This is a genomic window from Parazoarcus communis SWub3 = DSM 12120, assembly GCF_003226565.1.
Classification (GTDB): Bacteria; Pseudomonadota; Gammaproteobacteria; order Burkholderiales; family Rhodocyclaceae; genus Parazoarcus; species Parazoarcus communis.
This window is the reverse complement of sequence record NZ_QKOE01000006.1, coordinates 226,241-278,126: the sequence shown is the minus strand read 5'-3', so window position 1 is coordinate 278,126 and position 51,886 is coordinate 226,241. Positions and strand designations below refer to the sequence as shown.

Here is a 51,886-nt window from a genome sequence, read left to right as displayed (position 1 = left end):
ATAAGTCTGACGACCATAGCTGCCTGGTCCCACCCCTTCCCATCCCGAACAGGACCGTGAAACAGGTACGCGCCGATGATAGTGAGATCCGCTCTCGTGAAAGTAGGTCATCGTCAGACTTAACCCAATAAGAAGCCCCAGTACATCTCGATGTACTGGGGCTTCTTCCGTCTACCGCTCTGCCCATCAATAAAGAACACAAAACCTCGTGCTCAACTCGTGACTTTTCTCCGGGACCTGCTTCATCAAGTCCTAGGGACTCGATGAAGATTCAGCTGAGCCCCGAGGGCTTTGCTGCTGCACTACACGGCTGATTTGCAATGCTGGGTGGGCTCTAACGGGTAGTTACTACGAACGAGGCGGAATGAAAATTTCGGCCTCTCCAGTCAGGACGTCCTTTCCCTTTACGGTACACGTCGTCGTAAACAGCGCCCGACGCTTCTCCGGGTTGAGTCCTTTCACCGTTACGCTTGCTACGACAGTGTCGCCTGGCTTGACGGGCGCCTTGAACTTCAATGTTTGTGACAGGTAAATACAGCCGGGGCCAGGGAGCTTGGTGCCGAAAACGGTGGAGATGAACGCAGCAGACAACATGCCGTGTGCGATGCGCCCGGCGAACATCGTGCTGCTGGCAAACTCTTCATCGAGGTGAACGGGATTGGTGTCCCCTGAGACTCCTGCAAACATCAGTATGTCCGCTTCCGTTACGGTACGGGAGAACGAGGCACTCATCCCTTCCGACAAGTCTTCAAAATTGTATCCGTACATCTCTGTAAAGTTTCGGACTGATTCACTCATGGGAAGGCTCCTGTGGTGTTGATGCAAGTGTTTCCTTGGGCAAAAGCATAGCTTAGTTGCTCAATGTCGGGCAGGTATAGCGTTCCATCCGTGCGTAAGGATGTGATGACTGTCATACTTTTGTGCTATCATTCACGCCGCTTTCAATTCTTGAATATGTCTTTTTAAAACAGTTGTTTATGGCTGTGCTTGATGTTCTTCGGATAGGCTGGCGTCGTTCGTGATCAGTTTAACGCTGGTGCTTCGTGAGTTCAGTTATCGTGTCACCAATACGACACGACCGCAGCCTTATGTCGCTGGCAGACCTCCAGTCCGTTATGGCTGATCACAAGGGATCATCATGCTGAAAGTTTTCAGTCACTACTTTCCCTCGCACACATTGCAACAGATACTGTTTGACGCCTTGCTGCTTTTCTTTGCAGTGGTCGTCGCTGTCGTCTTGCAGCTCCATGCGGAGTTCATCGATTGGCCAGTGTTTCTTCCGTCTGCCCTTGCTTTTTCAGTGTTGATGGTAGGTTTGAACTCGGCGATGGGGCTCTATCGCCCGGCATCCCAGGATTCTCACAAGGCGGCGATTGCTCGCGTTCTGTTGTCGGTCGTGGTGAGTCTGCCTGTGGCCTATGCGGTGTTTCAAGTGCTGCCGTGGGCGGACTTTACCTCCAGCGCGACCAAAGCGTCGGTGCTATTGCTTCTGGGGGGCATACTGTCCATGCGCGCGTTGGTGAATCGGCGCCAGACTTCTGCCTTGTTTGCACCGAGGATCCTCATCATCGGAACGGGTGCGGACGCCCTCTCGGTACAGCGCGCACTGAGTCATCCTAGCCAGGGAGGGCAAGAGGTTGTTGGCTTCTTTGCTCCTGGTGTCGATGATCCCGTTCAAGTAGATCCTTCGAAAGTGTTAAGTGGCAAGAATCTTCTTGAGGTTGCAAAGCGTCTCCGGATCAATGAAGTCATCGTCGCAGTCAGGGAGCGTCGGGGGGGGACGGTGCCCCTGCGAGAGTTGCTTGATTGCAAGCTGTCAGGGATGCGGGTGCTGGATCTCTCTTCGTTCTTTGAGCGTGTGCAGGGGCAAGTACGGGTAGATTCATTGCGAGCCAGTTGGCTGATCTACGGTGACGGCTTTCGCCAGAATCTGGGGCGCGCGGTGGTCAAGAGGGTTTTCGACCTTGCGTGTGCCCTTCTCCTGTTGATTGTGGCTGCGCCGGTCATGCTTGTTACGGCCCTGCTGATCTTGTTGGAGGATGGCGGTCCGGTTTTTTATCGGCAGGAGCGGGTCGGCTTGGGTGGGCGGATATTTCGCGTTACCAAGTTTCGTAGCATGCGGACCGACGCAGAGAAGGACGGAAAACCACGTTGGGCGTCATCGAATGATGACCGTGTGACTGCAGTTGGTCGAGTGATTCGTAAGCTGCGTATTGATGAGTTGCCGCAGTTGATCAATGTGCTTGTTGGCGACATGAGTTTGGTCGGGCCTAGGCCGGAGCGCCCCTATTTTGTGGACCAGCTTGCTGCGGAGATCCCGTTTTACGGTGTGCGACACTGCGTCAAGCCGGGTGTGACGGGCTGGGCACAGGTCCGGTATCAGTACGGCTCTTCGGTTGATGATGCTATCCAGAAGCTTCAGTATGATCTCTATTATGTGAAGAACCACACTCTCGTGCTCGATACGCTGGTACTGTTCGAAACGGTTCGGGTGGTGTTGACCGGAGAGGGTGCGCATTAAGCCCCCTTGCGCATGACGGCCTGATTCGGAGTTCCGGCGGGCTTCTCCTGAGAGGTTCGTATTGGCTGAGTTTGCGATTTGGGGCTATGGGCTGGCGGCGATTGCCTACCTGTGTTTTGGGGGGTATTTCTATGCGGCATGGAAAGGGGCGTCGACAGGCGGGGCGCTACTCGTTGCCGTACTGGTGTCCTGTGCATGGGCAGCAGTCTCCTGTTGGGCAGCTTTAGCTCCTGGGGAGCATATCGTCATTGCGGCGCAGGTGCTCGATGCGATTCGCAATGGAGCTTGGTACCTCTTCATCCTGATGCTGCTGCGCCCGCTTACCCGGGGTATGGGAGGATGGGTAACCGGTGCGGCAGTGCTTGTCTGCTCTGCACAACTGGTTTCCATTGGCGTTTTGGCGATTGAAGGGTTTGCAGATGAGCCGACCCAGAAAATCAGTATTGCGGCAACCTTGGTTGCTGCTGTACTTGGATTGGTGTTGGTCGAGCAACTGTACAGGGGGATGCCTGCGGAGTCGCGCTGGGGCTTGAAGCCACTTTGTCTCGGGCTTGCTGCGGTCTACATGTTCGAACTCTATGTCAGTTCGGATGCGTTCCTGTTTGGTCGTACTGATGGTGACATGTGGTCGGTTCGGGGTGTGGCGCATGCTTTGGTGTTGCCGCTGATCGCATTGTCTGGAGCGCGTAATCCCTCGTGGTCGCTCCGCATGTCGCTGTCGCGCGAAGCGGTTTTTCATTCCACGGCACTGGCGGTTGCCGGTTTGTACCTGCTGACTGTGGCAAGTGCAGGTTATTACGTCCGTTACTTTGGCGGTGAGTGGGGGCGTGCGCTTCAGGCAACCTTGTTGTTTGGCGCGCTCGTGCTGTTGGCAGTTTTCTTCTTCTCCGGCTCCCAGCGTGCCCGCTTGAGGGTTTTCCTGAACAAGCATTTGTTTCCGTATCGATATGATTACCGGAACGAATGGTTGAGGTTTACACAAGCCCTGTCGTCCGCAGACGGCAAGCTGGACTTGGGCCAGTCGGTCATTCAGGCCCTTTGTCATCTCGTAGAAAGCCCTGGCGGTTGTTTATGGCTGCGGGCTCAGGATGGTCGGTATGTGCTGCATGCCGTATTGAATCAACGTCTTGAAGGCATCGTCGAGCCTGATGGTTCCAGTCTTGTTCGCTTTCTCGAGAGCAAGGAGTGGGTCATCAATCTCGAGGAGTACCGTATCAGTCCTGGGGTGTATCAGGGGCTGGTCCTGCCCGACTGGCTTGTGCAGTTTCCACAGGCTTGGTTGCTTATTCCCTTGAGGAGCGGGAGTGGCCTGATTGGCTTTGTTGTATTGAGCGCCCCGCGTGCCCGATTCGACATAGATTGGGAAGTGCTGGACCTGTTGAAAACGGCACAGCGTCAGGCGGCGAGTTATCTGGCTCGCATGCAGTCGGCTGAAGCGCTTATCGAGGCGCGCAAGTTCGAATCGTTCAACCGGATGTCGGCCTTTGTCGTTCATGACTTGAAGAATCTCGTTGCGCAATTGTCATTGATGATGAAAAACGCTGAACGTCATCGGCACAATCCAGCGTTCCAGGACGACATGCTCGAGACCGTCGCTCATGTTGAAGCAAGGATGAGAAGTCTGATGGCGCAGCTACAGGAAAAGCGGTCGGTTGATCCGCCGCGTTTCACTGATCTTGTCGCACTTGTTGAGCGTGTATGTCGAATCCGCAGGAGCCACAGGCCTGCGCCGCTGGTTGAGGCGATGCCCGAGCATGAAGTGCTGGTTTCCGGACATCCTGAGCGATTGGAACGAGTGATTGGTCATATCGTGCAAAATGCACTTGAGGCGACTCCTGAGGATGGTAAGGTATCAGTCTGCATGCAGCTTGAATCCCAGCGCTGTGTCCGGTTGCTGATTCGGGATACCGGCAAGGGCATGTCGGATGCGTTTATTCGGGAGCGTCTGGCAAGACCGTTCGAGACAACCAAGGCGAGTGGTATGGGAATCGGGGTGTACGAAACACGCCAATACATCAGGGAGTTAGGAGGGGACGTGGTTTTCGAGAGCGAGGTAGGCGTAGGAACCCTGGTCACGATTGAGCTCCCTCGAGTCCTGCGTACGGATGGTGCAGTCGAGGAACCTGGAGTCGTTGCACAGCATGGCTGACAAGCTGCGTACCTTGTTGATCGTCGAAGATGACCCCGCACTGCAGAAGCAGATGCGATGGGCTTTCGATGGGTTCGAAACGGTCGTGGCAAGCGACCGCGAGAGTGCGATTGCACAGTTGCGTCGCCACGAGCCACCCGTGGTCACCATGGATCTCGGTTTGCCGCCTGCTCCGGATGACGTTACCGAGGGCTTTCAGTTACTGTCAGAGATTCTCGTGCTCGCGCCGAGTACCAAGGTCATCGTGTTGACCGGACAGCATGATCGAGAGAACGCAGTCCGTGCGGTGGGGATGGGGGCGTACGATTTTTTTGGTAAGCCCTTCGAGCCCGAATTGTTGGCCTTGACGATTGATCGTGCCTTCCGGCTCTATGATCTGCAGGCAGAGAACGCTCGTCTGCAAGAAGTGCAGGCGGGAGCGCTCGCCGGCCTGTTGACGCGGGCTCCTGCCATGCAGAAAGTCTGCCGGACGATCGAACGGGTATCGTCGGCATCGGTGACAGTTACCTTGCTCGGTGAGAGTGGTACTGGCAAGGAGGTATTGGCGCGCGGACTGCATTCGATGTCGCCACGTGCGAAGGAGCGGTTTGTTGCGATCAATTGCGCGGCGATTCCGGATAATCTGCTTGAAAGCGAGCTTTTCGGTTACGAGAAAGGCGCGTTTACGGGTGCGGCCAAGCAGACTCCCGGCAAGATCGAAACGGCGCACAAGGGAACCCTGTTTCTGGACGAAATCGGCGACCTCCCAATGCCTCTGCAGGCAAAACTGTTGCGGTTCCTGCAAGAAAGGGTCATTGAGAGAATCGGAGGGCGGCAGGAGATACCCGTTGATGTTCGGGTCGTATGTGCGACTCACAGGGATCTCAAGGCGCAGATTCAAGCGGGATTGTTCCGTGAGGATCTCTATTACCGCCTGGCCGAGATTGTTGTGGAGATTCCGCCGTTACGGGAGCGTCTTGGCGATTCCGTATTGTTGGGGCAGGCCTTTGCACAGCGTTTTTCCAAGGAGCATGGCCGTTCAGCATTGTCCTTGTCTGAGGATGCGCGTGCGGCCATTGAGGCGCATTCATGGCCGGGAAACGTGCGCGAATTGGAGAACTGCCTGAAACGTGCGGTGATCATGGCCGATGGCAATCGAATTACTGCAGAGGATCTTGGTTTGAGCGCGGTCGAGGAGGACGTCGAGCATCTCAATCTCAGGCATGTACGGGATGAGGCGGAGCGTCGGGCCGTCGTTCGGGTGCTGGCCCGCACCGGCGGCAACATTGCCAAGGCCGCTGATATTCTGGGCGTCAGTCGCCCTTCGCTGTATGACTTGATGAGCCGGTTTGGCTTGAAGAAGGAGCTGTGATCTTGGCCGTGAGTAAGAGTTCGACGACCCCGCTGTTGCGTGGCGCCCGTCCCAAGTTGCGTCTGATGAGTGTCCTTGCGACGGCTTTGATCCTTTCTGCATGTGGCGACAGTCCTGATGCCATGGTGGAGTCAGCCAAGCGTTACCTCAGCTCAAACGATGTCAACGCCGCGTCCATTCAGCTCAAGAATGCGCTTCAGGAGAAGAGCGACCTCGCTGAGGCGCGTTATCTTCTGGGACGCGTGAATTTGCTGCAGGGGGACATTCCGGGTGCATTGAAGGAACTGCGGCGTGCCGCCGAGCTGGGCTATCCTGCAGCAACGTTGGCTCCCGTTATGGCGCAGGCACTGGTCCGTTCGGGCGAGTTCGATCAGGTGTTGAAGGATTACGCCGACTTCAAGGTGCCGGAGGTTGATGCTCAGGTTCAGGTCATGGGCGCCGTCGGCGATGCCTACCTGGGTAAGGCGGACCCGGCGGGGGCAGCACGGACGTTCGAAAGTGCTCTCACCTTGATGCCGGAACACGCGCCGTCGCGAGTTGGCCTGGGCCGGGCGAAGATGCTCGCTGGCAATCTTCAGGGGGCATTGGACGAGGCGGAGGCTGTGGTTCAGCAGTCGCCCGCCTTGGGTGAGGGGTACATGCTCCTTGCCGATATCCGCTTGGCACAGGATAAGCCTGATCTCGCGCGGAAGGCACTGGAGGCAGCCGCAACTGCGCAGCCCAGTTCCATCGTCTATCAGTTTGCGCTGGCTTCCTTGTTGCTGCGATTGAACGATTTTGATGCTGCAGCAAAGCAACTTGAGGTCATGAAACGGGTTGCCGGGGGTCATCCTTCAACCAAGTATGTGGACGCGTACCTCCACTTCCGTCATGACCGTATCGCGGAGGCTCGTAGCGGCGCCCTCGATGTCGTCAAGAGTGCGCCCGACTTCATGCCGGGGCAACTCCTGGCTGGGGCGGTATTGATTCGCCAGAATGATCACGCTCTGGCGCGAACTCACTTGAACCGGGTGATTGAAAAAGTACCGGGTCTGGTGCTTGCCCGAAGACTGTTGGCTGCATCCTATCTGTCAACAGGGGAAGCGGCGCGTGCACTGGAGACCATCACGCCAATTCTGGCTGCCGTCGTGCATGACCCTGCCTTGATGTCGCTGGCTGGGCAGGTCTACCTTGCCAATGGAGACTTCGAGAAGGCGGAGTTGATTCTCCGAAAATCTGCGGATATGGCGCCCGACAATGCTCGTGCTCGCACGCGGCTAGGCGTTGCCCGACTGGCGGCTGGAGATACCGCACGTGCGTTTGCAGATCTCGAAGCCGCAGCGGGCATGGATGACACCACTGGACAGGCCGACCTCGCACTGATTCTTGCGTACACGCGGCAAGGGCAGTTCGATAAGGCACTTGATGCCCATGCTGTGCTCGATCGGAAGTTACCGAACAACCCCCAGACCTACAATCTGAAAGGTGGGATTCTGTTGGGGAAACGTGATATTCCCGGTGCGCGACAGGCATTTGAGCGTGCGCTCGCCCTGAAGCCGGATTTCGTTGCGGCGGCGATCAACTTGGCACGTCTTGATCTGACGGATAAGAAGCCTGAGTTGGCGCGCGAGCGTTTTAACAAGATCCTGCAACTGGATGCACGCAATGTCGAAGCACTGCTGGCTTTTGCGGAGCTGCAGCAGACATTGGCTGAGCCACCGGCTTCGGTGTTGAGTACGCTCGAGCGCGCTCAAGAGGCGACCCCAACTGGACTGTTACCCAAGCTGGCGCTTGTACAATTTCACTTACGCAATCGTGAGCCGGCCAAGGCTTTAAATGTCGCTCAGCAGGCTGTTGCGTTGCAACCCAATGATCCCAGGGCTGTGGAGTCACTTGCCCGTGCTCAGCAGGCCTCTAGCGCCAATCAGCAGGCCATTGCCACACTCAACCGACTGGTAGGTCTGCAGCCACAGTCACCGCAACCTCTGATATTGCTTGCGGATGCTCATCTTGCCGCAAAAGAGGAGAGCGTCGCTGAACAGGTGCTCAACCGTGCTCTGGATTTGCAGCCCGATCTTGCCGAGGCGCACCAGCGCCTGATTGCAATTCAGCTGAGTCGTGGCGATCGGGACGCGGCCTTGCGAATCATCAAGACGGTCCAGAAACAGCGGCCCGATTTTGCACAGGGATATATCTTGGAAGGCGATGTGCTTGGTCAGGCAGAACGTTGGGCGGATGCAGCAGGGGCATTTCGTAAGGCGCTGGATCTCGGGAAAACCGCGGAAGTCGTCAGCAAACTGCACGCATCCCTGGTGCGTATCGACCGAGGGGCGGAGGCTGAGCGGGTCATGAACGACTGGCTCAAGGCTGAACCCAAGGATCTGGTTGCTCGTGGCTACATGGCAGAACGTGCGCTGGCGGACAAGCGCTATCCGGATGCGGCGCGCTTGTTCAAGCTCATGCACGAACTGGCTCCCGACAATGCGCTCGTTCTCAATAATCTTGCCTGGAGTGCGGCGCAGGCCAAGGATCCAAAGGCGCTCGAGTACGCTGAGCGAGCATTGGCCCTGGCACCTGACAACCCGGTTGTGCTGGACACGGCTGGCGTTATCCAGGTTGACCAGGGGCAGGCGGCCAAGGGCTTGGCCAATCTGGAGCGTGCGGTGTCGATGTCGCCAGACCTTGTCCCCCTGCAATTGAACCTTGCGAAAGCCTATATCAAGCTTGACCGCAAATCGGATGCCCGCAAGATCCTGGACGTCTTGATGCCGAAACTGAAGGCTGATACGCCGGTGCATGCAGAAGCTGCTCAGCTGCTGAATACATTGTGATCCCGGCTCAAGCTCGGGTTTTGACGAAGGATGGAATGCGATGACGACGATTGCGGTAATTGGTTTGGGCTATGTGGGGCTCCCGTTGGCGGTCGAGTTCGGCAAACGGTTTCGGACGATCGGGTTTGACCTGTCTGCGGCCAAGGTGGCTGCCTATCGTGAGTTTGTGGACCCCACTGGTGAGGTCTCCTCTGAGGACTTGCGGGCAGCAACGCAGCTGACTTGTCATAGCGAGCCGTCGGTCCTTCGCGATGCTGATTTCATCATTGTGGCTGTCCCGACGCCGGTCGACGACGCACATCAGCCGGATTTCACACCCTTGGTCAAGTCTTCGGAAACCGTGGGGCGCAATCTCAAACGCGGTGCAGTCATCGTGTTTGAGTCCACAGTCTATCCTGGTGCAACCGAAGAAGTCTGCATTCCAATCATCGAGCGTGAGTCCGGGCTGAAATGGAAGCAGGATTTTTTTGTGGGCTATTCGCCAGAGCGTATCAATCCCGGCGATAAGGAGCGGACCGTCACCAAGATCGTCAAGGTGGTTTCCGGTGATACCCCTGAAACACTGGAGACGATCAAGCGCATCTATGGTGCAGTGATCACCGCTGGCGTCTATCCAGCCAGCTCGATCAAGGTCGCCGAAGCGGCGAAAGTCATCGAGAATACACAGCGAGATCTCAACATCGCATTGATGAATGAGTTGGCACTCATCTTTCACCGGATCGGGATCGATACGCTGGAAGTGCTGAAGGCTGCAGGCACGAAGTGGAACTTCCTACCCTTCCGCCCGGGCCTGGTGGGTGGGCACTGCATCGGCGTCGACCCCTATTACCTCACGCACAAGGCGGAGATGCTTGGCTATCATCCTCAGGTCATCCTGGCAGGACGTCGCATCAACGATGGTATGGGCAAGTATGTCGCCGAACAGACCGTCAAGCAAATGATCGGCGCAGGGTCAAGCATCAAGGGGGCTGATGTGATTGTGCTTGGCCTCACCTTCAAGGAAAACTGTCCCGATCTTCGCAACAGCAAGGTGATCGACGTTATCCGCGAACTGCAAAGTTACGGCTGCTCGGTTCATGTTCATGACCCGGTGGCTTCATCCGACGAAGCTGTTCATGAATATGGAGTTGCGCTGACCGAATGGGATGCGCTGCCCACTGCCCAAGCCATCGTCGCTGCGGTATCGCATGATCACTATATCAAGATGCCCCTGCCTGCGTTGTTGAGCAAGTTGGCGCCCAAGGGGGTATTTGCCGACGTCAAGTCGTGTTACGACGCCGAAGCGCTGGCAGCTGCGGGTGCAACCGTCTGGCGTCTGTAAAAAGGTGTATTGTGGTGGCGGGGTGAGGTGATGAAACGCTTGCTGGCATGCGCTGTAGTGATGTCAGGGCTACTGCCTGCCCCCTCCGTCGCAGTGGCGTCTGACCTGGTTGCGGCTGCTTTTGCCGACCATGCCCGTTATCTGGCGGTTCAGGCGCTCAGCTATGAACATGGAGAGGGGGTGAGGCGCGACCCCGAGCATGCGGCGGTGCTGTACTGCGAATCCGCCCGCCTGGGGGAGCCTGAAGCCATGTATGCCCTGGGCTGGATGTATGCCAATGCGCGTGGTGTCGCGCGCAATGACGCCTATGCGGGCACCCTGTTCGCAATGGCGGCGTTTCTAGGTAACCCCCATGCTGAGAAGATGTTGCGGTTTACCGGCCCCTATACGGGCGAGGTGCCCGATTGCCTGCATCCCCCGCCTGAAACACTACTTGAAGCCTGGCCCGCCGATGAGTTGATCGCTGCAATGTCGGGCGAGCGGCAACGTATTGCCCGCCTGCTGGTTGATCTGGCACCGCGTTACGGTATACAGCCGCGACTTGCGCTCGGGATCGCCTTGGCGGAGTCCAATCTCAACGCTGAAGCCCTGTCACCCAAGAACGCAATGGGTGTCATGCAATTGATTCCCGAGACTGCGGCGCGCTTCAATGTCCGTCAGCCGCTGGATCCGGAGCAGAACATCAAGGGGGGGCTGGCCTATCTACGTTGGTTACTGGCCTATTTTGAAGGTGATATCGCGTTGGCGGCGGCGGGTTATAACGCCGGAGAAGGGGCGGTCGATCGTTTTCGGGGCGTTCCGCCCTACAAGGAAACACGTCTTTATGTTGAGCGGATTCTCGCTTTTGTACGTAATCAACGACATCCATACGACCCTGATGTCGTATCGCCCAGTTCAGTGATGTCGGCTCAGCGCCTGGTTGCGCAGTGAGGAGGGAGATTCATGTTCCGCTACTGGTCAATTATTGGCGTACTGCGAACGATGATGCTTGCCGTCCTCGTGCAGAGCCTGATGATCATGTCACCCCAGGCGATGGCGGGTGGTTTGGTCGAAGTGCTTCCGCAGATCAAGCCTTCGGTGGTGGCCATCGGTACTTATCAGCGTACGCGTAGTCCGGCTTTCCGCTTTCTTGGTACTGGTTTTGCTGTTGGCAATGGCCGCCTGATCGCCACCAATGCCCATGTGCTTCCTGAGAGTCTCGCTACCGATGGTATGGAGTCGCTGGTTATCGTCCTGCCTGGCGACGAGCAGACGCGTGGTGTTCGTGAGGTGCGGCGGGTGGCTGTCGATCGTAATCGCGACTTGGCAGTTTTGCGGATGGAGCAAGGCGAGCCTTTGCCTGCGTTGTCATTGGCGCGTGGCAGCAAGCCGCAGGAGGGGCAGGCAATCGCGTTCACCGGTTTTCCCATTGGCAACGCGCTCGGCATGACACCAGTGACGCATCGCGGCATCATTGCGGCGATTACGCCGATCGGTATTCCTCAGGGTAACGCGCGCGACCTCAATCCTGCCTTGATCCGGCGTCTGTCAGGAGAGGTGTTTCGGGTGTATCAACTCGACGCGACGGCCTACCCGGGCAACAGCGGAAGTCCGGTGTTCGATCCCGAAACGGGAGAGGTGGTTGGCGTGATCAATATGGTGTTTGTCAAGGGAACCAAGGAGAACATTCTGAGCGATCCTTCCGGTATCAGTTATGCGATACCCGTCGAGCACCTCAGCAACCTATTGAATGGGCTGTAGTGTCACCTTGCTTGTTAGGCTGTGCTGAGCTTGTAAGAATAAAGAACCCGCGTATCCAGTGATATCGTGGGCTTTGGAGTCATCCGGGTGTGTCCCGGTGTTCTAAGTTGGTCTCCTCGGCGGGAATCGAACCCACATTTGCCGCTTAGGAGGCGGCTGTTCTATCCATTGAACTACAAGGAGGCCGGCCGGCATTCTATCCGGTTGCGGCTGCGGCTCAAAGCGATGTCAGTGTGGTGATCCTTCGTGACGCGGACTTTCCGTCGGCGACGAGCCATTTTCTGCGGCTGCGGCGACTGACGGATCTGTTGGGAATGCATCGTTTTTCGGCGGGATGATGAAGTCCTGCGGTCGGGTGCTCAGGCGCTTCAGCAAAGATGCGGATAGCGCCCGGCCTTGTGCAAAGGTGATCCGGCGCGCGCGCATGGCGACGTAAAGCGTGAGCGAGAAGCTGACCGCCAGGTTGACCAATCCGATCAACAGTACTCCACCCAGCGCCAGGCTGAGTGCCTGCAGCGGTATGGTGAACTCGAGTCCGACCGTGGCATAGCCGACGTAGGCCGACGAAAAGGCGATGTGGCGGATGTCCAGCGGCAGTCCAAACAGCACCCCCAGTGCGGTCGCACCGCCAAGCAGGAAGCCGAAGAAGAAGTTGCCAGCCAGCGCGCCGAGGTTGTTCTCGACATAAGCGGCGATTTTCTGCGTGCGGACCTCGCCCAACAGGCGTCGGGGCCAACGCAGTTGCAGCAGACGTTGCGGAACCCTGTTGTAGGCTGACAGATTGTCGTAGTAGGCCGCAATCAGCCCGGACAGAAACAGGCAGACACCGGCCACTGCGGCAAAGAACAGGGCTCCGCCACGTGGGTCAACCTCCTGAAGCAGATGCCCGGCCTTGTCGGCATCGATGAAGGCTGATCCGGTGAGGCTGACAATGATCAGCGACAGCAAGATCGCGACCGGGATGGCGACGCCCACGTTGCCGGCAATGGCGGCAAGCTGGCTGCGGATGGTGCGCACTATAAGGTCCGACAGGCTCTCCATGTCGCGTACCTTGCCCCGACTCTCGCTGATCGACGCGGCAATCGCGTTTGCCGTCATCGCGGGTTGTTTGGTGGCCACCGTACCGCCCAGGATGTGGATCAAGGCAAAGCCCAGGCCGTAATTCAGGCAGAAGCTCAGCAACTCGTTCAAGGGCGCAAAACCCTGTCGGCTCAGGATGATCTTGAATGCTGCCATGAAGGCGATGATCAAGCCGCCCAATGCCGCGGAGCGCAGCATCCCGAAATACTCGTCGCGGGTCGAGGTGATGTAGTGCTCACCGGTTTTGCTTGCGCTCTCGGTCATTCGCAGGGACAGGAGCTCAACATTCTTGCTCCAGTAGTCGGATAGATGGTTGCGGCGGCATTCGGCGTGCACCAACTCCTTGAACAGCTGGATTGCCTGCGGTACCACCCTGCTGACCTGACGGGTGCCATGCATGCTGCGCAGTAATTCGACCAGTGCGTTCGTGCGCACAAGATGCTGACGCAAGCGCTCCAGCTTGAAGGTCAGGGTCAGGCTGGTGCCAAGACGGGTTGCCCGTCTGCGAACGCGTTGCAGCACTTCCTGACATTGGTCCAGCATGACGGTCAGTTGTGCCTCGTCCTCGAGCGGCGTTTCCGGGTTGCACCACCATTCGCGGTAGTGCTTCAGATAGCGCACGACTTCGGCGTTTTGCGCCAGGAATGGGGATTCAAACTCTTCCAGCTGCGGGTCGACCCGGACCAGTTCAGGGTCCAGCCCGATTGCGGCGATGTGGTAGGAGAGCATGCGCAGGGCCTCCAGCATTTCCGCCAGTGCAACAGGCAGTTCGCATGGCGTTTCGCTTTCGGCTGAGCCTGGATGGTCCAGCAGGATTTGCAGCAGATCGCCCCAGACCTCGTCTGCCACCGCACCGACCCATTGCGCATCGTCGCTACGATGAAAGATCACCGACAGCAAGTCCTTCATGTAGCTGGTATCGATTACCTCCGGCAGGATACGGTCGGAGATGCGGCGTGCTGTCTCGGAGAAGAAACCGGTAGACGGCAGGATGCCCGACACAACGTAAAGCGAAACCTGTTTGCGTTCGATGAACAGTTGCAGGAATGCCGCTTGCAGTGCCTTGCGCAGGTCATCCCGCCGCGCCAGGATGTGGGTTAGGGTACGTACCGCTTCAGTCGCTGCAGTCACCTGGCTGGCCCGGTGCGGGCGTATCGCATCGACCAGACTGACCCAGAGCGCGACGGGATCGCCATCCTGATTGGATCTTTCGACAAGTTTTACAAGCGATGCTTCCATTGTTGCCATCCTGTTAGCGCGAGCGCCGGTCGTCAGCGGCATGTTGCATTGCATTGCATTATGCAGGCGGCTGCGCAGAAGTGAGTGGGCCGTTAGAATCCACATCTTTCGGTCATCTTCGAGCGTCACATGTCCATCCTCTCCGTTGATAACGCCTGTCTGGCCTTTGGCCACGTCGATCTGCTCGCCCATGCCGAATTTCAGCTCGATGCCGGCGAGCGGGTGGCGCTGATTGGGCGCAACGGTTCTGGCAAGTCCAGTCTGTTGCGTGCGCTGGCTGGACAGGCCACGCTCGACGACGGCGCCTTGTGGCGCCAGTCCGGTCTGACTACCGCATATGTTCCGCAGGAGGCCGACTTCGATCTCGAGCGCGATGTGTTCGCCTCGGTCGCAGAGGGGCTGGGTGATGCCGCCCAGTTGCTGGTGGATTATCACGCAGCCATGCTCGAGGTGGCCGAAACGGCCGATCCAGCAACGCTGGCCAGACTGGATGCCCTGCAACATGCCGTCGAGGCGGCTGACGGCTGGCGCCTGAACCAGCGTGTCGAGCAGATGCTCGGTCTGCTCGGACTGCCGGGTGAGGCAAAGGTTTCCAGTCTGTCGGGGGGCGGTGTCAAGCGGGTTGCGCTTGCCCGAGCACTGGTTGCCGAGCCAGAGTTGCTGCTGCTGGATGAGCCGACCAATCACCTCGACCTTGATGGCATCCTCTGGCTCGAAGGGCTGATTCGCGACTTCCGTGGCGCGGTGGTGGTGATCACCCACGACCGGGTCTTTCTCGACCAGGTGGCCACTCGGATTGTCGAGCTTGACCGCGGCATCCTGTCGAGCTACCCGGGACGCTTTGCTGATTATCTGCGACGCAAGGCGGACGAGCTCGAGGCTGAAGCCAAGGCCAATGCCCGCTTCGACAAGGTACTGGCGCAGGAGGAGGTGTGGATACGCAAGGGGGTGGAAGCCCGCCGCACGCGCAATGAAGGTCGAGTGCGCCGTCTCGAGGCGCTGCGTCGCGAGCGTGCAGCGCGGCGCGATCGGCTGGGTAACGTCAACCTGGCGGTTGATCGCGGTGAGAAAAGCGGCCAGATGGTGGCGGAGCTGACGAATGTCACCAAGCGCTATGGTGAGCGCACCGTGGTGCGGGACTTCTCCACTCGCATCATGCGTGGAGACCGCATCGGCTTCATTGGTCCCAACGGGGCTGGCAAGACCACCTTGCTCAAGCTCATCCTCGGCGAGATCGAGGCTGATGAGGGCTCGATCCGCCGCGGAACGCGTCAGAGTGTGGCTTATTTCGACCAGTTGCGTGCCCAGCTGGATCCGGAGCTACCGCTGACCGAGGTCATCAGTCCGGGATCGGACTTTGTCGAGATTGCCGGTGAGCGCAAGCATGTGATCGGCTATCTGGGCGACTTTCTGTTTGCGCCGCAGCGTGCGCGTTCGCCGGTCAAGTCACTGTCGGGGGGGGAGCGCAACCGCCTGTTGCTGGCCCGCCTGTTTGCCCGCCCCGCCAATGTGATGGTGCTCGATGAGCCGACCAACGATCTGGACATTGAAACCCTGGATCTGCTGGAGGAGCTGTTGTCCTCGTATGACGGTACCCTGTTTCTGGTCAGCCATGACCGCGCGTTTCTGGACAACGTGGTCACTCAGGTGATTGCCGCCGAGGGCGATGGGCGATGGGCGGAGTACGCAGGGGGGTATGCCGAGTGGCAGCGTGTTCAGGCCGAGCGTGAATCTCAACGCCAGCAGGCACAGCGTATGCAGTCCAGTAGCGCCCGTCCCGTGGCGGAGCGTCCGGTCGCAAAGCGCAGTGACAAGCTGAGTTTCAACGAGAAGCGTGAGCTCGAGTCCTTGCCCGATCGCATTGCTGCTCTCGAGGCCGAACAGGTTTCGATCCAGACGCGTCTTGCCGACCCGGCGCTTTATCAGAATGCGCCAGCCGAGGTCGCCAGCCTGAGCGCCAGGCTCGATGCGCTCGACGGAGAGATCGAAGCTGCAATGTTGCGTTGGGAGTTGCTCGAAACGCGTTCTGCAGGCTGAGTCAAGACACGCCGATCTGTCCAAACCAGGCCAGTGTGGTGGCAGCGCCCAGAAAGATGGCGGCGTGGAAAACCGACCACAAGGTGTAGCGCCGGGCGATCTGGCGCGGATCCAGGTCAGAGATCAGATAGAGCCGGGACGCAGGTTTGCGCATCAGATGCGCTTCGGGTGCGGCGAGTGCCGCGTCGCGCTGTTTGACGACTTCGCGTCGCGCCTGTGCCCGCGCCAGTTCCCATTCCTTGAGGTCTATCGTGCCGTCGCCATCGAGATCGAAGCGCTTTAGCAGCGTTTTCTGATCCTGTTTCCAGTGTGCGAGCAGCTCCCGCACCTGGCGGCTGGTGTCGAGGTCGGGCGAGATGCTGCCCAGTGTGCTGAATTCGCCCAGTACGTAGATGGGGTCATGGCGCAGCAATGACCACTGGATCTGACGTAGCTCACCGCGCTCGACCACATCCTTGCGCCGGATCAGCATTTCGGCTCCATCGGGATCGACCGCGCAGACGCCGCTGCCATCATCCAGCAGGAACGAACTGTCGCTGTCCTCGGTGGAAACATGACGCCACTTGCCGTCGGATGTCTTGCGGAAGGTGCTCAGGCGATACCACAGCAAAGGTAGCCCGTTCAGCGGGGACAGTAGCGGAGTGCCATGCAGTGGCTGGCCGCGCCCTCGCAACTCGGTGTAGCCCTGGGCTGCCGAGGCAATGCGGGAGGTCGGCGTATCGACGATGAGCCGTGCGTGGCGCAGTGATCGAAACCAGCCGAACAGGCCACTGATCAGCAGCAAGGCCAGTGCAAGGGCGCTGCCCATGCTGCGGTCCGCATGAATAGCGAAAGCCACCAAGCCGAGCTGCAGCATGGGCAGGCTGACATTGAGGCCGTCGCGGCTCAGGCGGACGAGCATGTGATGCGGCGCAGTTCAGCGGATGGGGGCTGGACTCGCTCAGGCGTTGAACAGTTTTTTCAGGTCAACATCTGCCTTCTGGGCGCTGGAGAACACCAGCAGCGGCTGTTGATCGAAGCGGAACAGCCGGGCAACGATCAGGTCGGGAAACTGCTCGACGCGAACATTATTGATGTTGACGGATTCGTTGTACCACTCGCGCCGGTCGGCAATCGCATTTTCCAGTGCGGTGATCCGGCTTTGCAACTGCATGAAGTGCTCGTTGGCCCGCAGTTCGGGATATGCTTCGGCGACAGCGAAGATCTGCCCAAGTCCCATGCGCAACATGCCTTCGGCAGCCCCCAGCGCGGGGACGTCGTGATTTTCGCGTGCGCGGGCGACACGGGAGCGGGCTTCGGTGACTCGGGTGAGGGTCTCCTGCTCGAACTGCTTGTACTGGCGACAGACCTCCACCAGCTTGGGTAGTTCGTCATGGCGCTGCTTGAGCAGCACATCGATGTTGGCCCACGCTTTGGCGATGTTGTGCTTGAGCTCGACCAGTCCATTGTAGGTGACGATCGCGTACAGCACTGCGATCACGATCAAGCCCAGCACGACGGCTGTCGAGATGCTCATTCACGCTTTCCTTTTAGATCGGCGCCCTGCCGTTGCCGCATATCGTATACCAAAGAGCTAAGGATGACCTGCGTGATGCCTGTGCGATCAGGCTGTCTGAGGCGGCAGGAAGCGCGGCCACTCTGATTCCGGTGCATTGAGTCGCCGTAGCAGGTTTTCTGTGCGCAGATGCAGCAGGCTGGCGATCTCCCTGACATCATCGGGCAACGCTGCGTCATCCCAGCCGTGTGCGACATGGCGTGCGAAATCAGCGGCAAGGGTAATGGTACGGATGCGAGGATTGTCGGTCTGGCTGTTGTCGAGTAGCTGTACCAGCAAGTCTGGCAGCTTCCAGGCCCGGATCAGTGCGAGCTGTATCTCCCGCGCCGTTGCGCCGAATACTTCTCGCTGTGCGTCGGCGCTGCGCAGGCTGCGGTTGGCCTGCTGCATTGCATAGACGCGCTGGGTCAGCTCCGGGGCGAAAATCCAGCATACGATGTCGGTTGCCTCACGCAGCAGCGCGGCGACGGTGATCTCATCAACATCCAGGTCGTGACGGATCACCGCCCACTCTCGCGCGTAGTGTGCAGCCTTGCGCGCCCGTCCGATCACCTTGAGTACACCAATCAGCGCCCGGGGGTGATGGGCAAGCACATCCTCGACCGTGGTCAATTCCCGGAAGTTGTCGAAGAAGGGCTGGATGCCCATCATGATGATGGCCCGGTCAATTGTGGTGATGTCGTGATTCTGCGAGCTGCGGCGGTGGGTTTCGAGATAGCTCAGCAGCTTCATCGTCATCAACGGGTCGCCCAACACGATGCTGGCGATCTGCTTGCCGCTGACCTGATCGAGGTTTTCGTGCAAGTTTTCGAATGCACGTACCGTATGTCGCAATACAGGTAGTGCCTGATGCGAGAAGAAGTCGACGTATGACTCGACTGAAGGCAGTGGTTTGTGAATCAGGGCCATGATGGTTTCGTCCCCTCTGGGCTTTTTTTGATTATCGGTCGCAATCCTGTCGAATCAAAGTGCGATGATCACTCCATGGGCGTGTTTCCGGGGCTGGGTAGTACTTTTCGCTATAATCGAGCGTATGGTACCCAGATACGTCGGTGGAATCCGCCGGCTAGCCACGTCAGCGAGGAGCGTGCAGCGATGACCCCATTCAAGGCTTTGGTGATAGAGCAGGACGCCGACCGCAAGGTGAAGTCCGCGCTTGCCAGCTTCGACCCCGCCCAACTCGATGCCGGCGAAGTGCTGATCAAGGTCGCCTACTCCAGCATCAACTACAAGGATGCCCTTGCCGCGACTGGCGCCGGCAAGATCATCCGCCGGTTTCCCTGCATTGGGGGCATTGACCTTTGCGGTGAGGTTGTCGAGAGCACGGATCCGCGTTTCAAGGCCGGAGAACGGGTCATTGCCACCAGTTTTGACATCGGTGTTTCCCATCATGGCGGCTATGCTGAATATGCACGGGTGCCCGCCGCGTGGGTTGTGCCACTGCCGGCGGGGCTCGATCTGTTTGAGGCCATGGCACTGGGTACGGCCGGCTTTACTGCTGCCCTCGGTATCGTAAGAATGGAAGACAACGGGCTTGCGCCGGGCAACGGGCCTGTGCTGGTCACTGGCGCTACGGGTGGCGTTGGCGGGTTGGCCATCGACATGTTGGCGGGCCTGGGCTACGAGGTGGTGGCGTTGACCGGCAAGGCGTCCGAGCTTGACTATCTGACCGGGCTGGGTGCGGCTGAGATCCTGCTGCGCAGCGACATCGATTTCGACAAGACCCGCCCGCTTGAGGCTGGGCGCTGGGCGGGAGCGGTCGACAATGTGGGTGGCCAGATCCTGCACTGGGTGCTGGCAACGATGAAGCAGGCCGGTACGGTGGCGAGCATTGGCAATGCGGCCAGCTTCAATATCAACACCACGGTGTTCCCCTTCATTCTGCGGGGGGTCAGCCTGCTCGGCATCGATTCGGGTTATATGGGCTTTCCGACCCGACAGCGTGTCTGGGACCGCCTCGCCAGTGATCTCAAGCCGCGCCGCCTTGCCGAGGTCACGCGGACGATCACGCTGGACGAGTTGCCGGCAGCCTTCCCCGCATTCATCGAAGGGCAGGTCAGAGGGCGGACGGTGGTCCGCATCGGCGCCTGATCTGAAACAGACCACCAGGATCGCATCATGACGCCCGACGACGCGCTGCCCGTCTCCAAGGTGCTTGTCGTCGATGACTCGCGCATGGTGCGTGCGTCCATCATCAAGCACATCCGCTCGCGCTTCGAAGTGCGCGAGGAGTCCGACGGTGAGACTGGCTGGGAGGCCCTGGTGGTCGATCCGTCGATCCAGTTGGTGTTGACCGACATCGGCATGCCGCGCCTCGACGGATTTGGCCTGCTGCAACGTATCCGGGCTTCCAGGGTGCAGCGCATCGCGGATATTCCGGTAGTGATCATCTCGGGTGATGAGGATGATGAGGCTCGTGCCCGTGCCCTCAAGCTGGGCGCAAACGATTTTCTGGCCAAGGGCGCAAGTCCGACAGAGCTCATTGCGCGCCTGGATTCCTTGGTCCGTCTGGCGCACGCGCGCCGTGAACTGGACGAAAGCCGTGCCGCACTCGCAAAGCAGAGTCCGGTGGATCCCGTGTCGGGGCTGGCGACGCCTTCCTACCTGAATCATCACGCCGAGCAGGAGATGGCGCTTGCCCGCCGCCATCAGGGTGATATCTCGGTGATGGTGGTCGATATCGATCACTACGAGCAGCTGGTCGAGTGGCATGGCACGCATGTCGCCGAGTTGATCACACGCAAGCTCTCCAAGATTCTGTCGACCAAGGTGCGGCGCGAGGATACGGTGTCTCAGCTTGGCACCTCTCGCTTTGCGGTGCTCTCACCCAGTACCGACCTGATAGGCTGTTGCGCTTTTGCCCTGCGCCTGCAGCGGGCAATGGAAAAGCTGGTGATGACCTATCGCGAAGAGCGCATTCGCATCAGCGTCACCATTGGTGTGTCGAGTTCTGCAGTCGACGGCATGAGCACCGTCGGCCACCTGATCGAAACCGCATCAAAAAGGGTGGATCAGGGTGCCGCCATGGGCGGCAACCGTGTCATCGCCGATACAGGCGAGGTTGACCAGGCGATGGTCGACCGTTCCTTGAAGCAGGTCACCAGCATCGATCATGCGCTGCTTCAACTCCGGCTCGGCGCCACCGACGAAGTGGCCAGCCGCCTGCCGGACATCATTGCCACACTCTACCCCTTGCTGCAGTTGGTAGAATCCCATCTTCATTGCGGGCTTCCCCTGGTGCAGCTCAAACAATATGAAAAGGGGAGCGGTGCCGACAATGATGACCTGGAGGGTACCCGAACCTCCATCTAGCGACATCCGTGCCGCGCAAGCCCGGCCTGGCCGAGGTGATGCCGGCTGTCATTTGCAGTGATAGGGAAGATAGAAGGGAGAGGATGCTGATGACTGCTTACAAGGAATTTCACCGTCGTTCCATCGAAGATCGTGACGGGTTCTGGGCCGAGCAGGCCCAACTCGTGCACTGGAACAAACCCGCCGAGCAGATCTGCGATTTTTCGCGGCCACCGTTCGTCAAGTGGTTCAAGGGGGGTGAGACCAATCTGTGCTACAACGCCGTCGATCGTCACGCCGCCAGCCGGCCGAACGATCGTGCGCTGGTCTATATCTCGACCGAGACCAATGAGGAGAAGGTGTACTCCTTCGCCGAGTTGCAACGCGAAGTCGAGCGAATGGCCGCCATCTACCTGGAATTGGGCGTCAAGCGCGGCGACCGCGTGCTGATCTACATGCCGATGATTGCCGAGGCGGCGTTTGCGATGCTGGCCTGCGCCCGCATCGGTGCCATCCACTCGGTGGTGTTTGGCGGTTTTGCGGCCGGATCGCTGGCGACCCGCATCGATGATGCGAAGCCGGTGCTGATGGTCAGCTCTGACGCCGGCATGCGCAATGGCAAGCCTGTGCCATACAAGCACCTGGTGGACGAAGCCTGCAGGCTGGCGGAGTTTCCCCCGGCCAAGGTACTGCTGATCGATCGTGGGCTCGACAAGGGCTTCCCGAAGGTCGAAGGGCGCGATGTCGATTATGCCGAGCTGCGCGCCAAGCATATTGACGCTGTCGTTCCGGTCACCTGGCTCGAGTCGTCCGAGCCCAGCTACATCCTGTATACCTCCGGTACCACCGGCAAGCCCAAGGGCGTGCAGCGCGATACCGGTGGCTACACCGTGGCCCTGGCTGCGTCGATGCAGCATATCTTTACCGGCGGTGCGGGCGAGACCATGTTCTCGACTTCGGATATCGGCTGGGTGGTGGGTCACAGCTACATCATCTACGGCCCGTTGATTGCTGGCATGGCCACCATCATGTACGAGGGCACGCCGCTGCGTCCGGATGCCGGCATCTGGTGGCAGATCGTCGAGAAGTACAAGGTGTCGGTGATGTTCTCCGCACCGACAGCAGTACGTGTGCTGAAAAAACAGGACCCGGCTTTCCTGAAGAAGTACGACCTGTCCTCGCTCAAGCACCTGTTCCTGGCCGGCGAACCACTGGACGAGACCTCGCATCAGTGGATCATGGAGGAGCTGGGCATTCCGGTCATCGATAACTACTGGCAAACCGAAACCGGCTGGCCGATGCTTGCCATCTGCCGTGGCGTCGAGGACAGCAAGATCAAGCTCGGCTCGCCGGCCTTCCCGGTGTATGGCTACGACCTGCGCATCTTCCGTGAGGATGGCAGCGAGTGTGGTGCCAACGAGAAAGGCATCGTCGGCATCGTGCCGCCGCTGCCGCCGGGCTGCCTGTCCACTGTATGGGGGCAGGATGAACGTTTCGTCTCGACCTACTTCAGCCTGTTCACCGATCCGGTGGTGTACTCCTCGTCGGACTGGGGCATCAAGGATGAAAACGGCTATCACACCATCCTTGGTCGTATGGATGATGTCATCAACGTCGCCGGTCATCGCCTGGGGACGCGGGAGATCGAGGAAGCCGTGCAGACGCACCCCGCCATTGCCGAAGTGGCGGTGGTCGGAGTTCACGATGAGTTGAAGGGCCAGATGCCGATGGCTTTTGCAGTGGTCAAGAACGCTGCAGATGTGGACACCGCAGAGAAGCGTGCCGCGCTGGAGAAGGAAGTGATGAAGAAGGTCGACGAGAGCCTGGGGGCAATTGCCCGCCCGGGTCGGGTGCACTTCATCAATGGGTTGCCGAAAACACGCTCGGGCAAGATGTTGCGTCGTTCGATCCAGGCGCTGGCTGAAGGGCGTGATGCGGGTGACCTGACCACCATCGATGACCCGAGCACGCTGGAGCAGATCAAGGCTGCACTGGCGCGTTAAGTCTCTTCCTGCTTCATTCCCGCCCGCGGTGCTGTTTGCCGCGGGTTTTTTACGTCTCGGGGGTGCATGTCACGCAACGATCGTTCTGCGATGGCCATCGTTCAATAAAAAAGCCACGCCCGAAGGCGTGGCTTGAGTGACTGCAGCGTGAGTGTAAATCAGGCCGACAGCTTCCGACGCATCGCACCGAGGCCCAGCAGGGCTGCACCGATCAGTGCCAGCGAGCCCGGTTCCGGCACGCGGGTGGTGGTCGTGGTCACCGGTGCGATCCATGCGGTTTCGCCACCGCCGTTGATGTAGGCCATTTCCCACGTGACCTGCATGGCCTGATAGTTGCCGCTCAGCAAGGCTGCATCCAGTTCGGGGCTGTTGATCATGAAGGCTGCTGCGTTCTGGCCCAGGTTGGTCTGGAGCTTGGCGCTGCCGATGGCGCAATTGCCGTTATTGTCGGGGAAGCCAACGAACTCGGGGCCAGAGGGGGTGGTAACTGTGCAGATCCCAGCGTGAACATACACCCACGGCCCGTAATCGTAATTCACCGGATCGGTAAAGTCGGTGTTGGTGCCGGTGGGCGGCGGCAGGGGGTCGCTCAGTGCGGTCTTGCCGGCACCGGGGTCACCCCCCAGGAAGAAGGTCAGGGGATCCACGCCGGGCGTGCTGCTGACCAAGGTCACCTTTCCCCAGATCAGCAGATCGGTGGTCAGCAGGCCGGTGCCTGAGCCGGTTTCGTTGAAGGCGAAGAAAAACACCAGCGGCGTGCCGTTGGTCAGTTCGACAACCTTCGAAACGGTGGCGTCCCAGCTGTCTTCCACATCGCCAAAGAACTCGGGGTTGGTGCCGTTGTTCAGCACGGTCGGGTCGGCAACGCCGCCGGGATTGCTGGTGACGGTCGAGAAGGTGTACTGAGTCGTGCCATTCGGACTGTTGTCCGATGGCGTGTTGTATGCACCATCAATCTGACCGGCAACGTTTCCATCGCCTTCTTGTCCGTTATTGATCCCAATAATGGAGTAAGTCTTGATGCCGCCGTAGGTCGAGGTGACGTAGTAAGGGTCACTGGGGCCAGGAACGGCGCTGCCCGTGGTCTGCAGGTTGAGTAGTGCCAGCGAATAGACGTTGAAGTCTCCCGCGGTCAGGCAGTTTGCGCCGTTGGCATCGACTACGCAGTCTGCCGGCGGCATGTATACCGCAGAGGCTTCACCTGCTGACAGCAGCAGGGTGGAGGCCGTCATGCAGGTGATAGCGGCCGCGAGGGACTTCCTGATTAGTTTGTTCATGATGGCTCCCATCCGACTTTGGTGTTATCTGTTGAAATAACAGCAAATGGTGTGCCATTATTTTTTTATTGTTTAAATACAATGGCTTGAAAGGATACTTGGATGGAGTTCCATGGAGTTTTGTAAATTTTCCCGACAGCGATAAGGACGTGTGCTCAGTCTTTGGTGTTATGTCTTTGGTATGCGATTGGTGTCTCGAAACCGCGCTCGATCTCTTCCTGTACCACGCGCCAGATGGGTTTGACGATGAAGCGCATGTTACGGATGATGCTGGGGACATGCATCATCGAAGGTACCCGGGTGCCACGATGTTCGACGGGGCCGCCAATCTGCTTGATGTCGACCCCGAGCTTGCCGAAATGTGAAGCCAGCCGGGGTTCGGTCAGAACGAACAGTGTTTCAATGCCACTCCTGGCAGCCAGGGCGACGGCGCCGAGGTACAGACCGATGGGGATGTAGGGAAAGCGCGGTCGATCGCCTTCGCCAAAGTCCTCGTTGCTGATCGCGACGGGCGCGCGGTCGTCACCCTTGCGTCGGCGGTAGCTGGCGCGTACCGCCAGTCGTGATACTTCGGCAATGCGGTCGCGTGGCAGCTTGGCGGGGTCGATCAGTTTGCGATCAATGGTGTGCTCGCAAGTGCGCTCGAACGGTAATGGGGCGACGGGGTCGTCCGGATTGGTCAGTACCAGCCGGGTGCAGCCGACGAGAGTGTGGGGGGCTTGCGAGCCGCGGATCAGGCAATGCAGACTGTGCCGGTCGAATTCGTCCGTCTCCATGCGGTTGGGGCGTTCTGGCTCAAACTTCAACTCCTCGCAGTAGACTTCGTGACGGATGCCGTACACCGCATGGCGCAGGGGCTCATCGGTCGCTGGGACGACTTCGAAGTATTTGCGAAAGCCGTGACCGAGGTTGAAACGCTCGAAGAGTTGCATGATGATGACCTGAGGTTTAGTTGCCCTGACGGAGCGCATCCACGATCGGTGTGGTGGAGACACGCCGGGCGGGAAACAGGGCGGCCAGCGCAGTGGCCAGAAGACCGACGACGAAAGCCGAGGCGGCTGTCGGAAAGTCGACTCGGATGAATGCGGTATAGCCCAGGTTGGCGTTGGGCGGTGGCGGCATCGGAATGCCGATTGCGGAAATGATCAACGCGAGGCCGATGCCGACCAGCACGCCGACGCTGGCACCGATTACGCCCAGCAGACAGTTCTCGACCAGGATCAGGCTGAACACCTGGCGGCGACTGTTGCCCAGCGCCTGCATGGTGCCAAACTCGGGCATGCGTTCAAAGGCGCTCATGTTGACGGTATTGGCAACCGACAGCAGCACCATGAACAGGATGATGAGTTGCAGCACGCCAAACTGTCGGTCGTAGAGTGACAAGGTCTTTTCATAAAAATCCGAAAGCTGGCGCCAGTTGCGTACGTCCAGGCCTGTAGGCAGCAGCGCGCGAATGGCCTGATGCGCGGTGTCGGTATCGCGGGTCTGTTTGAGACTGATCACCAGCAGGTTTGCGCCGGCTGTACCCAGGAGTTCCTGAGCCGGACCCAGTGGAATACGCACGGCACGGGCGTCGAAATCCTTGGAAAAGCTCTGAAAAATGCCAACCACCTCGACATCCAGGGTGTTCAATGCGCCATCTGCCGTATTCATCACCAGGGTGACGGGGTCTCCAGGCTTCAGGCCCAGCGCATGGGCCACCCCTTGTCCGACGGTCATGCCGAACTGGTCCGCGTTGGTCAGTTGTCGCCCCTCGGTGATCTTGAGGTAACTGCCGAGTTCCGCTTCTTTGTCGGGCTCCACGCCTTCACCGATGATGGCAAGGTCGCGGCGGCCATTGTTAAGGAGTCCGGCAAAGCCCACGCGTGCGGAGACGTCCTGAACCTCGGGCAGGTTCTTGATCTGGCGGGTGAGCGCTTCCGGTTGCTCGATCAGGAAGCGGTCGGGCTGGCGGGTGCCGCGCTCGAGATAGTCCTGCTTGAAAACCTGGATGTGCCCGGTCTGGGAGTGAATGATGGCTTCGCCCAGTTGGGTGAAGATGTCCTGCACAAAGCCGCCGGCAAGAATCAGTCCGGATACCCCAAAGGCGATGGCGACCAGGGTCATCGCGGTCCGGACCGTCTGGCGAAAGATGTTGCGCAGCGCAAGTTTGAGCAGCATGGGCTTACCGTTGATGGCGCAAGGCGTCGACAATGTTCATGCGTGCGGCTTTCCAGGCCGGCAGGATGCTGGCGATCAGGGTCGTGATGAAGGCCAGCAGGAAAGCGTCGAGGGCAAGTGCAGGTGAAATGGCGATTTCGCCGATGAAGCCGCGTGCCATGCCGGGTGGAGGGGGCATCGGGATGCCGATGGCGGAAATGACTTCGCCCAGCACGACGCCGGCCGCAACGCCAATACAGCCGCCCGCCAGCCCAAGCAGGGCACCTTCGACGATGAACAGCGAAAGAATGCCGCGACGGCGGACGCCGATTGCCAGTGATGTGCCGATTTCGGTCGTGCGTTCGATGACAGCCATCGACAGGGTATTGGAAATGCTCAGGATCACGATCAGGGCAATCAGCAAGCGAACGACACTGACCTGACGGGAGAATAGCTCTACCGTCTTGTTGTAGAAATCCGCCAATTCGGACCAAGGCGTGATCTCGTATGCGGCTGGCGGCAGGCTGGAGCGTAATGCCTGTGTCCGGCTGTCGGTCGCATCGGTGCGGTCGAGCAGCACCACCCAGCTGGTTGCCCCTTCGACCCGCATCAGGCTGCGTGCGATATCGATCGGTACGCGCATGAAAGCGTCGTCGTAGGCTTTGGTCGAGGTGGCGAACAGGCCGGCGATGGTCACTTCCACTGCATTGACGCTGCCTTCGGCGGTGGTGGCCAGCAGGACGACGACATCGCCAGGTGACGCTCCCAGATTGGCTGCCAGGCCTTCACCCAGGATGGCCGATGCAGGGGGGCTTTCGGTCAGGTCCTTGCCGGCGACGATGGTAATGGCCTTCGCAATCGGGGCTTCCAGTGCAGGGTCGACGCCTTCGCCAAGAAAGGACACGGTCGCATCGTTGAGACTGATCAGCCCGTTGAAGGCCAGGCGCGGTGCAACTGCTGTGACGCCGGGCTGCTCGCGGACCGGCAGCATCTCGGTGTCTGGTGGCAGCAGGTACTTGTAGGGGTCGCTGATGCCTTCCTTGAAGTAGCCGGGTCGGGTGATCTGGATGTGGCCGAGTTGCGCGTGGATGGTGGCCTCGCGCATGCTGTGGAAGATCCAGTGAATGAAGCCCCCCGCCAGCAGATAGGCAATCACGCCGCCGCAGATGGTGATCAGCGCGACCAGCACGCGTCTGCGCTGGCGCAACAGGTTGCGCGAAGCGAGACGAAAGGTTTGGGTGACCAGGCTCAAATTTATGCTCACTCGGGGTCAAAGCCTCCTGATCTGGATATGATAGCTGCTCTGACGAGGCGAGTATAAAGGAGTGCGCAGGTGAGCGTTTCTTTTGATTATGACGCTGCATTTTCCCGCAATGTCGGATGGGTGACACAGGGCGAGCAGCAGTCCTTGCGCGGCAAGCGCATTGCCATCGCCGGCATGGGGGGCGTTGGCGGCAGTCACCTGCTGACGCTGGCCCGTTTGGGAATCGGTGCATTCAATATCGCGGATTTCGACACCTTTGATATCGTCAATTTCAACCGCCAGGCCGGCGCCACGATGTCGTCGCTCGGCCAGCCAAAAATGGCCGTGCTGGCGGAGCGTGCGCGGGATATCAATCCGGCGCTCGATATCCGGACCTTTCCAGAAGGCGTGACGCTGGACAATCTCGAGCGCTTTCTCGAGGGTGTCGATCTCTATGTGGATGGTCTGGACTTCTTCGCGTTCGACGCCCGCCGTGCCACCTTCGCGGCATGTCGCCGGTTGGGGATTCCGGCAATCACGGCAGCGCCCTTGGGCATGGGGACGGCTGTGCTGGCATTCCTGCCCGACAGCCTGTCGTTCGAGGATTACTTCTGCCTAGACGGTTGTGACGAGGAGGAGATGGCAATCCGCTTTCTTCTGGGCTTGTCGCCAGCGATGTTGCAGCGAGGCTATCTGGCTGATCCCAGTCGGGTGAATCTGGCTGAACATCGGGGGCCGTCCACGGTGGCCGCATGTGAGTTGTGTGCAGGCGTGACCGCGGTTGAGAGCCTCAAGATTCTGCTGGGGCGTGGTGTCGTCCGTCCTGCGCCACATGGCTTTCAGTTTGACGCATACCGTCAGCGCTTTGTGCGAACCTGGCGTCCTGGGGGGAATCGCAACCCATTGCAGCGCATTGCACTGTGGGTCGCACGGCGGCAGTTGAGGGGGATGAGGGGGGCTCGGGTTTGATCCCTGTCTGATCTTTGAGTCCGGAGGTGGCGCTGCAAACAGGGGATGAGGTGGCGGAGTGTCGGATTTTTTTACGGTGCGCTTGTGTTGGACTTAGTTTTGGTTTTCAAGTTGCTGTTTATTAAGGTGAATATTTTTTGGCATGACTTGTGCTTTAAGTTTGGCGTGAAACCGGACTGCTTAAGCGATAGTGCTGAGTATTCAAACCCAAGGAGATCGAAATGAAAGAAGCTAGTTTGCGCAAGCACCTTGCAACTGTTGTTACTGGTGCTGTTCTCTCGTTTGGTGTGGTGGCTCAAGCCAGTGCCGCGCCCTATTTTTCGTATGACGTCGATGGTCTGGGTGGCGCCGGCAGTGTTGTGACGGCCAACTCTGTAAGTGGTACCAGCTCGGATCATCTTTACATCTCTGGGCCGGATACGTTTACCGGTGGTGGCTGGGTTCAATTTACTTCGTTCGGGTACGACAGTGTTGCTGTGCCGGGGACCGCGTATTCGGACATCGGTCTCTACACTCAGTTTTCCTTGACTGTCAAGTTGACTTCCGGGGTGTTGGGGCAAAGCGGTAGTCTGTATGACATCACTTCCTTTACCTTTGGGGTTTTCCAGGATGTGAATGGAAACAATGCCTTCCAGCAGGCTAACTCGGCAGGTGTTGGCTCTGCTGCGTTGGTTTCGAATACCGCCGATGACGTTGCCTTGGGTTACGGTTCGCTGATCCTTGGGTCTGGTACGGCTGGTTTGTCCACGACTTTCGGGGCATTCATCAACGTCCAGACCGATTTTGCCCTCACTGCACTTGGTGAGTCATATTTCTTCGATCCGAGCCCGTTTTACAACATCGCTCTTGCTGGTTTCAATAGCACGGGTGGTGCGTGGAACTTCAATCCGGTGACTGGTATGCTGGCAATTGGTAATGCAGTTGGCATTGTTGACTTCGAGAATCGCCCGGTTCCGGAGCCTGCGTCCCTCTCCTTGTTGGGTATCGCTCTGGTCGGCATGGGTGTTGCAGCCCGCCGTCGGAAGCTGGCTTAAGTTGCTGGGTTAATCTGGTTTCAGCGCAACCATTCAAACCTCCCGCTTGCAAGGCGGGAGGTTTTTTGTTTTCATGGACTCATGCCGAGACTAAGCCTACTTCCCGTGTTTGCGCGCGAGATATTTGGAGCGCGTCAGTTTCCCCGTGAGCCTGAACCGGATCTTGTAATGAGTGATCCTGAGCAGGTCGCTGCATATTCGCATGCGGGGCGGATTGATGGGGTGATGTCGGCCAGTTATCTGTTCCATTCTGCGCACATCAGTCAGGTCATACAGGGGTGTGCGCGCGTTCTTGATCTCGGGTGCGGACCGGCGACGCAGTTGGGGCAGGTTGCAGGGCTGAATCCTGATACCGAATTCGTGGGTGTCGACCTGTCGGAAACCATGCTGGAGAGCGGGCGTAAGCACGTCGCTAGCCTGGGGTTGCAGAACGTTTCGTTTCGTCAGGGGGACATTACGCGGTTGGCGTGCATCCCGGACCGGAGCGTGGATGCGGTGATGTCTACGGTCGTCCTCCATCATTTGCCTGCCCGTCAGCACTTGGATGACTGTTTTCGCGAGATATCCCGGGTCTTGAAGCCAGGCGGGGCGGTCTATCTGACAGACTTTGGGCGCCTGAAGTCATTGAAGTCAGTGCTTTTCTTTGCGTATATGAATGCAGCGCACCAGCCTCACTTGTTTTCGCTGGATTATGAGCGCTCACTTCGGGCTGCGTTTGAGTACGATGAGTTTCGAGATGCGGCAACGAATTTCCTTCCGTCTGCGGTGAATCTCTTTAGTACCTTCAAAGTCCCCTTCCTGATGATTGCAAAGAGTGCCTCCAAGCCGTTGTCGCAGGATTTGTCCGTAAAGATTCGTCAGATGCGTCAGGCATTGCCCCGCAGGTATCGTAAGGATCTTGATGAGTTGAGGTTATTCTTTCGGCTTGGCGGGCTCGATGCGGATCCGTTTGGTGGAAAATATTGATATGACAATAGGTGCTGCGCTTTGACCTCGCTCCCGGATCACGTGCGGATGCTTGCTGAGGCAGCGCGGGCGGCGCCTTCTGCCGATAATTCCCAGAATTGGCAATTCAAGTGGGATGCAGGGCGGTTTTCCTGTCATTACCGGCAGCCCCCGGTCGAGAATCCATTTGGTGCGGCTGGGCATGCGACCTTGCTCAGTGCGGGGGCGGTTGCGGAGAATCTGTATCAGATCACCGGTGGGCGGTGTGTCCCCCGGATTGAGGATCTGGGAGGTGGTGAGCCCTATTTCTCTATCGCGGTGGATTCATCCATTGGCGATAGCCTGAGCCTGTCGCATCCCTTGTTCTCCCGTCATACAAACCGTTTCCGCTATCGGCGGAATCCGCTGCCGGCTGCCATGGGGGCCGCCGTCAGTGAAATGACGGAAGGTTCTGCACGTTTGGTATTGCTGCAGGACGATGGGGGGCGTACAGCGTTCTCGCGAGTTTCCCTGGTTTGCGGTCAGGCCCGGTTTTGCAGTCGGGAGCTTCATGAGTGGTTGATGGGTAGTCTGCGCTGGGAAGGAGAGGCGATAGACGAGGGGCTGGATATTCGATCGGTGGATCTGCCGCCGGGGGGGCGTTACTTCATGCGCTGGATTCGCCCTTGGGGTCGAATGGAGCGCCTAAACGAATTGCTGGGGCTTTATCGGGTGATGGCCTTGGCTGAGATTCAGCCGCTGCGTGCAGGGCCCATGATTGCGTGCGTCGTGGGAGGGGTGGATTCGCAGGATGCGTTTCATGCAGGACGTTTGATGGAACGACTTTGGATCCATCTGAATAGAGAGGGTTTGGCGGTTCATCCCTATTATGTCGTTTCGGATATGACCTCGCGCCTCGCGCAGGGAAAGCTTGATGCCACCTGGGGCAGTCGGGTCAGTGGTGTGATTCAGTCATTGGCGGGGTTATTGCATCTTGAGCGTTCGGAGCGGTTGCATATCGCGTTCAGGGTGGGGGTGCCGGAGCGACAGGCGGTCCGATCCGGGCGGCTGGCGCTGGATCGGTTGTTGGTAGGGGGCAAATAGCGCTGAGGTCCGCGTTTGATTTTATGGCTCGCCGACGTATAGGGCGTCAGTTTGCGATCATGTTGTCACGATGAATGAGTTCCGGTTCATCGATATATCCAAGTAGCGCTTCGATTTCTGCTGTTGGCTTGCGCGAAATTCGGCGGCATTCAGAGGCTGAGTAGTTGACCAATCCGCGCGCGACTTCTTCACCAGATGTTGTGCGACAGGCAACGGCTGAGCCGCGTTTGAAGTTGCCGCGTACCTCGATCACGCCTACGGATAGCAGGCTCTTGCCGCTTTTCAGTGCGGCTGCTGCACCGTCGTCAATGACTAAGTCTCCTGCCAGCTGTAGGTGGTCCGCAATCCACTGCTTGCGCGCCTGCAGGGGGGTGCTGGTGGCATAGAGCAAGGTGCCTATCGCGCTACCTGCAGCAAGTTGCAGGATCGGATCGGTCTCCCGGCCGCTGGCAATGCAGGTATGTGCTCCGCTGCGAGCCGCACGTTGCGCTGCGCGAATCTTGGTGATCATGCCGCCGCGGCTGATGCCGGTGCCGGCGCCGCCGGCCATGGTTTCGTACTGGCGGTCTTCCGCGCGACCTTCAGAAATCAGCGTGGCCGTTGGGTCCTTGCGCGGATCGGCAGTGTACAGGCCTTGTTGGTCGGTGAGGATGATCAGCGTCTCGGCCTCGATCAGGTTGGCGACCAGCGCACCGAGGGTGTCGTTGTCGCCAAACTTGATTTCGTCGGTGACGACCGTGTCGTTCTCGTTGATGATCGGAATCACGCCAAGCTCAAGCAGGGTGGTCAGGGTCGAGCGTGCGTTCAGGTAACGGGTGCGGTCCGACAAGTCCTCGTGCGTCAACAGGATCTGCGCAGTGTGTAATCCGTGGCGGGAGAAGGCTTTTTCGTAGGCTTCAACCAGTCCCATCTGGCCGACGGCTGCTGCGGCCTGCAGCTTGTGCATTTCGTGCGGGCGCTTGCTCCAGCCCAGGCGCTGCATGCCTGCAGCGATGGCGCCTGAGGATACCAGGGCGATTTCCCGGCCTTCCGCACGTAAGGCGGCAATCTGTCGGGCCCAGTCGTCCAGTGCGGCGTGATCGAGGCCTGCACCGTTATTGGTGACCAGGGCGCTGCCAACCTTGACCACCAGGCGGCGGGCGTTGCGAATCTTGTCTCTCATGGTGCGCGGAGGGCGGAAAGTCAGTTGCGGGAAGAGGTGTCGTCGCTGTCGTCGTGCGCTTCGTCGTCGAGATCTTCGGCGTCGTCCTCGTCGGCGGCGAGTGCTGCTTCCAGGGCGCGAGCCTCTGCTGCGGCGCGGGCGCCGTCGATTTCTGCCAGACGGGCCTGTTCGGCGGCCAGGCGAGCCTGGCGTTCGGCTTCGATGCGCTCGCGTTCGGCATCCAGGAAGTCCTGGATCGCGAAAATCAGCGGCTTGCAGCCTTCGCCCTTGAGGGCGGAGATCTCAAAGTGACGCTCCACCGGGCCATAGGCCTCAAGGAAGGCTGCAACACGTTCTGCGCGTTCTTCTTCTGGAATCAGGTCCAGCTTGTTGAGCGCAAGCCAGCGCGGCTTGTTGTAGAGACCTTCGTCGTATTTGCGCAGTTCTTCGACAATGGCGCGGGCGTCGCGGGCGGGGTCGGCTTCGGGGTCGAACGGGGCCAGGTCAACCAGGTGCAGCAACACGTGGGTGCGCTGCAGATGCCGCAGGAACTGATGGCCCAGGCCGGCGCCTTCCGCTGCGCCCTCGATCAGGCCGGGAATGTCGGCAATCACGAAGCTGCGGTTCTCCGCCGTACGCACCACGCCCAGATTGGGAGCCAGTGTGGTGAAGGGATAGTCGGCTACCTTGGGCTTGGCGGCTGAAACTGCGCGGATGAAAGTAGACTTGCCGGCATTGGGCAGGCCGAGCAGGCCGACGTCGGCCAGCACTTTCAGCTCCAGGTGCAGGGTGCGGTGCTCACCCTCCTGGCCCATGGTGCGTTTGCGCGGTGCGCGATTGGTGCTGGATTTGAAGTGGATGTTGCCCAAGCCGCCGCGGCCGCCGCTGGCCAGCAGGATACGCTTGCCGTCTTCGTCCAGATCGGCGATGACCTCGCCGCTTTCCTGGTCGCTGATGACGGTGCCGACTGGAAAGCGCAGCGTGATGTCCTCGCCGCCCTTGCCGTAACAGTCCCGACTGCCGCCGTTCTCGCCGCGCTCGGCGCGGAAGTGACGGGTGTAGCGATAGTCGATCAGGGTGTTGATGTTGCGGTCCGCAACTGCATACACGCTACCGCCGCGACCCCCGTCGCCGCCATTGGGGCCGCCGCGGGGGATGTATTTCTCGCGACGGAAGGTGGCGACGCCATTGCCGCCGTCGCCGGCGACTACTTCGATTCGGGCTTCGTCAAAAAACTTCATGATGCTTCCAGCTGGCTGGGACGCGGCAAAACGGCAGGGCCGCGAACCGGGTCGCAAGGATTGAGGGGCTTCAGTGCGATTACAAACAAAAAAGCCCTACCGCAAGGATAGGGCTTTTTTTTCGGGGTGGGCAGGTCAGGCTGCAGCAGCCTCGGGAACGATCGTCACGGTACGGCGACGGGCGGCGCCCTTCACCAGGAACTTGACGGTGCCGTTGGTCAGCGCGAACAGGGTGTGATCCTTGCCGATGCCGACGTTGTCGCCCGGGTGGTATTCGGTGCCGCGCTGGCGAACGATGATGTTGCCGGCGAGGACGAACTGACCGCCGTAGCGCTTCACGCCAAGGCGTTTCGATTCCGAGTCGCGGCCGTTACGGGAACTACCGCCAGCTTTTTTGTGTGCCATGTCGAATTACCTCCTGACTCAGGCCGAGATCGCGTCGATGCGGATTTCGGTGTAGTTCTGACGATGCCCCTGGTGCTTCTGGTAGTGCTTGCGGCGGCGCATCTTGAAAATCTTGACTTTGTCGTGACGACCGTGGGAAACCACGGAAGCCGTGACGCTAGCTCCGGCAACCACCGGCGTGCCGATCTTGACCGACTCGCCTTCGCCGACCATGAAGACCTGGTCGATGGTGATTTGGGAACCCACGTCGGCCGGTATCTGTTCTACCTTGATCTTTTCGCCGGCGACGACGCGATACTGCTTGCCACCGGTTTTTATCACCGCGTACATGGTGTTGCTCCAGTTGATGGGTTTGCAAAGAATCGCGCACAATAACTGAGAGATTCTGAAAAGTCAATATTAATCAGGGCGTAAAGTCATGCTGGCGATTCAAGCAAGTGCGTGAGTGCATGCGCTTCGGTGCGATAGGCGGCGTGGCCGTTCAAACGCGGCCACAGCCCGTCGCGCTCCATGGCGTCGATGACCTGTTTCTTCAGGCCGCAAAAAGCAAGTGACTGGCCTTGCGCACGAAAGCGCTCGATCAGGCCGGCAATGACGTGCAGGCCGGTGGCGTCGATGTCATTGATGCCGGCGCCCGACACCAGCACCGTCTTCACTTCTGGCTGGGCGCGCGCGGCACGCAACATGGCGTCTTCGAACGTGGCGGCGGTGACGAAGGTCAGCGGGCTGTCGAAGCGCAGGATCACCAGGTAGGGTGCGGGGTGGGGCAGGCCGAAGCGCTCCAGGTCGCGGTAGGTGCCATCCGGGTGCAGGCCGAGCAGGGCGACCCGGGGGCTCATGCTGCGATACACCATGAGCGCGAGCGACAGCATCAGCCCGGTGAGGATGCCGGTCTGGATGTTGGGGGCAAAGGCCAGGGTGGCGACGAAGGTGAGGGTGGCTGCCAGACCGTCGTCGCGGCTGGCATGCCAGGCCCGGCGAAGGGCCTTGAAGTCGAGCAGGTTCGCCACCGCCTGCAAGATGATTGCGGCCAGCACGGGTTTGGGCAGATGCCACAGCAAAGGGGTGAAGTACAGCAGCGTCAGCAGCACCATGCCAACCGTGACCAGATTGGAAAGCCCGGTGCGTGCGCCACTGGCGTAGTTCAGGGCAGAGCGCGAAAACGAAGCGCTGACTGGCATCGCGCCCGAGAAGGCCGCGGCGAGTTTGGCAAGCCCCTGGCCGATCAGCTCCTGATTCTGGTCCCAGGGCTGACGCGTCTTGCCGGAGATCAGCTTGGCGCTGGATGCGGCCTCCATGAAGCTCACCAAGGCAATGACGAAGGCTGTGGGCAAAAGCATTGCAATATGGTCAACGCTGATTGCGGGTCGCTGCAACTGCGGAAGTCCGTGCGGAATCTCGCCGACCACGGCACCGCCGGCGGCCGCAAAACCCGTCGCGGCAGAGGCGACGGTGGCCAGCGCAACCACGATCAGTACGCCCGGTAGCGCAGGGGTGAAGTGGCGGATCAGGAATAGTGCGGCGAGCGCGGTCAGGCCAAAGGCGGTGGACGCCGGGTCGATGCCGTGACCAAAGGCATGGGCCAGGTCGCTGAGCAGCTGGCCCTCGTTGGGCATGCTGATGCCAAGCAGCGGGGGCAGTTGCGACAGGCAGATCACCAGCGCCGCGGCATTGATGAAGCCCATCAGCACTGGATAGGACATCAGGTTCAGCAGCCAGCCCAGCCGCAGCAGGCCAAGCAGCAGCTGGATGAGCCCGGAAAGCAGCGCCAGCAGTACCGCCAAGGCCAGAAATTCGGGCGTGTCCGGCTTGGCAAGCGGCAGCAGGCTGGCGCCTGAGAGCAGGGCGGTCAGTGCGACCGGGCCGGTCGATAGTTGCCCGCATGAGCCGAACAGGGCGCCGACCAGCGCCGGCAGCAATGCAGCATAGAGCCCGACGTAGGGTGGCAGGGAGCCAAGCTGGGCATAGGCCAGGGATTGGGGGATCAGTACCAGCGCAACCGTCAGGCCGGCCAGCAGGTCGCCTCGGATACCATGCTTTGCCCACTGGCGCGGCCAGGTGAGAAAAGGGAGGAAGCGCTCGGCAGCAGGGGGCGGCATGGCGTGGTCGGGATGAAGCGGGGTCTTATATTAGCAAAGGCCGGGGGTGGGGCGTTGCGCTGGTCTTGATGAGGGCGTTGGGGCGGTCGGTGCAGCGCGGGTGGATGATGCGTTCGGGTGGTGATGCGCGATGGCATGCCGGTTGCCGCGGGAAAACCCCAATCGCAGCCCGGCTGACTTGCGATAATATTGTCTACTTGTCAGACAAGTTTGGTGCCGGGCGCCATCGCCCCCTCATGCCGATGCAAGTGACGCAGATCGATCGACCCGCTCGCCTCAGTGATCGCGTCTCGCGCGAGATGGAAGCGTGGATCCGCGAGCTGGGCCTGGCGCCCGGTGCGCAGTTGCCCACCGAAAAGGAGTTGTGCGAGCGCTTTGGGGTCAGCCGGGCGGTGATACGTGAGGCCATTTCCCGGTTGAAGGCCGAAGGCTGTGTGGAAACCCGTCAGGGGCTTGGCGCATTTGTTGCGGCCTTGCCGGGCGAGGGAAGTTTTCGGCTTGATCTGGACATCGATCCGGACGGGACAGAAGCGGAAGACGTGTTTGAATTGCGCTGCATCGTCGAGAGTGCAGCCGCCGAACTGGCTGCCCGTCGGTGTGGTCCGCAAGGGCTGGCGCGCATTGCTGCTGCGCTGGCGCAGATGGAAGAGGCGCTGCTGACAAACGATGGAGGGGCCGCGGCTGACGACGCCTTTCACCAGGCCATTGCGGCTGCGTCCGGTAATCGTCAGCTGGAGCGCTTTCTGGCTTACATGGGGCGGCAATTTTCGGCGTCCAGACTGCCGACCTGGGACGACGCCGGGCACCGCAGCGGTCGGGCGGCACAATCGCAAGCGGAGCATCGGCAGATTTTCGATGCCATCCGGCGCGGTGATGCGGCGGCGGCAGGCAGGGCGAGCCGGGCGCATCTGGAGGCCGCTTCGCAGCGCCTCGGGATCCGTCCGCGCGCGCGTCAGGATCACGTTATTCAGCCCCTTGCGGGCGAGACCTGGGGAGACAGGGCATGATGGAAATCGAGGCGCAGGCACCGGGTGTCCAGGAGCGCGACTTTAGCGCGCTGGACAAGGCCCGGGTGGTGGAGGCGCTGGCGCGGGTGCTGCCCGTCGGGGTGCTGATGTTCGAGAACGAGGACCTGCGGCCGTACGAGTGTGACGGACTGGCCGCCTACCGCAGTGTGCCGATGGCCGTCGTGCTGCCGACCACCGAGGAGCAGGTGGTGGCAGTGTTGCGCACCTGCTCGGAGCTTGGCGTACCGGTGGTGGCGCGTGGTGCCGGCACCGGTTTGTCGGGCGGGGCGCTGCCCCATCCGCAGGGGGTTTTGCTGTCGCTGGCCCGTTTCAACCGCATCGTGCATCTGGACCCGCATGCGCGTACTGCGGTGGTGCAGCCGGGTGTGCGCAACCTGGCCATTTCCGAGGCAGCGGCGCCGCACGGTCTGTATTACGCCCCCGACCCCTCGTCCCAGATCGCCTGTACCATCGGTGGCAATGTCGCCGAGAACGCCGGCGGCGTGCATTGCCTGAAGTACGGACTGACCGTGCACAACCTGATGCGCGTGCGTGGTGTGACCATAGAAGGTGAAGTGGTCGAGTTCGGCAATCATGCGCTGGACGCCCCCGGTTATGACCTGCTTGCGCTGATGACCGGGTCCGAAGGCATGCTGGCGGTGGTCACTGAAGTCACTGTGCGCCTCACGCCCAAGCCGCAATTGGCGCAGTGCGTGCTGGCTGCGTTTGATGATGTCATCCGAGCGGGTGATGCGGTTGCGGCCATCATTGCTGCGGGCATCATTCCTGCCGGACTGGAGATGATGGATCAGCCGGCGACCGCCGCGGTGGAAGAGTTCGTCCATGCGGGCTACCCGCTGGATGCAAAGGCCATCCTGCTGTGCGAATCGGATGGGACGCCAGAAGAGGTCGCCGAGGAGATCGCACGCGTCCGCGAGGTACTCGAGCGCAGTGGTGCGACCGAAATCCGCGTGTCTCGCGATGAGGCCGAGCGCATGCGCTTCTGGGCGGGGCGCAAGGCGGCGTTTCCTGCGGCCGGCCGGATGTCGCCCGACTACTATTGCATGGACGGCACAATCCCGCGCAAGCGTCTGGGTGAGATGCTCAGCGCGATCCAGCGCATGGAAACCGAGTACGGCCTGCGTTGCATCAATGTCTTTCATGCCGGTGACGGCAACCTGCATCCGCTGATTCTGTTCGACGCCAATCAAGCCGGCGAGATGGAGCGCGCCGAGGCCTTCGGCGCCGAGATCCTCGAGCTGTCTGTCGCGCTGGGGGGCACCATCACCGGCGAGCATGGCGTCGGTATCGAGAAGATCAACCAGATGTGTTCGCAGTTCAGTGTTGCGGAGCGAACCCAGTTCTTCCGCGTGAAGGCGGCGTTCGATCCGGCAGGCCTGCTCAACCCCGGCAAGGCGATTCCGACCTTGCATCGTTGTGCCGAGTACGGGCGCCTGCATGTCAGCGGCGGCGCGGTGCCGCATCCGGACATTCCGCGGTTCTGATGACGGACAAGGGCTGGATCCAGTTTCTGCTGGTCGTGGTGCCGGTGATGTCACTGATCGGTGCCTGGCTGGCGCTGCGCGTCGTCAGCCGGCGTGGCAGGGGACAAGAACGTAAGGACAAGGGGCAAGTGTGATGGAAGACAGCGTGTCGGCATGGGCCGAGCGGATCCGCAATGCGGCAGCGACCGGAACGGCGCTGTGCATTGTCGGTGGAGGCAGCAAGCAGTTTTACGGTCGGGTGCAGCAGGGCGAGATCCTGGATGTCAGCTCGCACCGCGGAGTCGTCAGCTACGAGCCGACTGAACTGGTCGTGACCGTACGGGGCGGCACCCCGCTGGCCGAACTGGAGGCCTTGCTGGCCACGCAGGGGCAGTTCCTGCCCTTCGAGCCACCACACTTTGCACCAGGCGCGACCGTGGCAGGCTGCGTTGCGGCTGGCCTGGCTGGCCCGAGGCGTGCAACGGCGGGTGGTGTGCGCGATTATGTGCTGGGGGTCAAGTTGCTCGACGGTCGTGGACAGGTCCTGACGTTTGGCGGGCAGGTGATGAAGAATGTCGCCGGCTATGACGTGTCCCGCATCATTGCCGGCAGTCTCGGTACGCTGGGCGTGATCCTCGAGGTGTCGCTGAAAGTGTTGCCCCGCCCGGTTGCCGAGGCAACGCTGCGTTTTGCGATGAGCGAGGCCGACGCAATCGAACGCCTGAATCAATGGGGTGGGCAACCGCTGCCCTTGTCCGCTTCGGCCTGGCAGGAGGGGGGATTGACCATACGTCTGTCCGGCGCCGAAGCCGCGGTGAGCACCGCCTGTCAGCGGCTCGGTGGCGAACGTCTCGATGCGGCGGAAAGCGGGGCCTTCTGGCAGGGGCTGCGTGAGCAGACAGCGGCGTATTTCGCGGCGGCTGCAACCCGTCCGCTATGGCGATTGTCGGTGCCCAGCTCGGCGCCGCCGCTGAAGCTGGCCGGCACCCAGTTGATCGAGTGGGGTGGGGCGCAGCGCTGGCTGGTGGGTGAGCTGCCCGGTGAGCAGATCCAGGCCCGTGCCAGCGCACTGGGCGGGCATGCCAGCCTGTTCCGTGGCGGCAACCGGGATGGCGAGGTGTTTGCCCCCCTCGCGCCTGCCCTGCTGGCGCTGCACCGTCGTCTCAAAACGGCTTTCGACCCCGCGGGCATTCTCAACCCCGGCCGTCTTTACCAAGGATTCTGAGCATGCAGACCCAGCTCGCCGACTTCATCCGCGATACCGCTGACGGCCAGGTGGCCGACGATATCCTGCGCAAGTGTGTGCATTGCGGCTTCTGCACCGCAACCTGCCCGACCTATCAGTTGCTGGGTGACGAACTCGACGGCCCGCGCGGACGTATCTACCTGATCAAGCAGGTGCTCGAGGGGCACGAGCCGAGTGAAAAGACCCGGCTGCATCTGGACCGTTGCCTGACCTGCCGCTCCTGCGAATCCACCTGTCCGTCGGGCGTCCAGTATGGGCGTCTGCTCGACATCGGGCGTCATGTGGTCGAGCAGAAAGTGCCCCGACAGGGGGCGGATCGCGTGGTGCGCTGGGCCTTGCGCGAGTTTGTGCCGCGCGCCGGCCTGTTTGGTGCGGCGATGAAGGCCGGGCGCCTGGTTCGCGGCATGCTGCCCGAGGTGCTCAAGGATAAAGTGCCTCTGGCGCGTCCTTCCGGCCCCTGGCCGCGTCCGCGCCATGCCCGCAGGATGCTGGCGCTGGCCGGATGTGTCCAACCCGCCATGGCGCCGTCGATCAATGCGGCGGCGGCGCGGGTGCTCGACACCCTTGGCATCTCCCTGCACGAGGCACCCGGTGGCGGCTGTTGCGGTGCCGTCCGGCACCACCTCAACGATCACGCCGGTGGCAAGGCGGACATGAAGCGCAATATCGACGCCTGGTGGCCTGCGGTGGAGCGTGGCGAAGTCGAGGCCATCGTGATGACCGCCTCCGGTTGCGGGGCACAGATCAAGGATTATGGCCACATCCTGCGCGACGACCCGCTATACGCTGACAAGGCACGTCGCATCAGCGAACTGACGAAGGATGTCAGCGAGATCGTGGTCGCCGAGATCGACACGCTGGCTGGCCGCCTGCGTGCGCGGGGAGGCCAGCCGACGCCGCTGGCGTGGCATGCACCGTGCACCCTGCAGCATGGCTTGAAGCTGCGCGGGGGGGTTGAGCGTCTGCTGGCCGCAGCGGGCTTCGAGCTGACGCCGGTGCGTGATGCGCACCTGTGCTGTGGGTCGGCGGGTACGTACTCGCTGCTGCAGCCGGCGCTGTCTCATACGCTGCGGGATAGCAAGCTGGCTGCGCTTGGAGAGGGCGGTGCGACACTGATTGCTTCGGCCAATATCGGTTGCATCACCCATTTGCAGGCGGGAACCACAACGCCAGTGCGGCACTGGATTGAGCTCATTGATGCGCGGCTGAATGGTTTTCCGATTTGAATCGGGGGGCGAGGTGGTGACGCCCTCCTCCGGCACAGCTTCACAGCGGGGCAAGGGGGGCGGCGGTTCTGCACTGGGGCATGAAGGCTACATGGGCGGATGTGCGTGGTGGTGGGTGTGAAATAAGTCACACTGCATCCTTACCCAGATTGGTGAGGCGGTGGTGAGGTGCACGTGAATCGAGATGCGTTGCTATTATCTACGGCTCAGTCAATTCTTCTGCCTCCATGCCGATCACCGTTGAAACCTGTGTCGCTCGTCATATTGGTGACCGTACCGAGCAACAGGACCGTGTCGCCCTTTTCGGGCATCCCACGCGTCCTGGCATGATGCTGGCGGTGCTGGCCGATGGTATGGGCGGCCACAGCGGAGGGTCGATGGCCGCAGAGCAGGTCGTGCTGAAGGCCCGGCAGAATTTCGAGGCCTTTGCACCCTTGCACGAAACGCCGGAGCATCTGCTCGAGAGCGTGATCAACGAAGCCCACACCGTCATCCGGCTGACCCGCTTTACCAGCGAGAAGGATCCTCACAGTACAGCGGTTGTTTTCCTGCTTAACCAGGGCCGACCGAGTTGGGCGCACTGTGGAGATTCCCGGCTCTATCATTTCCGTGGGCTGGAGACGGTATATCGCAGCCCGGATCACTCCCTGGTGGGCGAGTTGCAACGCAAGGGCAGGCTTGACGAGGCGGGTGCCCTGGTTCATCCGCAGCGCAACGTCCTGTTGTCCTGCCTGGGGAGCGAGCGCGAGCCGCGCATCGATCACGGTCATTGTGAGTCCGTACAGGGTGGGGACAGCTTTCTGTTGTGTTCCGATGGTCTGTGGGCCTATTTCGGCGACGATGAACTCGCGAGCATCATCCATTCCATGAGCGCCAGGGAAGCTGCCCAGCATCTGATCGATCGTGCCCGTGAGCGTGCGGCCGGTTACGGTGACAACATTTCGCTGGCGATCATCAAGTTCATCGACATTCCGTCTGTCGGCACCGCAGGCTGATCCCATCCCGTCTCCTTGGTGCGTGATCGCCTGCACTGATGGCGGAACCACTCCGACGACCGTCCGACCGGTAGGTCAGCAGCATGACGCCGTTGTCCCTCCTCGGTCCTGATCCCTGGGGCCGTCCGCAACATCGGCCTTTATCCCCCTGGTAGCAAGACGGCCCTTTGGGTGATCGTGTTGCGCATACGCGATTTACCGGTAATATCTGGTTCGCGTCGGCTGCGCACCGAAATGGTGTGGGGCAGGGAGAAACAACAATACAAGGCTGTGCCGGCGCGTTTTTTCCAATCTCAATCCCATAGGGAGGAGTCCCCCCATGCCTCTGTCCATCGGAGTGCCAGCGGAGACCATTGCCGGCGAGCGACGAATTTCGGTCGTACCGGACGTGGTCAAGAAGTACCAGGGCCTGGGTGCCCGGGTCGTGATGCAGACGGGTGCCGGCGTGCCGGCGCACTACGTGGATGCCGGCTTTGCCGGTGTTGATTTTGTTGAGGATGCGCAGGTGATCTGCGCCGATGCGGACTTGCTGCTGTGCGTGCAACCGCCGTCGGCGCAGCGCATTGCCGCGATGAAGCCGGGCAGCGTGCTGCTGGGCATGCTGCAACCGTGGTCGGATGTGGAGCGGGTGAAGCTGCTGCAGGCGCGGCAGATCACCGCCTTTGCGCTCGAACTGCTGCCGCGCATCTCGCGCTCGCAAAGCATGGACGCGCTGTCCTCGCAGGCCGCGGTCGCGGGCTACGAGTGCGCGCTGATTGCCGCGGACCACAGCCCCAAGTTCTTCCCCATGCTGACCTATGCGGCGGGCACGATCCGTCCGGCCAAGGTGCTGGTCATTGGTGCCGGGGTGGCGGGCCTGCAGGCCATTGCCACGGCGCGGCGCATCGGCGCCATGGTCGAGGCCTATGACGTGCGTCCGGAAACCCGCGAGCAGATCGAATCGCTGGGCGCCAAGTTCGTCGACACCGGGGTGGCGGCAGCCGGCAGCGGCGGCTACGCCCGCGAACTGACCGACGAAGAGAAGGCGCGGCAGGCCGAACGGCTGGCCAAGGCGGTGGGCCAGTGCGACGCGCTGATCACCACCGCCGCGATTCCGGGCAAGCGCGCCCCGCGCATCATCACCGCCGACATGATCGCGCGGATGAAGCCGGGCGCGGTGGTCGTCGACATGGCGGCCGAGAGTGGCGGCAACGTCGAAGGCACGGTGGCGGGCGAGAAGGTGTGGATCAACGACGTGCTCGTGATCGGGCCGACCCACATCACCAGCCGCATGCCGGTGCATGCCTCGGAGATGTACGCGAAGAACCTCTACAACTTCATTTCGCCCTTCATCAAGGACGGTGCGCTGGCGCTCGACTGGGAAGACGAAGTGGTGGCCGGCTGCTGCCTGACCCACGCGGGCGAGGTGCGCCACGCCGGTGTGGCGCAGGTGCTTGGCCTGCAAGGAGCCTGATCATGGATGGAATTGCTGCACTGTATATCTTCATGCTCGCGGCCTTCACCGGCTACGAGGTGATCTCGCGGGTGCCGGTGATCCTGCACACGCCGCTGATGTCGGGGTCGAACTTCGTCCACGGCGTGGTGCTGGTGGGGGCGATGGTGGTGCTCGGTCATGCCGACCCGGAAGACCCGCTGCAACTGGCGATCGGCTTTGTGGCGGTGTTCCTGGGCGCGGCCAATGCGGCCGGCGGCTACGTGGTGACCGAACGCATGCTGGCGATGTTCAACAAGGGCGACAAGAAGAAGGAGGGCGCGCAATGACCCGGACCTTCACGCTCACTGTGTTTGCGCAAGCTGGGGCCCGTGCTGCCCGTCGCGCTGGAGGCCTGACATGCTGAACGGATTCATCCAACTTTCCTACTTTGCGGTCGCGGTGGTGTTCATCCTCGGCCTGAAGGCGATGAGCTCGCCCGCGACGGCGCGCAAGGGCATCGTCTGGGCGGGCTGGGCGATGATCGCTGCCACCCTGGTCACCTTCCAGACCCCGGGGATGCAGAACTACGGTCTGATGGTGCTGGCCATCGTGCTGGGCGGGGCCATTGCCTGGTGGAGCGGCAAGACGGTGAAGATGACCGACATGCCGCAGATGGTCGCCATCTACAACGGCATGGGCGGCGGTGCGGCGGCGGCGATTGCGGCGCTGGAGTTCGCCCGGGGCGAGATTCATGGGCCGGTGGTGGCCACGCTGGCCGTGCTGGGGGCACTGATCGGTTCGGTCGCGTTCTCGGGGTCGTGCGTGGCCTATGCCAAGCTGCAAGGCATCATGAAGAACGCCTTCCGCCTGCCGCAGCAGAACAAGGTCAACATCGTGCTGGCCGCGCTCACGGCGCTGCTCGGCCTGGTGATCATCGCCTCCGACACCCCGTCGGGCGCGATCATCGTGTTGTTCTTCGTGCTGGCGCTGGCACTGGGTGTGATCCTGACCAGCCCGATCGGCGGAGCCGACATGCCGGTGGTGATCTCGCTGCTCAATGCCTTCACCGGGCTGGCGGTGGGTTTCGAAGGCTATGTGCTGGGCAACCCGGCGCTGATCGTGGCGGGCATCGTGGTGGGGGCGTCGGGGACGCTGCTGACGCAGCTGATGGCCAAGGCGATGAACCGTCCGATCTCCAACGTCATCTTCACCCCGCTGACCGGCGCGGCCGCGGGGGGCGAGGGCGAGGCGATCGAAGGGACGATGAAGGAGTTCTCGGCGCTCGATGCGGCCTCGGTGATGCGTTATGCGAGCAAGGTCATCATCGTGCCTGGCTACGGCATGGCAGTGGCCGGCGCGCAGCACAAGGTGTGGGAGATGGCGCAGTTGCTTGAGGAAGGTGGCGTGGAGGTGGTGTTTGCGATCCACCCGGTGGCCGGGCGGATGCCGGGCCACATGAACGTGCTGCTGGCCGAGGCGGGGGTGCCGTACGACAAGATCTTCGACCTGGAGGAGATCAACGCCGACTTCCCGCAGGCCGATGTGGCGCTGGTGATCGGGGCCAACGACGTGGTGAACCCGGTCGCGCGTACCGACAAGACCAGCCCGATCTACGGCATGCCCATCCTGAATGTGGACATGGCGCAGAACGTCATCGTGGTCAAGCGCGGCAAGGGGGCGGGTTACTCCGGCATCGAGAATGCGCTGTTCTACAAGGACAACTGCCGCATGTTGTACGGTAGTGCGCAGCAGGCGATCGCCGAGGTCATCACGCATGTGAAGGCGCTGGAGGCATGAGCAGGGGCGGGATGACGTCCCGCCCAATGCCGCTCACCGGTTCCTGACCGGTTGCAGCGGAACTCGCGGCGCTGGCCCTCCGGGCTGGCGCCGTTTTTCCAGGTGTGGTCTGTGGCTCAGACTGGAGCCCGGGCTTACTTCGCGGTCAGCGGCCAGAACAGTGGGATCAGGATGCTGGCACTGATCCAGACGATCAGGTTCAGCGGAATGCCCAGGCGGGCAAAGTCGGTAAAGCGATAGTTGCCGGCGTTGTAGACCAGGGTGTTGGTCTGGTAGCCAATCGGTGTTGCAAAGCTTGCGCTGGCGGCAAACATCACGCCGACGACGAAGGGGCGGGGGTCAACCCCCAGATGTTCGGCAATGCCGATGACGATGGGCGTAAACAGCACCGCGACCGCATTGTTGCTGATGAACTCGGTTGCGATCGAGGTGAGCAGGATGATCAGCGACAGCATCATCCAGGGGGTGAGCCCATCTCCAACGCCGACCAGCGTGCTGGCCAGCAGCCTGTCCAGTCCGGAGTCGCGCATCGCAATGCTGATGCCCAGCATGCCGAAGATCAGCATGATGATTGGCCATTCGATTGACTTGTAGGCCTCGTCCGCACGCAGGCAGCCAGTGACGATGACGACGACCGCGCCGATCAGAGCCAGACCTTCGATCGGCATCACGTTGAAAGCTGCCAACCCCATCACGCCAACGATGGTGGCGAGTGCGATCGGTGCTTTGCCCTGGTTGTTAACCGGAGGTTTGCCGTCAGTGATGGCGAACAGGTCACCGTTGTCGCAAAAGCGCTTGATCTGGGCCGGTGTGCCCTCCACCAGCAACACATCGCCGAATTGCAATTGAAAGTCGTCGCCGATATCGGCGATCGAGGCGTTCTTGCGGTGCACGGCGATCAGGTGGATGCCATAGCGTGCGGCCAGGTCGAGATCACGGATCGGGCGCATCACATAGCGTGAGGTCTGGCCGACAATGGCTTCGACCATGACCACGTCACGGCGGCGCAGGGTTTCGAGGTCGTGCGGGTCAGCGGTCTGGGCCTGCATGCTGACCAGATCGGTACTGCTGCGCAGGTCCATCATGCCACTGCTGCGGCTATGGACGATGACGCGGTCGCCAACCTGCAGGAGGGTGTCGGGCGCCGGCGCAGTGATTTCCTCGTCGCCCCGGAACAGATTCAGCACCTTGATCACGCCGTTGGAAAGGCGCGCTTCCTTCAACGTCTTGCCCGCCAGACGTGAGCCTTCGGGCACGAACAGTTCGGTCATGAACAGGCGGTCGCCGCTGCCGGTGAATTGCTGGGTCAGGGTCTCGCGTCGTGGCAGGAAGCGTGGCGCGAGCCACAGCATGAAGGCACAGCCGATCAAGGCCATCACAATGGCCGCGCCACTGATTTCGAACATGTGGAACGGTGCCAGTCCGTGATTTCGTGCCACCCCGTCAACCAGGATATTGGTCGAAGTGCCGACCATGGTGATCATGCCGCCGAGAATGGTCGCGTAGGAGAGTGGGATCAACAGCCGCGACGGTGCCACGTTGTAGCGGCTGGCCATGGCGATGACCGCGGGAATCATCACCATGACCACCGGGGTGTTGTTGATGAAGGGCGATACCAGCAGGCCGACGGCCAGCATGGCCAGCAACAGGCTGCGTTCGCTGTGGCCGGCCATGGCGCCCAGCCACTCGCCGAGTCGGTCTACACACCCGGTCTTGCTCAAAGCGCCACTGATGATGAACAGACAGGCAATGGTGATCGGTGCACTGTTACTGAAGACCCCCAGCATCTTCTGCGGGGTCAGTAGCCCCAGTGCCAGCAGGATGGCCACCGCTGCCATGACTGCGACATCGGGCTTGAGCCATTCGCGAACAAAGGTCGCGAACAGGCCGATCAGCACCAGGCCGACGATCAGGGCGTGTAGGGATTCGGGGACCAGCATCATGCTTCCTGCAGGGCGGTGAGAGACCAGGAAGCACTAAGTTACCGCAGTGCGGAAAGACTTCAAAAGAATAAAAAGTTTAGTTTATATTTCTTTTATGGTCTAAGTGTCGAGCTCATCTGCTGAATGGCCTGAATGTCTCCCGAATGACACGCCATGTTGCTGAGGACGGGTGTCAGCCTTGAAGCAGCTTTCTGGCCATGGCGTTGTGGGTTTCGCACAGGCGCGCAGCATTGACTGTCAGCAGCATGCCATCGCGTACCACCTGGCGACCGTTGATGATGCTGTGACGGACCGTTGCCGGGCCACCGAACAGCAGGGCGGCGACTGGGTCGTGCAGGGCGCCGGCATGGGGCAGGCCCTGAACGTCAAAGATGACAACATCGGCGCACATGCCTGGGGCGAGCTGACCGATGTCGCGACGCCCGAGTGCCGCCGCCCCGCCCCGGGTGGCGATCTCGAGCGCCTGCCGTGCGGACAGTGCGGCGGGGTCCCCGCTACCGTCGCCCGTGTCACGTACGCGGGCCAGCAGCATCGCCATGCGGGCCTCGAGCAGCAGGTGGCCGGCGTCATTGGAGGCCGAGCCATCCACCCCGAGGCCGACCGGTACCCCGGCGTCAATCATCTTGCGAATGGGGGCGATGCCCGAGCCAAGCCGCATGTTTGAGGAGGGGCAATGGGCGACGCCGGTGCGGGTGCGGGCAAAAAGGTCGATGCCGTGATCATCCAGGCAGACGCAGTGCGCGTGCCAGACGCCTTCGCCGGTCCAGCCCAGCTCTTCCGCATATTGCGCCGGCGTGCAGCCGAAGCGCTCGCGGCTGTAGGCGACGTCACCGACGGTCTCGGCCAGATGAGTGTGCAGGCCGACGCCATAGTGACGCGCCATGGCGGCTGACTCACGCATCAGCTCCCGTGACACCGAAAACGGTGAGCACGGTGCCAGTGCGATGCGCAGCATCGAGCCATCGCTGCCGTCGTGCCAGGTTTCGACCAGGCGTTGCGAGTCGCGCAGGATGGTGGCTTCGTCCTCCACGACCCGGTCTGGCGGCAGACCGCCTTGTGACTCGCCGACGCTCATCGAGCCACGGCAGGCATGAAAGCGCATGCCGATCGTGGCTGCCGCCTCGATCGAATCGTCCAGCCGGCAACCGTTGGGGTAGATATAGAGGTGGTCAGACGCCGTGGTGCAGCCGGACAGGATCAACTCGGCCATCGCGGTCTGGGTGGATACCCGGATCATGTCCGGCGTTAGCCGCGCCCAGATCGGGTACAGTCGCTTGAGCCAGCCAAACAGCTCGCAGTCCTGCGCGCCTGGCACGGCGCGGGTCAGCGTCTGATACATGTGGTGGTGGGTGTTGATCAGCCCGGGTACGACAACGCAACCCTGGGCATCGATGATCTCGTCGGCGCTGTCAGGCACGCGTCCGGATGAGCCGACCGCTTCGATCCGATTGCCGCGGATCAGGACCGCGCCATCGGCGAACTCGCGCCTTTCGTCGTCCATCGTTGCAAGCAACAGGGCATTGCGGATCAGCAGGCTGCGGGTCATGGCGGGCTCCGGTTGCTGGACTGCAACCATTGTTACATGGAAGATGCCGACCCGTTGCTTGCTCGTGTGCCGTTTCCGGTCGAGTTGTCCGCGGTGAAGACCTGAGCGCGGTTCTTCCCCGCCTGTTTGGCCTGATACATTGCCTGGTCGGCCTGACGCAGCAGCAGATCGGCATCGTGCTCGTTGCCCGGCAGGTGGTAGGCAACGCCGATGCTGGCGGAGACCTGAAGCGGATGTCCGGCATGATGGACAACTTCGGTGGCTGCCTGCAGCAAGCGTTCGACCAGTGTCATGCCGGTTTCCCGGTCGGGCAGGTCGGCCAGCACCGCGACGAATTCGTCACCGCCAAGGCGGGCGATGGTGTCGCCCTCGCGCAGACTGCGGCGCATTCGCCGTGCCAGCGTGGTCAGTAACTGGTCACCTGCGGCATGGCCATGCGTGTCGTTGACGGCCTTGAAACCGTCCAGGTCGATGTAGGCGACCGCGAGCGGCTGCCCCCTCCGTCTGGCTTGAGTGATCGCCTGGTGCAGGCGGTCGGCCAGCAACATCCGGTTGGGCAGGCCGGTCAGGGCGTCATAGCGGGCAATGTATTCAAGTTGCTGCTGATGGGCTTTCTGCGCACTGATGTCGGTGAACAGCGCGACGAAATGCTGTGTTCTGCCATCGGGCTCGCGTACCGCGCTGATCGTGAGCAGCTCGGCGTAAAGGCTCCCATCCTTGCGCCGGTTCCACACTTCGCCACTCCAGTGTCCGTCCTGGAGCAGCGCATTCCACATTGCCTCATAGAATTCGCGGGGCTGGTGCCCGGACTTGAGCAGGCGGGGCGTGTGGCCCAGGGCTTCATCACGGCTATAGGTGGTGATCCGGGTGAAGGCTTCGTTGACATCGAGGATGGTGCCATCCGGTGCGGTGATCATGACGCCTTCCCGGGCATGGCTGAACACGGTTGCCAGTTGCTCGAGCTTGGCATTGGTGCGGGCCAGTGCCCGGGTTTTCTCCAGCAGTGCGGCTTCGGCCTGCTTGCGCCGGGTGATGTCACGCACCATGGCCACGAAGCGCAGCCCTTGGTCATCTCCGGGCAACACGCTGATCCGGACCTCGATCGGAAACACCGTGCCATCCTTGCGGCGATGGGCGCTCTCCACGGTCATCGGGTAGCGTTCCGGCTCGGTCGCAGCGATGCCCCACAGCGAGCACAGTGAATCGAAATCGCTGTGCGTGTCCAGCAGACGGACCGACGCCGCGAGCAGCTCGGCACGGCTGTATCCGGTTTGCTCGCTGGCGATCTGATTGACGTCGTGAATCCAGCCAAAGCGATCGTGGATGTAGATTGCATCGCCAGCATTCTCGACCACGGAGCGGAAACGGGCTTCGCTGCGATGCAGCGTCGTCTGCAGCTGGTTGAAACCGTGGATCAGGGTCCCGATCTCGTCCTCGCGCTCGACCACCAGCGGTGCCATGGGCTGGCTGCCCTGTGTCATGGCTGCTAGGGCACGCGAGCTACGTACCAGTGGCCCGATGATGTTTCGTGCCAGCAGTGCGGCAAGCACGATCAGCGGCAAGCCGATACCCAGGATCAGCCATAGTTTTCTGGCGATCTGTGCATGGATCAGGGCATCGACATCGTCAAGGTAGCTGCCTGATCCGATCGACCAGCCCCAGGGTTCGAAGGCCTTGACGTAGGACAGCTTGGGATACCGAACCGTGGTCGAAGCGCTGCCGGGAAGGGGTTTTGGCCAGTAATAGGTGATGTATCCGTGGCCGCCCTGCTGTGCCACGTTGGCGAGCGCGACAAAGAGCTTCTGGGGTGGAATCAGGTTGGTTCTTGGGCCATCGGTGCCAAGCTGCAGGCTGCTGGCATAGCCCAGACTATCATCGTCGAGCGGCTGGCCGTCGAGTTCCGGTGCGGTGGGGTGCATGACCATCCGTGGGACCGGCAGCGACAGGTCATTGATCCAGAAGTACGCGTTCTCGTCGTATCGCATGGCCCGGATGGTCTGCTTTGCGGCATCCTGTGCGGCGGCTGTAGACAGGTCTCCGCGCTGTTCCTGTGCTGCGTAGTGGGCGGCAATGCTGTGCGCGACCTCGACCAGACGGCGTACGGTGTGCTTTTTTTCTCCGAGCAGGATTTCGCGCTCTGCCAGGATGGCAATGATGCTTGCACTGCACAGCCCGAGCAGGAACAGGACGACCATCGCCCAGATCTTTTCTCGTACGCTGGGTCGAAGGGCAAAGGTCATACCTGGGATGACGGCATGGGTATGGAAGAGGCTTCGATGATAACCGTCATTGGGGCGCATGCAGGTATCGATTGCAACACGCCGATAACCGTGTCACGCCGTGTCGCAGGGAGGGTGCATCACCCCAGTCATCTTGGCGGCGTGTGATGGGTGATTCATACTGGGGCGGATCTACCACGAGCCCTGTGTCGATGCCGTTCATGCCTGCCTGCTCTTCGTTTCGGGGGGTACTTGGTCTGCTTGCAATGCTGAACCTCTGCGCCGCGGGGGCGCAGACTGTGGCGATCGACATTGGCCACACGCTGGCCGCCCCGG

Annotated in this window: 42 protein-coding genes, 1 tRNA gene and 1 rRNA gene (1 of these 44 only partly in view); 26 read left to right on the top strand and 18 right to left on the bottom strand. The window is 60.8% G+C overall.

Annotated features, from left to right (window positions below; all coding sequences use genetic code 11):
• Positions 1–5: 5 nt before the first annotated feature.
• Positions 6–119: ribosomal RNA gene (gene rrf, locus DNK49_RS11375) — 5S ribosomal RNA — on the top strand.
• A gap of 229 nt (positions 120–348) precedes the next feature.
• Here the strand turns inward: rrf and DNK49_RS11370 are convergent.
• Complete coding sequence (locus tag DNK49_RS11370) at positions 349–798, bottom strand: MaoC family dehydratase (RefSeq protein WP_110524574.1); 450 nt, start codon at positions 796–798, stop codon at positions 349–351.
• A 340-nt stretch (positions 799–1,138) separates the two neighbouring features.
• Between DNK49_RS11370 and DNK49_RS11365 the strand changes: the two genes are divergently transcribed.
• The 7 genes from DNK49_RS11365 (at position 1,139) to DNK49_RS11335 (ending at position 11,892) form a co-directional block, all read left to right on the top strand.
• Complete coding sequence (locus DNK49_RS11365; RefSeq protein ID WP_110524572.1) at positions 1,139–2,521, top strand: TIGR03013 family XrtA/PEP-CTERM system glycosyltransferase; 1,383 nt, start codon at positions 1,139–1,141, stop codon at positions 2,519–2,521.
• A 61-nt stretch (positions 2,522–2,582) separates the two neighbouring features.
• Positions 2,583–4,670 carry an XrtA/PEP-CTERM system histidine kinase PrsK gene (prsK, locus tag DNK49_RS11360; RefSeq protein ID WP_110524570.1) on the top strand — a complete coding sequence of 696 codons (2,088 nt, stop codon included), beginning with the start codon at positions 2,583–2,585 and terminating at the stop codon, positions 4,668–4,670.
• On the top strand, positions 4,663–6,021 hold the full coding sequence (gene prsR, locus DNK49_RS11355; RefSeq protein WP_110524568.1) for a PEP-CTERM-box response regulator transcription factor: 1,359 nt from the start codon (positions 4,663–4,665) through the stop codon (positions 6,019–6,021). The genes prsK and prsR overlap by 8 nt, the downstream gene beginning before the upstream one ends.
• An 8-nt stretch (positions 6,022–6,029) precedes the next feature.
• A complete protein-coding gene (prsT, locus tag DNK49_RS11350; RefSeq protein ID WP_243632328.1) occupies positions 6,030–8,831 on the top strand; it encodes an XrtA/PEP-CTERM system TPR-repeat protein PrsT in 2,802 nt (933 codons plus the stop codon).
• A gap of 40 nt (positions 8,832–8,871) precedes the next feature.
• Complete coding sequence (locus DNK49_RS11345; RefSeq protein ID WP_110524566.1) at positions 8,872–10,152, top strand: nucleotide sugar dehydrogenase; 1,281 nt, start codon at positions 8,872–8,874, stop codon at positions 10,150–10,152.
• A 30-nt stretch (positions 10,153–10,182) separates the two neighbouring features.
• The gene (locus DNK49_RS11340; protein WP_207806954.1) at positions 10,183–11,082 is read left to right on the top strand and encodes a lytic transglycosylase domain-containing protein; all 900 of its coding nucleotides are present in this window, start codon (positions 10,183–10,185) and stop codon (positions 11,080–11,082) included.
• 54 nt (positions 11,083–11,136) lie between these two features.
• Positions 11,137–11,892, top strand: a complete 756-nt coding sequence (locus tag DNK49_RS11335; RefSeq protein ID WP_424445097.1) for a S1 family peptidase — start codon at positions 11,137–11,139, stop codon at positions 11,890–11,892.
• A 108-nt stretch (positions 11,893–12,000) separates the two neighbouring features.
• On the opposite strand, the gene DNK49_RS11330 is transcribed toward DNK49_RS11335, so the two are convergent.
• Together DNK49_RS11330 and DNK49_RS11325 are read right to left on the bottom strand one after the other, a co-directional pair.
• Positions 12,001–12,075: transfer RNA gene (locus tag DNK49_RS11330), tRNA-Arg, on the bottom strand.
• A 45-nt stretch (positions 12,076–12,120) separates the two neighbouring features.
• Positions 12,121–14,211 carry a site-specific recombinase gene (locus DNK49_RS11325; RefSeq protein ID WP_110524562.1) on the bottom strand — a complete coding sequence of 697 codons (2,091 nt, stop codon included), beginning with the start codon at positions 14,209–14,211 and terminating at the stop codon, positions 12,121–12,123.
• 129 nt (positions 14,212–14,340) lie between these two features.
• Between DNK49_RS11325 and DNK49_RS11320 the strand changes: the two genes are divergently transcribed.
• The gene (locus tag DNK49_RS11320) at positions 14,341–16,248 is read left to right on the top strand and encodes an ATP-binding cassette domain-containing protein (protein ID WP_110524560.1); all 1,908 of its coding nucleotides are present in this window, start codon (positions 14,341–14,343) and stop codon (positions 16,246–16,248) included.
• Between the two features lies 1 nt (position 16,249).
• Here DNK49_RS11320 and DNK49_RS11315 read toward each other — a convergent pair whose 3' ends face one another.
• The 3 genes from DNK49_RS11315 to DNK49_RS11305 all read right to left on the bottom strand — a co-directional run bounded on the left by DNK49_RS11315 (position 16,250) and on the right by DNK49_RS11305 (position 18,712).
• Positions 16,250–17,149: an EF-hand domain-containing protein gene (locus DNK49_RS11315; protein ID WP_110524559.1), complete on the bottom strand. Its 900-nt coding sequence runs from the start codon at positions 17,147–17,149 to the stop codon at positions 16,250–16,252.
• Positions 17,150–17,188: 39 nt separating this feature from the next.
• A complete protein-coding gene (locus DNK49_RS11310; protein ID WP_110524557.1) occupies positions 17,189–17,764 on the bottom strand; it encodes a LemA family protein in 576 nt (191 codons plus the stop codon).
• Positions 17,765–17,851: 87 nt separating this feature from the next.
• Positions 17,852–18,712 (bottom strand): HDOD domain-containing protein, encoded by an 861-nt coding sequence (locus tag DNK49_RS11305; protein ID WP_110524555.1) that lies wholly within the window; start codon positions 18,710–18,712, stop codon positions 17,852–17,854.
• Between the two features lie 186 nt (positions 18,713–18,898).
• On the opposite strand from DNK49_RS11305, the gene DNK49_RS11300 reads away from it, so the two are divergent.
• From DNK49_RS11300 to DNK49_RS11290, 3 genes are all read left to right on the top strand, one after another.
• Positions 18,899–19,894, top strand: coding sequence for an oxidoreductase (locus DNK49_RS11300; RefSeq protein WP_110524552.1), 996 nt, complete (start codon positions 18,899–18,901; stop codon positions 19,892–19,894).
• A gap of 27 nt (positions 19,895–19,921) precedes the next feature.
• Positions 19,922–21,115: a GGDEF domain-containing response regulator gene (locus DNK49_RS11295; protein WP_110524550.1), complete on the top strand. Its 1,194-nt coding sequence runs from the start codon at positions 19,922–19,924 to the stop codon at positions 21,113–21,115.
• 83 nt (positions 21,116–21,198) lie between these two features.
• Complete coding sequence (locus DNK49_RS11290; protein ID WP_279386418.1) at positions 21,199–23,097, top strand: propionate--CoA ligase; 1,899 nt, start codon at positions 21,199–21,201, stop codon at positions 23,095–23,097.
• Between the two features lie 158 nt (positions 23,098–23,255).
• Here DNK49_RS11290 and DNK49_RS11285 read toward each other — a convergent pair whose 3' ends face one another.
• From DNK49_RS11285 to DNK49_RS11270, 4 genes are all read right to left on the bottom strand, one after another.
• Entirely contained in the window at positions 23,256–24,374 is a 1,119-nt protein-coding gene (locus DNK49_RS11285) for a PEP-CTERM sorting domain-containing protein (protein ID WP_165843307.1), read from the bottom strand.
• 155 nt (positions 24,375–24,529) lie between these two features.
• Positions 24,530–25,306: a PEP-CTERM/exosortase system-associated acyltransferase gene (locus DNK49_RS11280; RefSeq protein WP_110524546.1), complete on the bottom strand. Its 777-nt coding sequence runs from the start codon at positions 25,304–25,306 to the stop codon at positions 24,530–24,532.
• Positions 25,307–25,322: 16 nt separating this feature from the next.
• Positions 25,323–26,534, bottom strand: a complete 1,212-nt coding sequence (locus DNK49_RS11275; RefSeq protein WP_110524544.1) for an ABC transporter permease — start codon at positions 26,532–26,534, stop codon at positions 25,323–25,325.
• A 4-nt stretch (positions 26,535–26,538) separates the two neighbouring features.
• Positions 26,539–27,777, bottom strand: coding sequence for an ABC transporter permease (locus tag DNK49_RS11270; protein WP_243632320.1), 1,239 nt, complete (start codon positions 27,775–27,777; stop codon positions 26,539–26,541).
• A 69-nt stretch (positions 27,778–27,846) separates the two neighbouring features.
• Between DNK49_RS11270 and DNK49_RS11265 the strand changes: the two genes are divergently transcribed.
• The 4 genes from DNK49_RS11265 to DNK49_RS11250 all read left to right on the top strand — a co-directional run bounded on the left by DNK49_RS11265 (position 27,847) and on the right by DNK49_RS11250 (position 31,787).
• Entirely contained in the window at positions 27,847–28,725 is an 879-nt protein-coding gene (locus DNK49_RS11265) for a ThiF family adenylyltransferase (RefSeq protein WP_110524542.1), read from the top strand.
• A gap of 221 nt (positions 28,726–28,946) precedes the next feature.
• The gene (pepA, locus tag DNK49_RS11260; RefSeq protein WP_110524540.1) at positions 28,947–29,759 is read left to right on the top strand and encodes a flocculation-associated PEP-CTERM protein PepA; all 813 of its coding nucleotides are present in this window, start codon (positions 28,947–28,949) and stop codon (positions 29,757–29,759) included.
• A 168-nt stretch (positions 29,760–29,927) separates the two neighbouring features.
• A complete protein-coding gene (locus DNK49_RS11255) occupies positions 29,928–30,725 on the top strand; it encodes a class I SAM-dependent methyltransferase (RefSeq protein ID WP_165843306.1) in 798 nt (265 codons plus the stop codon).
• A gap of 48 nt (positions 30,726–30,773) precedes the next feature.
• Positions 30,774–31,787: a nitroreductase family protein gene (locus DNK49_RS11250; protein ID WP_110524536.1), complete on the top strand. Its 1,014-nt coding sequence runs from the start codon at positions 30,774–30,776 to the stop codon at positions 31,785–31,787.
• A 46-nt stretch (positions 31,788–31,833) separates the two neighbouring features.
• Here the strand turns inward: DNK49_RS11250 and proB are convergent, their stop codons facing one another.
• From proB to DNK49_RS11225, 5 genes are all read right to left on the bottom strand, one after another.
• Positions 31,834–32,949, bottom strand: a complete 1,116-nt coding sequence (gene proB / locus DNK49_RS11245) for a glutamate 5-kinase (RefSeq protein ID WP_110524534.1) — start codon at positions 32,947–32,949, stop codon at positions 31,834–31,836.
• A gap of 20 nt (positions 32,950–32,969) precedes the next feature.
• The gene (cgtA, locus tag DNK49_RS11240) at positions 32,970–34,169 is read right to left on the bottom strand and encodes an Obg family GTPase CgtA (RefSeq protein ID WP_110524532.1); all 1,200 of its coding nucleotides are present in this window, start codon (positions 34,167–34,169) and stop codon (positions 32,970–32,972) included.
• A 135-nt stretch (positions 34,170–34,304) separates the two neighbouring features.
• A complete protein-coding gene (rpmA, locus tag DNK49_RS11235; protein WP_110524530.1) occupies positions 34,305–34,574 on the bottom strand; it encodes a 50S ribosomal protein L27 in 270 nt (89 codons plus the stop codon).
• Between the two features lie 18 nt (positions 34,575–34,592).
• Positions 34,593–34,904 carry a 50S ribosomal protein L21 gene (gene rplU / locus DNK49_RS11230; protein ID WP_110524528.1) on the bottom strand — a complete coding sequence of 104 codons (312 nt, stop codon included), beginning with the start codon at positions 34,902–34,904 and terminating at the stop codon, positions 34,593–34,595.
• An 86-nt stretch (positions 34,905–34,990) separates the two neighbouring features.
• Entirely contained in the window at positions 34,991–36,673 is a 1,683-nt protein-coding gene (locus DNK49_RS11225) for a SulP family inorganic anion transporter (protein WP_110524526.1), read from the bottom strand.
• A gap of 248 nt (positions 36,674–36,921) precedes the next feature.
• Here DNK49_RS11225 and DNK49_RS11220 point away from each other — a divergent pair, with 248 nt between their 5' ends.
• From DNK49_RS11220 to DNK49_RS11185, 9 genes are all read left to right on the top strand, one after another.
• Positions 36,922–37,680 carry a FadR/GntR family transcriptional regulator gene (locus DNK49_RS11220; protein ID WP_243632319.1) on the top strand — a complete coding sequence of 253 codons (759 nt, stop codon included), beginning with the start codon at positions 36,922–36,924 and terminating at the stop codon, positions 37,678–37,680.
• Complete coding sequence (locus DNK49_RS11215) at positions 37,677–39,185, top strand: FAD-linked oxidase C-terminal domain-containing protein (RefSeq protein WP_110524524.1); 1,509 nt, start codon at positions 37,677–37,679, stop codon at positions 39,183–39,185. Before DNK49_RS11220 ends, DNK49_RS11215 begins: the two co-directional genes overlap by 4 nt.
• The gene (locus DNK49_RS24980; RefSeq protein ID WP_279386417.1) at positions 39,185–39,319 is read left to right on the top strand and encodes a hypothetical protein; all 135 of its coding nucleotides are present in this window, start codon (positions 39,185–39,187) and stop codon (positions 39,317–39,319) included. Before DNK49_RS11215 ends, DNK49_RS24980 begins: the two co-directional genes overlap by 1 nt.
• On the top strand, positions 39,319–40,389 hold the full coding sequence (gene glcE / locus DNK49_RS11210) for a glycolate oxidase subunit GlcE (RefSeq protein WP_110524522.1): 1,071 nt from the start codon (positions 39,319–39,321) through the stop codon (positions 40,387–40,389). Before DNK49_RS24980 ends, glcE begins: the two co-directional genes overlap by 1 nt.
• 2 nt (positions 40,390–40,391) lie before the next feature.
• Complete coding sequence (gene glcF, locus DNK49_RS11205) at positions 40,392–41,636, top strand: glycolate oxidase subunit GlcF (protein WP_110524520.1); 1,245 nt, start codon at positions 40,392–40,394, stop codon at positions 41,634–41,636.
• A 227-nt stretch (positions 41,637–41,863) separates the two neighbouring features.
• Positions 41,864–42,631, top strand: coding sequence for a PP2C family protein-serine/threonine phosphatase (locus tag DNK49_RS11200; RefSeq protein WP_110524518.1), 768 nt, complete (start codon positions 41,864–41,866; stop codon positions 42,629–42,631).
• A 319-nt stretch (positions 42,632–42,950) separates the two neighbouring features.
• Complete coding sequence (locus DNK49_RS11195) at positions 42,951–44,084, top strand: NAD(P) transhydrogenase subunit alpha (protein ID WP_110524516.1); 1,134 nt, start codon at positions 42,951–42,953, stop codon at positions 44,082–44,084.
• 2 nt (positions 44,085–44,086) lie between these two features.
• Positions 44,087–44,392, top strand: coding sequence for an NAD(P) transhydrogenase subunit alpha part 2 (locus DNK49_RS11190; protein ID WP_110524514.1), 306 nt, complete (start codon positions 44,087–44,089; stop codon positions 44,390–44,392).
• Between the two features lie 70 nt (positions 44,393–44,462).
• Positions 44,463–45,842 (top strand): NAD(P)(+) transhydrogenase (Re/Si-specific) subunit beta, encoded by a 1,380-nt coding sequence (locus DNK49_RS11185; protein ID WP_110524513.1) that lies wholly within the window; start codon positions 44,463–44,465, stop codon positions 45,840–45,842.
• 134 nt (positions 45,843–45,976) lie between these two features.
• Here the strand turns inward: DNK49_RS11185 and DNK49_RS11180 are convergent, their stop codons facing one another.
• From DNK49_RS11180 to DNK49_RS11170, 3 genes are all read right to left on the bottom strand, one after another.
• Positions 45,977–47,785, bottom strand: coding sequence for an SLC13 family permease (locus tag DNK49_RS11180; RefSeq protein WP_243632318.1), 1,809 nt, complete (start codon positions 47,783–47,785; stop codon positions 45,977–45,979).
• Positions 47,786–47,957: 172 nt separating this feature from the next.
• The gene (locus DNK49_RS11175) at positions 47,958–49,331 is read right to left on the bottom strand and encodes an 8-oxoguanine deaminase (protein ID WP_110524509.1); all 1,374 of its coding nucleotides are present in this window, start codon (positions 49,329–49,331) and stop codon (positions 47,958–47,960) included.
• A gap of 32 nt (positions 49,332–49,363) precedes the next feature.
• On the bottom strand, positions 49,364–51,571 hold the full coding sequence (locus DNK49_RS11170; protein ID WP_165843305.1) for a diguanylate cyclase domain-containing protein: 2,208 nt from the start codon (positions 51,569–51,571) through the stop codon (positions 49,364–49,366).
• 245 nt (positions 51,572–51,816) lie between these two features.
• On the opposite strand from DNK49_RS11170, the gene DNK49_RS11165 reads away from it, so the two are divergent.
• Positions 51,817–51,886, top strand: partial view of an N-acetylmuramoyl-L-alanine amidase family protein gene (locus DNK49_RS11165; protein WP_243632317.1) — the beginning only. 608 nt of this gene lie beyond the right edge of the window; only the first 70 of its 678 coding nucleotides appear in the window; it begins with the start codon at positions 51,817–51,819; the stop codon falls past the right edge of the window.

Excerpts from the sequence above, each read along its gene's own strand:
- DNK49_RS11370 (WP_110524574.1), bottom strand. The coding sequence starts at position 798 with ATGAGTGAATCAGTCCGAAACTTTACAGAGATGTACGGATACAATTTT.
- DNK49_RS11365 (WP_110524572.1), top strand. The coding sequence starts at position 1,139 with ATGCTGAAAGTTTTCAGTCACTACTTTCCCTCGCACACATTGCAACAG.
- prsR (WP_110524568.1), top strand. The coding sequence starts at position 4,663 with ATGGCTGACAAGCTGCGTACCTTGTTGATCGTCGAAGATGACCCCGCA.
- DNK49_RS11345 (WP_110524566.1), top strand. The coding sequence starts at position 8,872 with ATGACGACGATTGCGGTAATTGGTTTGGGCTATGTGGGGCTCCCGTTG.
- DNK49_RS11340 (WP_207806954.1), top strand. The coding sequence starts at position 10,183 with ATGAAACGCTTGCTGGCATGCGCTGTAGTGATGTCAGGGCTACTGCCT.
- DNK49_RS11335 (WP_424445097.1), top strand. The coding sequence starts at position 11,137 with ATGCTTGCCGTCCTCGTGCAGAGCCTGATGATCATGTCACCCCAGGCG.
- DNK49_RS11325 (WP_110524562.1), bottom strand. The coding sequence starts at position 14,211 with ATGGAAGCATCGCTTGTAAAACTTGTCGAAAGATCCAATCAGGATGGC.
- DNK49_RS11320 (WP_110524560.1), top strand. The coding sequence starts at position 14,341 with ATGTCCATCCTCTCCGTTGATAACGCCTGTCTGGCCTTTGGCCACGTC.
- DNK49_RS11315 (WP_110524559.1), bottom strand. The coding sequence starts at position 17,149 with ATGCTCGTCCGCCTGAGCCGCGACGGCCTCAATGTCAGCCTGCCCATG.
- DNK49_RS11310 (WP_110524557.1), bottom strand. The coding sequence starts at position 17,764 with ATGAGCATCTCGACAGCCGTCGTGCTGGGCTTGATCGTGATCGCAGTG.
- DNK49_RS11305 (WP_110524555.1), bottom strand. The coding sequence starts at position 18,712 with ATGGCCCTGATTCACAAACCACTGCCTTCAGTCGAGTCATACGTCGAC.
- DNK49_RS11300 (WP_110524552.1), top strand. The coding sequence starts at position 18,899 with ATGACCCCATTCAAGGCTTTGGTGATAGAGCAGGACGCCGACCGCAAG.
- DNK49_RS11295 (WP_110524550.1), top strand. The coding sequence starts at position 19,922 with ATGACGCCCGACGACGCGCTGCCCGTCTCCAAGGTGCTTGTCGTCGAT.
- DNK49_RS11290 (WP_279386418.1), top strand. The coding sequence starts at position 21,199 with ATGCTGATGACTGCTTACAAGGAATTTCACCGTCGTTCCATCGAAGAT.
- DNK49_RS11285 (WP_165843307.1), bottom strand. The coding sequence starts at position 24,374 with ATGAACAAACTAATCAGGAAGTCCCTCGCGGCCGCTATCACCTGCATG.
- DNK49_RS11280 (WP_110524546.1), bottom strand. The coding sequence starts at position 25,306 with ATGCAACTCTTCGAGCGTTTCAACCTCGGTCACGGCTTTCGCAAATAC.
- DNK49_RS11275 (WP_110524544.1), bottom strand. The coding sequence starts at position 26,534 with ATGCTGCTCAAACTTGCGCTGCGCAACATCTTTCGCCAGACGGTCCGG.
- pepA (WP_110524540.1), top strand. The coding sequence starts at position 28,947 with ATGAAAGAAGCTAGTTTGCGCAAGCACCTTGCAACTGTTGTTACTGGT.
- DNK49_RS11255 (WP_165843306.1), top strand. The coding sequence starts at position 29,928 with ATGAGTGATCCTGAGCAGGTCGCTGCATATTCGCATGCGGGGCGGATT.
- DNK49_RS11250 (WP_110524536.1), top strand. The coding sequence starts at position 30,774 with ATGCTTGCTGAGGCAGCGCGGGCGGCGCCTTCTGCCGATAATTCCCAG.
- proB (WP_110524534.1), bottom strand. The coding sequence starts at position 32,949 with ATGAGAGACAAGATTCGCAACGCCCGCCGCCTGGTGGTCAAGGTTGGC.
- cgtA (WP_110524532.1), bottom strand. The coding sequence starts at position 34,169 with ATGAAGTTTTTTGACGAAGCCCGAATCGAAGTAGTCGCCGGCGACGGC.
- rpmA (WP_110524530.1), bottom strand. The coding sequence starts at position 34,574 with ATGGCACACAAAAAAGCTGGCGGTAGTTCCCGTAACGGCCGCGACTCG.
- rplU (WP_110524528.1), bottom strand. The coding sequence starts at position 34,904 with ATGTACGCGGTGATAAAAACCGGTGGCAAGCAGTATCGCGTCGTCGCC.
- DNK49_RS11225 (WP_110524526.1), bottom strand. The coding sequence starts at position 36,673 with ATGCCGCCCCCTGCTGCCGAGCGCTTCCTCCCTTTTCTCACCTGGCCG.
- DNK49_RS11215 (WP_110524524.1), top strand. The coding sequence starts at position 37,677 with ATGATGGAAATCGAGGCGCAGGCACCGGGTGTCCAGGAGCGCGACTTT.
- DNK49_RS24980 (WP_279386417.1), top strand. The coding sequence starts at position 39,185 with ATGACGGACAAGGGCTGGATCCAGTTTCTGCTGGTCGTGGTGCCGGTG.
- glcE (WP_110524522.1), top strand. The coding sequence starts at position 39,319 with ATGGAAGACAGCGTGTCGGCATGGGCCGAGCGGATCCGCAATGCGGCA.
- glcF (WP_110524520.1), top strand. The coding sequence starts at position 40,392 with ATGCAGACCCAGCTCGCCGACTTCATCCGCGATACCGCTGACGGCCAG.
- DNK49_RS11200 (WP_110524518.1), top strand. The coding sequence starts at position 41,864 with ATGCCGATCACCGTTGAAACCTGTGTCGCTCGTCATATTGGTGACCGT.
- DNK49_RS11195 (WP_110524516.1), top strand. The coding sequence starts at position 42,951 with ATGCCTCTGTCCATCGGAGTGCCAGCGGAGACCATTGCCGGCGAGCGA.
- DNK49_RS11190 (WP_110524514.1), top strand. The coding sequence starts at position 44,087 with ATGGATGGAATTGCTGCACTGTATATCTTCATGCTCGCGGCCTTCACC.
- DNK49_RS11185 (WP_110524513.1), top strand. The coding sequence starts at position 44,463 with ATGCTGAACGGATTCATCCAACTTTCCTACTTTGCGGTCGCGGTGGTG.
- DNK49_RS11180 (WP_243632318.1), bottom strand. The coding sequence starts at position 47,785 with ATGATGCTGGTCCCCGAATCCCTACACGCCCTGATCGTCGGCCTGGTG.
- DNK49_RS11175 (WP_110524509.1), bottom strand. The coding sequence starts at position 49,331 with ATGACCCGCAGCCTGCTGATCCGCAATGCCCTGTTGCTTGCAACGATG.
- DNK49_RS11170 (WP_165843305.1), bottom strand. The coding sequence starts at position 51,571 with ATGACCTTTGCCCTTCGACCCAGCGTACGAGAAAAGATCTGGGCGATG.